Origin of the sequence: Bacillus sp. NMCN1 (assembly GCF_002998085.1) — a bacterium.
In the GTDB taxonomy this organism is placed as follows: Bacteria; Bacillota; Bacilli; order Bacillales; family Bacillaceae; genus Bacillus.
In genome coordinates this window covers 346,028-389,170 of sequence record NZ_PVQL01000003.1, presented here as the reverse complement: position 1 = coordinate 389,170, position 43,143 = coordinate 346,028, and the positions used below count along the sequence as shown (strand labels likewise).

General features: G+C 40.8%; 49 protein-coding genes, 9 tRNA genes and 1 pseudogene (1 of these 59 running past the window's edge). 18 read left to right on the top strand and 41 right to left on the bottom strand.

Annotated elements, in window-relative coordinates:
* Nucleotides 1-140 precede the first annotated feature (140 nt).
* Both C6W21_RS16545 and C6W21_RS16540 read right to left on the bottom strand, forming a co-directional pair.
* Nucleotides 141-214, bottom strand: a tRNA-Gly gene (locus C6W21_RS16545).
* Between the two features lie 11 nt (nt 215-225).
* Nucleotides 226-302, bottom strand: a tRNA-Arg gene (locus tag C6W21_RS16540).
* Nucleotides 303-671: 369 nt separating this feature from the next.
* Here C6W21_RS16540 and gltP point away from each other — a divergent pair.
* Complete coding sequence (gltP, locus tag C6W21_RS16535) at nt 672-1,922, top strand: glutamate-aspartate/proton symporter GltP (RefSeq protein ID WP_034666069.1); 1,251 nt, start codon at nt 672-674, stop codon at nt 1,920-1,922.
* Nucleotides 1,923-1,958: 36 nt separating this feature from the next.
* Here gltP and C6W21_RS16530 read toward each other — a convergent pair whose 3' ends face one another.
* Together C6W21_RS16530 and C6W21_RS16525 are read right to left on the bottom strand one after the other, a co-directional pair.
* The gene (locus C6W21_RS16530; RefSeq protein WP_106051478.1) at nt 1,959-2,978 is read right to left on the bottom strand and encodes a S66 family peptidase; all 1,020 of its coding nucleotides are present in this window, start codon (nt 2,976-2,978) and stop codon (nt 1,959-1,961) included.
* An 81-nt stretch (nt 2,979-3,059) separates the two neighbouring features.
* Nucleotides 3,060-3,935 carry a DMT family transporter gene (locus C6W21_RS16525; RefSeq protein ID WP_106051476.1) on the bottom strand — a complete coding sequence of 292 codons (876 nt, stop codon included), beginning with the start codon at nt 3,933-3,935 and terminating at the stop codon, nt 3,060-3,062.
* Nucleotides 3,936-4,231: 296 nt separating this feature from the next.
* On the opposite strand from C6W21_RS16525, the gene C6W21_RS16520 reads away from it, so the two are divergent.
* Entirely contained in the window at nt 4,232-4,957 is a 726-nt protein-coding gene (locus C6W21_RS16520) for an AzlC family ABC transporter permease (protein ID WP_106051474.1), read from the top strand.
* The gene (locus C6W21_RS16515) at nt 4,954-5,274 is read left to right on the top strand and encodes an AzlD domain-containing protein (protein ID WP_106051472.1); all 321 of its coding nucleotides are present in this window, start codon (nt 4,954-4,956) and stop codon (nt 5,272-5,274) included. The genes C6W21_RS16520 and C6W21_RS16515 overlap by 4 nt, the downstream gene beginning before the upstream one ends.
* 94 nt (nt 5,275-5,368) lie before the next feature.
* Here the strand turns inward: C6W21_RS16515 and C6W21_RS16510 are convergent, their stop codons facing one another.
* Nucleotides 5,369-5,554: a CsbD family protein gene (locus C6W21_RS16510; protein WP_034665964.1), complete on the bottom strand. Its 186-nt coding sequence runs from the start codon at nt 5,552-5,554 to the stop codon at nt 5,369-5,371.
* Nucleotides 5,555-5,707: 153 nt separating this feature from the next.
* A complete protein-coding gene (locus C6W21_RS16505; protein ID WP_106056755.1) occupies nt 5,708-6,697 on the bottom strand; it encodes an aldo/keto reductase family protein in 990 nt (329 codons plus the stop codon).
* Nucleotides 6,698-7,066: 369 nt separating this feature from the next.
* Between C6W21_RS16505 and C6W21_RS16500 the strand changes: the two genes are divergently transcribed.
* Both C6W21_RS16500 and C6W21_RS16495 read left to right on the top strand, forming a co-directional pair.
* Nucleotides 7,067-7,960 carry a LysR substrate-binding domain-containing protein gene (locus C6W21_RS16500; protein WP_106051467.1) on the top strand — a complete coding sequence of 298 codons (894 nt, stop codon included), beginning with the start codon at nt 7,067-7,069 and terminating at the stop codon, nt 7,958-7,960.
* 127 nt (nt 7,961-8,087) lie between these two features.
* On the top strand, nt 8,088-8,639 hold the full coding sequence (locus tag C6W21_RS16495) for a GNAT family N-acetyltransferase (protein WP_106051464.1): 552 nt from the start codon (nt 8,088-8,090) through the stop codon (nt 8,637-8,639).
* Nucleotides 8,640-8,643: 4 nt separating this feature from the next.
* On the opposite strand, the gene C6W21_RS16490 is transcribed toward C6W21_RS16495, so the two are convergent.
* Nucleotides 8,644-9,231 carry a LysE family transporter gene (locus C6W21_RS16490; RefSeq protein WP_106051461.1) on the bottom strand — a complete coding sequence of 196 codons (588 nt, stop codon included), beginning with the start codon at nt 9,229-9,231 and terminating at the stop codon, nt 8,644-8,646.
* A gap of 110 nt (nt 9,232-9,341) precedes the next feature.
* Between C6W21_RS16490 and C6W21_RS16485 the strand changes: the two genes are divergently transcribed.
* On the top strand, nt 9,342-9,905 hold the full coding sequence (locus tag C6W21_RS16485) for a helix-turn-helix domain-containing protein (RefSeq protein WP_106051458.1): 564 nt from the start codon (nt 9,342-9,344) through the stop codon (nt 9,903-9,905).
* 33 nt (nt 9,906-9,938) lie between these two features.
* On the opposite strand, the gene C6W21_RS16480 is transcribed toward C6W21_RS16485, so the two are convergent.
* From C6W21_RS16480 to C6W21_RS16460, 5 genes are all read right to left on the bottom strand, one after another.
* Entirely contained in the window at nt 9,939-10,232 is a 294-nt protein-coding gene (locus C6W21_RS16480; protein ID WP_106051456.1) for a hypothetical protein, read from the bottom strand.
* A 346-nt stretch (nt 10,233-10,578) separates the two neighbouring features.
* A complete protein-coding gene (locus C6W21_RS16475) occupies nt 10,579-11,631 on the bottom strand; it encodes an LLM class flavin-dependent oxidoreductase (protein ID WP_106051453.1) in 1,053 nt (350 codons plus the stop codon).
* A 17-nt stretch (nt 11,632-11,648) separates the two neighbouring features.
* Nucleotides 11,649-12,272, bottom strand: coding sequence for a nitroreductase family protein (locus C6W21_RS16470; protein WP_106051451.1), 624 nt, complete (start codon nt 12,270-12,272; stop codon nt 11,649-11,651).
* Nucleotides 12,256-12,729: a MarR family winged helix-turn-helix transcriptional regulator gene (locus tag C6W21_RS16465; RefSeq protein ID WP_106051448.1), complete on the bottom strand. Its 474-nt coding sequence runs from the start codon at nt 12,727-12,729 to the stop codon at nt 12,256-12,258. The genes C6W21_RS16470 and C6W21_RS16465 overlap by 17 nt, the downstream gene beginning before the upstream one ends.
* A 98-nt stretch (nt 12,730-12,827) precedes the next feature.
* Entirely contained in the window at nt 12,828-13,370 is a 543-nt protein-coding gene (locus C6W21_RS16460) for a dihydrofolate reductase family protein (RefSeq protein WP_106051446.1), read from the bottom strand.
* A gap of 238 nt (nt 13,371-13,608) precedes the next feature.
* On the opposite strand from C6W21_RS16460, the gene C6W21_RS16455 reads away from it, so the two are divergent.
* Nucleotides 13,609-14,004, top strand: a complete 396-nt coding sequence (locus C6W21_RS16455) for a VOC family protein (RefSeq protein WP_106051443.1) — start codon at nt 13,609-13,611, stop codon at nt 14,002-14,004.
* Entirely contained in the window at nt 14,001-14,540 is a 540-nt protein-coding gene (locus C6W21_RS16450) for a GNAT family N-acetyltransferase (protein ID WP_106051439.1), read from the top strand. The genes C6W21_RS16455 and C6W21_RS16450 overlap by 4 nt, the downstream gene beginning before the upstream one ends.
* Here the strand turns inward: C6W21_RS16450 and C6W21_RS16445 are convergent.
* Nucleotides 14,537-14,843: pseudogene (locus C6W21_RS16445) on the bottom strand (YesK-like family protein). The gene C6W21_RS16450 and the pseudogene C6W21_RS16445 overlap by 4 nt on opposite strands.
* Here C6W21_RS16445 and C6W21_RS16440 point away from each other — a divergent pair.
* Nucleotides 14,820-15,293 (top strand): GNAT family N-acetyltransferase, encoded by a 474-nt coding sequence (locus tag C6W21_RS16440; protein ID WP_106051436.1) that lies wholly within the window; start codon nt 14,820-14,822, stop codon nt 15,291-15,293. The pseudogene C6W21_RS16445 and the gene C6W21_RS16440 overlap by 24 nt on opposite strands.
* Here the strand turns inward: C6W21_RS16440 and C6W21_RS16435 are convergent.
* From C6W21_RS16435 to C6W21_RS16425, 3 genes are all read right to left on the bottom strand, one after another.
* Nucleotides 15,288-16,073, bottom strand: coding sequence for a GNAT family N-acetyltransferase (locus C6W21_RS16435; RefSeq protein ID WP_106051433.1), 786 nt, complete (start codon nt 16,071-16,073; stop codon nt 15,288-15,290). The genes C6W21_RS16440 and C6W21_RS16435 overlap by 6 nt on opposite strands.
* A gap of 251 nt (nt 16,074-16,324) precedes the next feature.
* A complete protein-coding gene (locus C6W21_RS16430) occupies nt 16,325-17,524 on the bottom strand; it encodes an MFS transporter (RefSeq protein ID WP_106051430.1) in 1,200 nt (399 codons plus the stop codon).
* Between the two features lie 31 nt (nt 17,525-17,555).
* Nucleotides 17,556-18,161, bottom strand: a complete 606-nt coding sequence (locus C6W21_RS16425; protein ID WP_106051427.1) for a TetR/AcrR family transcriptional regulator — start codon at nt 18,159-18,161, stop codon at nt 17,556-17,558.
* 212 nt (nt 18,162-18,373) lie between these two features.
* Between C6W21_RS16425 and C6W21_RS16420 the strand changes: the two genes are divergently transcribed.
* Both C6W21_RS16420 and C6W21_RS16415 read left to right on the top strand, forming a co-directional pair.
* Nucleotides 18,374-18,826: a MarR family winged helix-turn-helix transcriptional regulator gene (locus C6W21_RS16420; RefSeq protein WP_061406915.1), complete on the top strand. Its 453-nt coding sequence runs from the start codon at nt 18,374-18,376 to the stop codon at nt 18,824-18,826.
* A gap of 56 nt (nt 18,827-18,882) precedes the next feature.
* On the top strand, nt 18,883-19,782 hold the full coding sequence (locus C6W21_RS16415) for an alpha/beta fold hydrolase (RefSeq protein ID WP_106051425.1): 900 nt from the start codon (nt 18,883-18,885) through the stop codon (nt 19,780-19,782).
* Between the two features lie 32 nt (nt 19,783-19,814).
* On the opposite strand, the gene C6W21_RS16410 is transcribed toward C6W21_RS16415, so the two are convergent.
* Nucleotides 19,815-20,963, bottom strand: coding sequence for a type II asparaginase (locus C6W21_RS16410; RefSeq protein ID WP_106051423.1), 1,149 nt, complete (start codon nt 20,961-20,963; stop codon nt 19,815-19,817).
* A 267-nt stretch (nt 20,964-21,230) separates the two neighbouring features.
* On the opposite strand from C6W21_RS16410, the gene C6W21_RS16405 reads away from it, so the two are divergent.
* From C6W21_RS16405 to C6W21_RS16395, 3 genes are read left to right on the top strand one after another with little or no spacing between them, the layout of a single operon-like run.
* On the top strand, nt 21,231-22,016 hold the full coding sequence (locus C6W21_RS16405; protein WP_106051420.1) for a S8 family serine peptidase: 786 nt from the start codon (nt 21,231-21,233) through the stop codon (nt 22,014-22,016).
* Between the two features lie 9 nt (nt 22,017-22,025).
* Nucleotides 22,026-22,886 carry an SAR2788 family putative toxin gene (locus C6W21_RS16400; protein ID WP_106051417.1) on the top strand — a complete coding sequence of 287 codons (861 nt, stop codon included), beginning with the start codon at nt 22,026-22,028 and terminating at the stop codon, nt 22,884-22,886.
* Nucleotides 22,871-23,227, top strand: a complete 357-nt coding sequence (locus tag C6W21_RS16395; RefSeq protein WP_106051415.1) for a hypothetical protein — start codon at nt 22,871-22,873, stop codon at nt 23,225-23,227. Before C6W21_RS16400 ends, C6W21_RS16395 begins: the two co-directional genes overlap by 16 nt.
* 32 nt (nt 23,228-23,259) lie before the next feature.
* On the opposite strand, the gene C6W21_RS16390 is transcribed toward C6W21_RS16395, so the two are convergent.
* The 6 genes from C6W21_RS16390 to C6W21_RS16365 form a co-directional block, all read right to left on the bottom strand.
* Nucleotides 23,260-23,493 (bottom strand): MerR family DNA-binding transcriptional regulator, encoded by a 234-nt coding sequence (locus tag C6W21_RS16390; protein WP_189318214.1) that lies wholly within the window; start codon nt 23,491-23,493, stop codon nt 23,260-23,262.
* Between the two features lie 106 nt (nt 23,494-23,599).
* Nucleotides 23,600-24,361 carry an SDR family NAD(P)-dependent oxidoreductase gene (locus C6W21_RS16385; protein WP_106051407.1) on the bottom strand — a complete coding sequence of 254 codons (762 nt, stop codon included), beginning with the start codon at nt 24,359-24,361 and terminating at the stop codon, nt 23,600-23,602.
* Between the two features lie 105 nt (nt 24,362-24,466).
* Nucleotides 24,467-24,832 carry an MmcQ/YjbR family DNA-binding protein gene (locus tag C6W21_RS16380; protein ID WP_106051404.1) on the bottom strand — a complete coding sequence of 122 codons (366 nt, stop codon included), beginning with the start codon at nt 24,830-24,832 and terminating at the stop codon, nt 24,467-24,469.
* A 144-nt stretch (nt 24,833-24,976) separates the two neighbouring features.
* Entirely contained in the window at nt 24,977-25,870 is an 894-nt protein-coding gene (locus C6W21_RS16375) for an alpha/beta hydrolase (protein ID WP_106051401.1), read from the bottom strand.
* A 186-nt stretch (nt 25,871-26,056) separates the two neighbouring features.
* Complete coding sequence (locus C6W21_RS16370; protein WP_106051398.1) at nt 26,057-27,496, bottom strand: DHA2 family efflux MFS transporter permease subunit; 1,440 nt, start codon at nt 27,494-27,496, stop codon at nt 26,057-26,059.
* Between the two features lie 72 nt (nt 27,497-27,568).
* Entirely contained in the window at nt 27,569-28,147 is a 579-nt protein-coding gene (locus tag C6W21_RS16365; RefSeq protein WP_106056753.1) for a TetR/AcrR family transcriptional regulator, read from the bottom strand.
* Nucleotides 28,148-28,500: 353 nt separating this feature from the next.
* On the opposite strand from C6W21_RS16365, the gene bglS reads away from it, so the two are divergent.
* Nucleotides 28,501-29,232, top strand: a complete 732-nt coding sequence (gene bglS, locus C6W21_RS16360) for a beta-glucanase (protein ID WP_106051393.1) — start codon at nt 28,501-28,503, stop codon at nt 29,230-29,232.
* 42 nt (nt 29,233-29,274) lie between these two features.
* Here bglS and C6W21_RS16355 read toward each other — a convergent pair whose 3' ends face one another.
* Nucleotides 29,275-29,676 (bottom strand): MerR family transcriptional regulator, encoded by a 402-nt coding sequence (locus C6W21_RS16355; protein ID WP_106051390.1) that lies wholly within the window; start codon nt 29,674-29,676, stop codon nt 29,275-29,277.
* Between the two features lie 210 nt (nt 29,677-29,886).
* On the opposite strand from C6W21_RS16355, the gene C6W21_RS16350 reads away from it, so the two are divergent.
* Nucleotides 29,887-30,936, top strand: coding sequence for an NAD(P)-dependent alcohol dehydrogenase (locus tag C6W21_RS16350; protein WP_106051387.1), 1,050 nt, complete (start codon nt 29,887-29,889; stop codon nt 30,934-30,936).
* A gap of 459 nt (nt 30,937-31,395) precedes the next feature.
* Nucleotides 31,396-31,857: a CarD family transcriptional regulator gene (locus C6W21_RS16345; protein ID WP_106051384.1), complete on the top strand. Its 462-nt coding sequence runs from the start codon at nt 31,396-31,398 to the stop codon at nt 31,855-31,857.
* 280 nt (nt 31,858-32,137) lie between these two features.
* Here C6W21_RS16345 and C6W21_RS16340 read toward each other — a convergent pair whose 3' ends face one another.
* From C6W21_RS16340 to C6W21_RS16265, 16 genes are all read right to left on the bottom strand, one after another.
* Nucleotides 32,138-32,341, bottom strand: coding sequence for a cold-shock protein (locus C6W21_RS16340; RefSeq protein WP_003214229.1), 204 nt, complete (start codon nt 32,339-32,341; stop codon nt 32,138-32,140).
* A 369-nt stretch (nt 32,342-32,710) separates the two neighbouring features.
* Nucleotides 32,711-33,208 carry a GrpB family protein gene (locus tag C6W21_RS16335; RefSeq protein WP_106051381.1) on the bottom strand — a complete coding sequence of 166 codons (498 nt, stop codon included), beginning with the start codon at nt 33,206-33,208 and terminating at the stop codon, nt 32,711-32,713.
* A 230-nt stretch (nt 33,209-33,438) separates the two neighbouring features.
* A complete protein-coding gene (locus tag C6W21_RS16330) occupies nt 33,439-34,233 on the bottom strand; it encodes an alpha/beta fold hydrolase (RefSeq protein ID WP_106051379.1) in 795 nt (264 codons plus the stop codon).
* Between the two features lie 161 nt (nt 34,234-34,394).
* A tRNA-Leu gene (locus C6W21_RS16325) sits at nt 34,395-34,478 on the bottom strand.
* A 48-nt stretch (nt 34,479-34,526) separates the two neighbouring features.
* A tRNA-Leu gene (locus C6W21_RS16320) sits at nt 34,527-34,609 on the bottom strand.
* A 7-nt stretch (nt 34,610-34,616) separates the two neighbouring features.
* A tRNA-Lys gene (locus C6W21_RS16315) sits at nt 34,617-34,692 on the bottom strand.
* Between the two features lie 31 nt (nt 34,693-34,723).
* Nucleotides 34,724-34,798 (bottom strand) — tRNA-Gln (locus C6W21_RS16310).
* A gap of 20 nt (nt 34,799-34,818) precedes the next feature.
* Nucleotides 34,819-34,890 (bottom strand) — tRNA-Glu (locus tag C6W21_RS16305).
* Nucleotides 34,891-34,899: 9 nt separating this feature from the next.
* Nucleotides 34,900-34,990: transfer RNA gene (locus C6W21_RS16300), tRNA-Ser, on the bottom strand.
* A gap of 4 nt (nt 34,991-34,994) precedes the next feature.
* Nucleotides 34,995-35,069, bottom strand: a tRNA-Asn gene (locus C6W21_RS16295).
* Between the two features lie 209 nt (nt 35,070-35,278).
* A complete protein-coding gene (locus C6W21_RS16290; protein ID WP_106051375.1) occupies nt 35,279-37,126 on the bottom strand; it encodes a sigma-54-dependent Fis family transcriptional regulator in 1,848 nt (615 codons plus the stop codon).
* A 108-nt stretch (nt 37,127-37,234) separates the two neighbouring features.
* Nucleotides 37,235-38,614: a dihydrolipoyl dehydrogenase gene (lpdA, locus tag C6W21_RS16285; RefSeq protein WP_106051372.1), complete on the bottom strand. Its 1,380-nt coding sequence runs from the start codon at nt 38,612-38,614 to the stop codon at nt 37,235-37,237.
* 18 nt (nt 38,615-38,632) lie between these two features.
* Nucleotides 38,633-39,769: a dihydrolipoamide acetyltransferase family protein gene (locus tag C6W21_RS16280; protein WP_106051368.1), complete on the bottom strand. Its 1,137-nt coding sequence runs from the start codon at nt 39,767-39,769 to the stop codon at nt 38,633-38,635.
* 17 nt (nt 39,770-39,786) lie between these two features.
* On the bottom strand, nt 39,787-40,824 hold the full coding sequence (locus C6W21_RS16275) for an alpha-ketoacid dehydrogenase subunit beta (protein ID WP_106051364.1): 1,038 nt from the start codon (nt 40,822-40,824) through the stop codon (nt 39,787-39,789).
* Between the two features lie 20 nt (nt 40,825-40,844).
* Nucleotides 40,845-41,822, bottom strand: coding sequence for a thiamine pyrophosphate-dependent dehydrogenase E1 component subunit alpha (locus tag C6W21_RS16270; protein ID WP_106051362.1), 978 nt, complete (start codon nt 41,820-41,822; stop codon nt 40,845-40,847).
* A 224-nt stretch (nt 41,823-42,046) separates the two neighbouring features.
* Nucleotides 42,047-42,520, bottom strand: coding sequence for a SprT family protein (locus tag C6W21_RS16265; protein WP_106051360.1), 474 nt, complete (start codon nt 42,518-42,520; stop codon nt 42,047-42,049).
* Between the two features lie 99 nt (nt 42,521-42,619).
* Here C6W21_RS16265 and cmpA point away from each other — a divergent pair, with 99 nt between their 5' ends.
* On the top strand, nt 42,620-42,754 hold the full coding sequence (gene cmpA, locus C6W21_RS16260; protein ID WP_012009003.1) for a cortex morphogenetic protein CmpA: 135 nt from the start codon (nt 42,620-42,622) through the stop codon (nt 42,752-42,754).
* Nucleotides 42,755-42,772: 18 nt separating this feature from the next.
* On the opposite strand, the gene C6W21_RS16255 is transcribed toward cmpA, so the two are convergent.
* Nucleotides 42,773-43,143: the final stretch of a Tex family protein gene (locus C6W21_RS16255; RefSeq protein ID WP_106051358.1), read on the bottom strand. Its footprint extends 1,789 nt past the window's final position; the window shows 371 of its 2,160 coding nt (coding positions 1,790-2,160); the start codon falls outside the window, past its right edge; the stop codon is at nt 42,773-42,775.

The window sequence follows — 43,143 nt, the reverse complement described above, 5'->3', positions numbered from 1 at the left end:
CGAAAAAGTACAAAACCGAAGTTTTGTTTTTCGTCAGCGTTTGACTGACTACCTATGATATATCATAGGATTTTTTTATAAAAACTCGAATTAACAGGTACGTTTTGTCTTGTTTAGTTTTCAAAGATCATATTTCAAAATGGAGCGGGTGATGAGAATCGAACTCACGACATCAGCTTGGAAGGCTGAGGTTTTACCACTAAACTACACCCGCGTGGTTTGTATTGGCGCGCCCGAGAGGAGTCGAACCCCTAACCTTTTGATCCGTAGTCAAACGCTCTATCCAATTGAGCTACGGGCGCTTAATCAGGCGACTTAATTATCTTAACATATCGTTTTTATCAAGTCAACATCTTTTTAAAATTTGTTTGCCGCATGTGTTTGAATGTCGTTGTTTCAAATACGTCATCAGCGACGAATAAAAATATACCATGGATCACATAAATGGGTCAATACATTTTTCTAAAAAAGTTTCATATTTTTTAAGAAGTGTTTTTTTCTTAGATAAATAGAGATGCAATAGCCCTATTTTCTTCTCTTTCTTCATAATTCCAATGATTCTTAAATAAAATCTTTCTAAATCCAAAGGAGGACAAAACATGGTCACATAGAATTTTTATTTATTGGAAAATTCTTAAAATTTTCCAAGCATTTAAAGGAGGTAGGAGATGATGAAAAAGTTCGTCGCTTTTCAAATCATGATCGCTTTGGTGATAGGAGCTCTTATCGGCCATTTCTTTCCTGACTTCGGGATGGCACTGCGGCCAATTGGAGATGGATTCATCAGATTGATTAAAATGATCGTTGTTCCTATCGTTTTCTCTACCATTGTTATTGGTGCAGCTGGCAGTGGCGGTATGAAAAAAATGGGCAGCCTAGGATTAAAGACGATCATTTGGTTTGAGGTCATCACAACCATCGTTCTAGGAATTGGTCTATTGCTGGCTAATGTTCTAAAGCCTGGCGTTGGCCTTGATTTCTCTAAATTAGCTAAGAAAGATATTGGTGAATTAGATGGCTATACGCAGAAAGTCGTCGACTTTAAACAAATGGTACTCGATATCATTCCAACGAATATCGTCGATGTCATGGCTCAGAATGATTTACTTGCTGTCATTTTCTTCGCCATATTATTTGGTGTAGCCGCAAGCGGCATCGGTAAAGCATCCGCTCCTGTTCTCACCTTCTTTGAATCAGTTGCACAAATTATGTTTAAGCTGACGCAGATGGTCATGGTGACAGCACCTATTGGAGTTCTTGCATTAATGGCTGCTTCCGTTGGCCAATATGGCATTGTATTATTAATCCCAATGATGAAGCTTGTCGGGACTGTATTTTTAGGATTATTCATTATTCTCTTTGCTTTGTTCCCTCTGGTCGCACTGATCTTCCGTTTTAACTACTTCGAAGTTTTAAAAATGATTTGGGATTTGTTCTTGGTTGCCTTCTCTACTACAAGTACAGAAACTGTCCTTCCTCAGCTTATGTCACGAATGGAGAAATACGGGTGTCCAAAAAGAATCGTCTCCTTTGTCATTCCATCTGGTCTTTCTCTCAATTGTGATGGGTCCAGTTTATATTTATCGGTTTCCTGTGTGTTTCTTGCACAAGCGTTTGGTGTCGACATGAGTCTGTCTCAGCAGCTTTTGATGATGCTTGTTCTTGTGTTAACAAGTAAAGGGATTGCAGCAGTGCCATCCGGTTCACTCGTCGTTCTTTTGGCAACCGCCCATGCAGTAGGTCTTCCAGCAGAAGGCGTCGCTATTATCGCCGGTGTTGACCGAATTATGGATATGGCACGAACAGGTGTGAATGTTCCAGGGCATGCCGTTGCATGTATTGTCGTATCGAAATGGGAAAAAGTATTCCGTGAGTCCGCATGGGAAGTTCCAAAAGCAGGTGAGGAAACAAAGGGGATGTAATGTTATATGAAGGAAAGAGCTTCCCCTTTCCTTTTCTTATGATAAAAATGCTTGCTTTAGGACCGCTTTACCTTGAGGTTGCAGCTGCACTTCTGCATATGCGCCATTAATCAGCGTCATTTGTGGCGGGACATGCCCACAATCTATATCGTAGAAAATGGGGATTTGTAATTCCTTTTGTAATTCTTCATATACGTCCCGATAATGATACCCTTCTACAGGCACATCCACTGCACTTCGCCCGAACATGATACCTGAACAGTGGTCAAACCACCCGGCTAGTTTTAATTGAACAAGCGATCTCTTCATGCTTGCAGCATTTAATGCGCAGTTTTCGAAGTACCAGAGAATCGGTTCACCTTTTATGAATGTTTCCTGAAAAGCTTTGACGTCTCCAAAAGGAGTCCCCGCTAAATGGCGTATGATATCAATGCAGCCCCCCATCAGTCTCCCCTTCATCTCCATCTCCTGTGGATGAACCGTGCGCCATCTTGTAGGCTCTGTTAAATAAAAGACATGTTGACTCGGGGTGTCATGCTGCCATTCCTTTTGATACTTATATGAAGAAAACTGAGCAATGTCCATCTCCTCTTCTGTGGAAAGCACTTTTTCCCACATAGCAGTCGTTTGATCAGACTCTTCCCCTCGTAAATCTACTAAGTTTGGCCCATGCGCTGTGGCAATGCCTGTTTTTAATGTAAATGCCAGCAGAAGTGCACTCGTATCTGAGTAACCAAGAATCCACTTTTTTTGCATCGTTGAGAAATCAAGGTGCTCTAACACCTCCATAAGAAGCTGTCCTCCCCATGGCGGGATGATGTGGTCAATCTCATCGCACGTCATCATATACTGAAGCTCGTTTGCTCGTTCTATGGCAGGCGCTGATTTTGCCTTTTCCTGGTGCCATACCGTCTCTCCACATATGACATCATAGCCTCTTTTTTTCATTCGTTCGCATGAGAGCTGAAACATGTCATGCAAAGATGGCTGTACACCTGAGGACGGTGCTGTGACACCAATCGTTTGTCCTTTTTGTAATTGCGGAAATTGTATCATCCTGTTTCCCCCATCCTCTCTCAATTTCTCAAGGCCTACCCATTTTAAAGAAGATGCCCCTTTTACAAGGGACACCTCCTCTTATTCCTTTTGACGAAGCACAGTATAGACACCTGCAAAGATACATAGAATTCCAATGAATGAGCGTATCCCCATCTCTTCCCCTAATAGCAGCCAGCCAAGAGCTGCCCCTACGATCGGTTGAAAGAAAAAGAACAGACCGCCGCTTGAGGCATCCATCAATTGAAGCCCTCTATTCCACAAAAAGAATGCTAGAGCTGTTGAGATGATGCCTAGATAAAGAATACCGCCCCAAATCTCTGGCCTTGCCATCTGCTCCACATCTAGGTGAGGTAAACGAAATAATACTGGCGGTGTTAAAACAATGAATGCAATGATGATCGCATATGTGGTTGTCACCACCTGAGGGTACTTTCCTGGAACACGTTTAAGCAAAACAGACATAAGCGCCCATGTTAAAGCAGCGATGACCAATGAAAGACCGCCAACAAATTCATCTGTTTGCACTGCCACTGGTCCAATCATGAGCCATACACCTGCTGTAGCAAGCAGGATGGATGCGCACTTTCGAACAGTCATGTCTTCTTTTAATAGAAAGAACGCAAACAGCACCATAAACGCAGGTGTTGCAGATGTGATAACGGCCCCCATTTGTGCAGACGTATACATCGTCCCGATTTCTTGGGTCACGATTGAAAGGAAATTTCCAATCAGGCCAATCACCACCATAAGCGGGATATCTTTTTTATCTAATCGAAAGGAATAGCCCAAGCGCCAAACGGTGAACACCAACACGACTCCTGCTACAGCATATCTCATCCAAACGAGCTCAAGAGGCGGAACAACCGCTACTGTTACTTTGACAACAACGTACATGCCACCCCAAATACTTGCAGCGATTGCTAGGTAAAGCGCGCCTATATATTTTTCGTTCATCTTTTTCCCTCCGTAACTGGATATTTTGATGACCATATCCACAAACGGAGATCACTCTCCGTTATGGACGGAGGGCATTTGGAACATCATGTTCAAACAAAGGTTTCCATAGCATTGTCGTCACTCCAATTATTTTTATTTTCTGATACTTTATAACAAATTCTGGTTGACTTCAATCCTTTTTTGTCACCCTTTTTCCTCATATAATAGAAGATAAGCGGCTATTGACATGCTGAATTCGTTTTCATATAGTAAGTAAAACGATAGGTGGTCAAGCAGAAAAGGAGTAGAGGTCGTTGGATATTGAAGCTAGAAAACACATTCCCAGCACGGAACACGAACCGTTTTTCGAGGGAATAAAAGATTGTGTGCCAACCCTGCTTGGTTATATGAGTATTGGGTTTGCCTTCGGAATTGTTGGAATTAGCGCACAGTTGAGCTTATGGGACATTGCGCTTCTATCAATCTTTATTTATGCAGGTGCTTCACAGTTTATTATCTGTGCACTGCTTGTCACTGGAAGTCCCCTTTCCGCTATTATTCTCACTACATTTATTGTGAATCTGCGTCATTTATTGCTCAGCCTGACGCTGGCTCCTCATTTTACACGCTACTCTATGAAACAAAACATTGGATTCGGTCTATTGCTGACTGATGAATCCTTTGGTGTAGCCATGAATAAATTAGCTCAGCATGGAAAGCTGAATAACCGGTGGATGCACGGGCTGAACATAACGGCTTATTTGTGCTGGATTGCTGCCTGTATACTTGGCGGCATTTTTGGACACTGGATTTCAAATCCTGAAGCACTTGGTCTTGATTTTGCCCTTTCCGCTATGTTTGCTGCGCTTCTGGTTCTTTCTTTGCAAACTGTGCCTAAAAGTAAGTTAACCCATCGACTGTCACTTGTTTTGTATATGGTCGTTGCAATGTTTGTTCTGCTTCATTTTGTTCCCTCACACGTGGCTGTTCTGTTAGCCACCATGATTGTCGCAACCATTGGGGTGGTGACAGATAAATGATCAGCAGTTTTATGATATGGCTGATTCTCGGCTGTATGATTGTAACCGTCATTCCAAGGGTCGTTCCCTTTTTATTTGTACGGAGTATCGAGCTGCCTGAAGTGGTGCTTAAGTGGTTATCGTTTATTCCCATTTGTATCTTTACGGCTTTGATTGCAGAGCATCTCTTCATACATACTACAGCAGGCGTCACCGTTCACTGGATGTACCTTGCTGTCTTGGTTCCGACCGTAGTGATCGCTGTTTGGACAAAAAGCTTGTCACTTACTGTTCTTGTAGGCGTCATACTGATGGGAACTGCTAGATGGTTTTTCTAAAAGAAAAAGCTTAACCGCATGTGGTTAAGCTTTTTTCTTATCAAGAATTCATCATCAGGAAATGCCTTAGATGATTTATATAGCTTTCTGAAAGCTACTCGTTTAGTTTATTCTTCACATCTCCTTTTTTATCTTGAAGCTTCCCTTTTGCCTGATCCTTTTTCCCTTCTGCTTTCAAATTTTGATGATCTGTTGCTTCGCCAAGCTTTTCTTTTACTTGACCTTTGACTTGATTAGTTTTCCCTTTCGCTTTATCCATATGTCCTTTTTCTTCACTCATTTGTTCCACCTCCACGTTTGATACTATTCATTTAGCCTTTTTCACAGATACAAAACATCTGAGTGTGCGATCCAAGAAACTACAGCAACATGAAAATCCAGCCAGGGTCGGCTGGATTATAAAATAATGATCTATAAGACAGACTTAAAAGCTTTAACCTGTTTTACTCTGATCGTACTCAACCAGATCACCTAGAATTTCGTCAATCTGATTCATCATCTCAGTTTCAATTTTCACCTCAGATGCTAAAGCATTCTCCCTCACCTGTTCTGGACTAGAAGCACCGATAATTGCTGCAGAAACGTTCTGGTTTTGCAGCACCCATGCTATCGCAAGCTGAGCGAGAGTAAGATCAACCTCTTGTGCGACGGGCTTAAGCTTTTGGATCGCCTCTAAGATATTATTATTCATCCAGCGTTGAGCAAGGTTTTTAAAAAAAGGTTTTCCAGCAGGTGAGTTAGCACGCGAATTAGTCGGAAGTGATTTTCCTGGAAGATACTTTCCGGTAAGGATCCCCTGGGCCAAAGGCGACCATACTACCTGGCCAAGTCCTTCACGCTGGCAGGTCGGTATTACATCACTTTCAATTATTCTCCATAACATGGAGTATTGAGATTGGCTGGCGATAAGGGGGACATTTAGCTCTCGTGCAAGCGCTGCCCCTCGAGTAATTTGTTCTGCTGTCCACTCACTTACACCAATATAATTCACTTTACCCTGTCTTACTAGATCTGCGAAAGCTAACATCGTTTCTTCCAGAGGTGTAGTTGGATCAAACCTGTGCGCATAGTAAATATCAATATAATCCGTTTGTAAACGTCGCAAGGAGGCATGACAGTTTTCCAAAATATGCTTGCGTGATAATCCTCTATCGTTTTTCCCAGTACCGGTCGGATGACATACTTTTGTACATAGTTCAATGCTCTCCCGCCGGATCCCTTTTAAAGACCTGCCTAGTATCTCTTCAGCCTTGGTGTCTGAATAAACATCAGCAGTATCAAACGTCGTAATACCAACATCAAGAGCAGCTTTCACACAATCGTGGGCAGTTTCTTCATTTATCTTACCACCATGATTAATCCAGTTTCCGTATGCAAGTTTACTAATTGTTAATCCACTATAGCCAAGTTTACTATATTCCATAATAATGCCCTCCTTTTGAAATGATACTTTCATTATAAAAAGAGGTCATCAATATGTATAATATATATATATAGATGAATATATATATATTTTATATAACTGAAATATTTCCATTAATAAAGCCTCTTATCTTTTGGGTTGGAGGAAATTGTGTAAAAGTATACCAGGACGAACCAAACTATCCAATTCGTTTCGTACGCTCCCTGTTCTATTTTGCTTTTTGAAGAGGGACAGAAAATAAAGCATGCTTGAGTAAATAAAGAAAAGATACATGCGAGGAAATAAAAAAGCGCAAAACTGTTTAATAACAACCATTTGAAATCATTTTACACTATGAGTAAGGATGAAATTTATAGGGGGACAGAAAAAATGGATCTGAGACAAATACGTTATTTTATCATGGTTGCTGAAGAACTAAGTTTTAGCCGGGCAGCTGAACGTCTTAAAATGGCACAGCCTCCATTAAGTCAAGAAATTCGTAAATTAGAAGAAGAGTTAGGTGTTATGCTTTTTCACAGAACTAGAAGACAGGTTAAACTTTCAGATTCGGGGAGAGTATTTTTAGAAGAAGCCCGCCGTACGCTTCTTCAAGTAGATAGAACGATTAAAGCTACACAACTTGCAGATGACGGAAGAATAGGTCATTTAACGATCGGTTTCGTTGATTCTACTGATATTGTTATTGATATTATTAAAAAGTTCCGAGAAAGTTTCCCTAAAATCCATCTTGTCTTATGTGAAATGACAACAGAACAGCAGTTAGAAGCACTATATAAGAAAGAAATTCAAATAGGATTTATTCGTTCTAACCAAAATAATGAGATACTTACCTCAGAAATTTGTTGTGAGGAATCATTAAGTTTGGTTTTGCCAGAAAATCATCCTTTAGCTTCATTTCCCAAAGTTCCAATTCATTTATTAGCCAATGAACCATTTATCATGTTTCCACGTCATCTAGGTGCAACATTTTATGATTTAATTATCAGCTACTTTTGGGAGCATAGCATAAGTTTAAACGTAGTTCAGGAAGCTATTCAAATGCATACGATTGTTAATTTAGTTGCGACAGGAATGGGAATCTCTGTGGTTCCATCCTCAGTAGAAAGCGTAAAACGCTCAGGGGTTGTTTATAGAAAAATCCAAGAAACTACACCAAAAGTAAATTTATATGTTTCATGGAGACAAGATGAAAAATCAACCGTCGCTGATCACTTTTTAACAGTTGCGAGAGAAGCTTATTTAAGTTCTCTGTCTAAATCATGAAAATCCAGCCAGGGTCGGCTGGATTAAAAAATAATGATCTATAAGACAGACTTAAAGGTTTTAACCTGCTATGTACACGTTTCAGGTATGATAGACATAATGAAAAGAAGGGTTGGTGTTCTGTTTAATGATCATCTCTGAAAACATATTCACAGTTCGTGGTTTGACCTATCGTATTCGGTCTGCTGCAATTGGCGATGCCAAACAATTATCAGCTCTCAGACTGAAAATTGATGGTGAAACAGAATATTTAGACCGTGAACCAGGCGAAGCCTTTCTTCATGAAAAAGATTTTGAGGTTTTGATTCAAGAGGATGCCAAGCAAAGCAGGCATTTATTTTTGGTCGCTGATATTGAAGGAGAGATTGTTGGTTTCTCTAGATGTGAGGGACATTCACTCAAGCGCTCTGCTCACAAAGTGACATTTGGCATCGCCATACAAAAGAATGCTTGGGGCTATCACATTGGCAAAGAGCTTTTAGCCGCTTCTATTGACTGGGCTGATCAGCAAGGCATCCAGAAGATGTCACTTCACGTGATGGAAACCAACCAAAAAGCCATTCGGTTATATGAGCGGCATGGCTTTCTGATTGAAGGGGTATTAAAAAATGATAAACAGCTGACAGATGGACTTTATTACAATACTGTTGTGATGGGCAGGCAGAGGCCAAGCTTCTGACTACTTACATTACATAGCCCCATACCATTGAAATCGCACTGTATATCAGAAGCAGCCCCATGACATACTGGAACGGTCTTTCGTAAGCAGTCAAAAAGCGCTTATACAAAGAGCCAAATAGGCTCCAACTGAATGTACCGAGAAAGCCAATAAGTGCGAGAATCAGCGTCCATATCACATACTGCATATTCGATTGTCCATATGGCAAAACAAACGTGGAAATCACAGTCAACCCATATAAGATTGCTTTTGGGTTGATAAATTGCAGCATCATACCAGGGACAAAATGATTGTAGCGGTCCAGTGTTTCGTCATCCCCGCCTTTACTTTTCATGATTTTGACAGCTAAATAAATCATGTATGCGGCTCCGATGAACGCCATGACCCAGCCTATTTTCGGCATCACTTGATAAAGAATGATATTAAAGAAGCAACTCAAACACAAAATGACAAGAAATCCGATACCTACACCTAAACAAAATCGAAATGTTTGCTTGATCCCATATTTATTCGTAAAGACCATGGCCATGATGTTGTTTGGCCCAGGGGTAAAGCTGCTCACAAAAGCATAGATCAACATAGAAAGAATCAAGTTGCCGCCTCCCTCGTGCGTTATTAAGACTTTAATTACTTTATTGCGTATGTTACGTTTTATTGTAACGTTTGGTCTTTATAAAGTAAATAGAGAAAGGAGTTTTTTTCATGGAAGATGTACAATCGATTATTTCTAAAAATGTGAGGCTTCTAAGAGATCAAAAAAAATTAAGCCTCGAAAAGATGGCAGAATTAACTGGTGTCAGCAAAACCATGATTGGACAAATTGAAAGAGGAGAATCAACCCCTACCATCACGACTTTGTGGAAAATCGCCAACGGATTAAAGGTGTCTTTTAGTGAGCTCATTTACGCATCACAGCCTGAAATCAAGGTGGTACGCAAGGAGGATGCACAGATTTTAACGGAAGATGACGGGCGATATCGCGTGTATACGACTTTTCCCTTTGATGACCGGGGAAAATTTGAAGTGTATCGAGTAGAAATTGATCCTGGCGGGTCGCTACGTGCGAATGAACATATTGGCGGAACAGAGGAATTGATCACTGTTTTTGAGGGGACGCTTCATGTATCCATTGGTGATGAGCAATACAGCTTAAAAGCCGGCGACTCGATTCGTTTTAAAGCGGACCGTACGCATGCATATAAACAAACCGGAGAACTAATGGTTCGGATGCAAATGATTCTTTATTATCCTCATGAAAAAAGCTGACAGGCTTGTCCATCTGTCAGCTTTGCGTTTTATTTAATTAAATCCTGGATCGCGTACAACCGTTCCAGTAAATGTGACTCTGTATTTCCCTAATCCTAATTCTTCAATAGAGGTTTGTTTTAAAATACCGACCCAGCCATCCTTTGCATAGACAATACTTTCTGGGATGTTCGAGGTCGTATATGTTCTTGTTTCTGAGACAGTTCGACTCGCCTGAACGGTTATTTCACTTTTTGTTTGCTCCTTTGCTTCCACTGGAACAGCTGTGACACCGGCACCTGTTAAGACAATTGCTCCAACCAAAACTGAAGACATGACCTTTTTCATAAAAATCCCTCCCTTTTTTTGTTGAACATATTAACCATACCATAATTTAGTACTTAAATAAGATATTTTTTCATTTTTTTGAAAATTATGATATGATTGTCTTATGTTGGATAGAGAGTGTTTTATACTTCTGTGCTTTTATCCTCATCTCATTCCGTCAAACAATTGTGAACGGAGGTGATTTCATGAAAAAATGGCTCATCTGTTTTCAACTTGTTTTCCTCTTCACCTTGACGACCACACCACTTGCTTCTGCTGCTTCATGCCCTACAGTGAAACCTTGTGTCATTGATCCTTAAGCATAAGAAAGGTCGATCAAGCCTATGCACTTGATCGACCTTTTTCGTTATTCTTGCTCTGCTTCCCAGCGGGCAACCTCTTCTCTTACTTTAGGAGCGACTTCTTTCCCAAATAGCTCAATGGCTTTTAATACTTGATCATGCGGCATTGAACCAACCGGCACATGAAGCATAAAACGCGTGATTCCTACATTTTTTCTAAGGTGAATCACTTTCTCTGCCACTGCATCTGGATCTCCTACATACAGGGCGCCTTCTAACGTTCTCGCTGCATCAAATGTAGAACGAGTATATGGTCCCCAGCCTCGCTCTCTTGCTAATGTATTCATCACATGCTGTGTAGAAGGGAAGAATTGGTCTGCTGCAAGATCTGTTTCTTCCGCAACAAATCCATGCGAATGTGACGCTACGGTTAATTTCTCTGGGTCATGTCCAGCATGCACTGCCGCTTGCTTGTACAGCTGTACAAGCGGTGCGAACTGTCTAGGACTCCCGCCAATGATAGCAAGTACTAGCGGCAGCCCCAATAATCCAGCACGTACAACAGATTCACGGTTTCCTCCACTGCCGATCCAGATTGGAAGCGGATCTTGAACAGGTCTTGGATATACGCCAACATCTTGAATAGCTGGGCGATGCTTTCCGCTCCAAGTTACACGCTCGGACTGCTGTAATTTCAACAGCAAATCAAGCTTTTCTTCAAATAATTCTTCATAATCATTCAGGTCATAGCCAAAGAGCGGAAATGATTCAATAAATGAACCACGGCCTGCCATGATCTCTGCCCGCCCATTTGATAGTCCATCTAATGTCGCAAAATCCTGAAATACACGAACAGGATCTGCTGATGATAGGACTGTCACTGCACTTGTCAGGCGGATATTCTTTGTTTGTGTTGCCGCAGCCGCTAAGACGACAGCTGGATTCGATGCAGCGAAATCTTGTCGATGATGCTCACCTACTCCAAATACATCGAGGCCGACTTGATCTGCTAAAATAATTTCTTCGACTACTTCTCGAATACGCTGTGCGTGACTGACTGTTTTTCCTGTTTGAAAATCAGGTGTTGTTTCTACAAATGTACTAATTCCTAGTTCCATGAGTGGAACCCCCTATCTTATAAATATGTCACAAATTCAGAGACAGGCTTTCGGTAGCCTCTCGGTTGTCTGCTCTCTACTTTTTCTTTTCCTATTGTGATCATTAACACGGGAACCAAATCCGAATCGATGTTCAACACCTTTTTCATTGCTTCAGGGTCAAAGCCGATCATTGGGCACGTGTCCCAGCCCTTGTTTTTGGCGGCGAGCATAAACAGCATCGCAGATAATGAAGCATTGCGGATCGCCTCTTCTTTCTGAAAATCCGCTCCTCTCTGTTCATAAAAGCTCATCGTCTCTCTGACCATTTCTTCGTATTGCTGCGTGTTTAAAATGCCAAGCATTTTCAGACCTTCATAAATGTTCGCCGCTTGCTGATAAGCCTTTGGGTCTCCCAGTACAATGATCGCTGCTGAAGCGGAATGCACTTTATATTGTCCAAATGCAGCTTCCCTTACTTGTTCTTTGAGACCTTCTGTTTGGACGACGACATATTGTGTGTGCTGTAAGTTAAAAGCAGATGGTGCCATTTTGACCTCTTCAAAAATGCTGTTAAGCTCTTCTCTCGAAATCGAGATATTTGGCAAAAAATTTGATGCGGATCGTCTTTCACGTACCAATGTATCAAAGCTGAGTGTCATCTTGTTTCCCCTTTTCGTGAAGTTGTTCTGCACCTAGACCGATTTTTTTTAGTAATTCAATGAGCTTTTCTTTTTCTTCTTTTTCAATAAAGGCTAGATTCTGTGAAATGACATCTGTGTGTTTAGGAAAAATGTCGTCAAACAATTGCTTTCCTTTTTCCGTCAGTAATACATGAAATACACGTTTATCAGTGCGGGCACATTGCCTTTTCACCAGCTCTTGTTTTTCTAGTTTGTTTACGACATATGTGATACTTCCACTTGGGATTGACAGGATGTCACTAATTTTTTGGACGGGATGCGGCCCCTTACTATAGAGCAATTCAAGGATCTGAAAGTTCTCAAATCCGATATCATAACGTTCAATGTCTGTTTGGATATTTGTAAAAAGGGCTTGATAGGCTTTCATCCATACGCGGAATAGCCTTAAGTCTAATTCATGTTCATGCTGCACCATGGCAACTACTCCTTTTTCAAGAATAGGATAAATTTATCCTAACACTAGGATATTTTCTTGTCAACGAGTTTGTTTCATAAAAAAAAGACCACCTCAGGTCAGTGATCCTCTTCTTTTAAGACAAAATGCATTTCAGCTATCTGCTTGTATTGTTGTACTTCTTTTAATGAAAACCTGGATTCAATATCCGCTGGGAAAAACAGAGGAATGCCTCTCCCAATCATGACAGGTGCGATTTGAAGGTAAAGCTCATCAACCAATCCTGCTTTTATGAAAGACTGGAGCAGTTCCCCGCCGCCGACAATCCAGATATGCCGGCCTTCTTCATGTTTTAATTTTTTCATAAAAGATAAGATATCTTCACGAATGATATGAGTTCCTTTCAGACTGTCTTGTAAAGTACGTGACATGATATAACATGTCTTTCCTTCATAAGGAAACTCATCTGGTGACAGCTGTAGAACCTGCTCATATGTATTTCGCCCCATGATCAGTGTATCAACTGACGCATAAAAGTCATCATAGCTCGTTTCTTCTTCACCCTCTGTTCCTATTAACCAATCGAGCCTGTGATCCTCTCTCGCTAAATAGCCATCGATACTCATAGCCCCATAAAAAAGCAGCTTCCTTTTCTGACTCAATCCCATCACTCCCTTACCCTAAATGAGAACATATATTCTATTTCGATTGTATCAGAAAGAAAAGACAAAGGATACAAAGAATCTCAATTTGTTCATTTTCTTTAATTGGCAACTGATCAATCTGCCATTCTTTCATCATGAATGACTTGTTCAACACCGTGATTCAATAAGGTATCCTCTTCAAGTAATGATATAATAAAATCAGTTCAATCAATGATCATACTTGGAGGAGAAACTGATGATACGACGACTTGATCATATCGTGTTGACTGTACAACATATGGAGGACACCATTCGTTTTTATACAAACGTATTAGGAATGAAGGAAGAAACCTTTGAAGAAGGCCGCAAAGCGCTTCGTTTTGGTTTACAGAAGATCAACCTTCATGAAGCTGGTCATGAATATGAGTGGGCAGCGGCTCATCCACTTCCTGGCTCTAATGATTTGTGCTTTATCACCGATTTAGATATGGACAGTTTGCTACTGCACCTTCGCAAGCAAGTGGTTCCTATTGAAGAAGGGCCTGTCAGGCGCACAGGCACACTAGGTCCGGTTGAATCTGTTTATATCCGTGATCCTGATCTGAATTTAATTGAAATCTCTCGATATATAGAGGAGGGTGATCCGTCATGACTCGTTTATTTTTGAGACCGATTGAAGAGCAGGATTATCCTGGTATTCAAAGAGGATGCCAGCATGCAGAAACTCTTTATATGACTGGCACACGCAAAACGTTCACACTAGAAGAAATTCGTTCAGCCTATACCCGATTTTTACAAGATGACAGCAGACGAGATTTCGCCATTTGTCTGCTAGACACGAAAGAAATGATTGGGGATGCGGCGATTGTGGACATTGATCCAATCAATCATACGGCAAGCTTCCGCATTGCGCTACATGGACCAGAACATTTCCAAAAAGGCTATGGCACTGAAGCTGTCCGGATGGTTCAAGCATTCGCTTTTGATACGTTAGAACTCAATCGTCTTGAGCTTGAAGTCTTTTCCCACAATCCAAGAGCCTTCAGGAGCTATGAGAAGGCCGGATTTCAATATGAAGGAAAAAGGCGCCAAGCACTCTATTTCAACGGTACATACTCAGATGTGATCATCATGGGCATCCTTCGTGAAGAATACAACCAGATGAACAGTGGAGATGCCCCTACTTAAGAAAGGCCATCTTTTTTTTTAAATTGAATCACTGTGACGATGATCAAACAAATCATGCAAGAGAGAACGATAGTGACGCTTGATAAACTAAGTGCCACGCCTTCCCATCTGCCAATGAAGAAACTGGATATCAATAACTAAAATGAAGCATATAGGGAGGATCAGCCCCGCATGACGGTGTCTGCGTCTTTTCCCTGCCCACCATGAGAGACACAATACAACGATTGTAAAAATAGCGGTTTTTCTCTTTTTTATCTTATGACGATGGAGGTACTTCCAATGAACATTAGACCCATTGAACAAAAGGACAATCCGTATATCGCAGCGATTATCCGCCAGTCACTAGAATCGTCGAATCTGGCGATTGAAGGAACAGCCTACACTGATCCCTACCTTGACCAGCTGTTCGAATACTACCAATCATTGACTCATGCAGCCTATTGGATTGCTGAAGAGAATGGCGATATTGTAGGCGGCGTAGGCATTGCTCCATTTACAAACGGCATATGTGAATTGCAAAAGCTTTATTTAAGTCCAAAGGCACAAGGAAAAGGTGCGGGCAAAAAACTGATGGATACAGCGCTCCAATATGCCTCTGCATACTACGAAGCATGTTATTTAGAAACCCGCCGGGAATTAACTGCAGCCACCGGCCTTTATCAGCGATATGGCTTTTCTCTTCTTTCAGAACCGATTGAAGGCTCTGAGCATTCTGCAATGGATGCTTGGTATCTCAAAACCTTCTCATCATGATCTATAAAACAATCGATAGGTTTTTGTCCGCTGAAAGCCTAGCTTCTTTGCCAGTTTGATCGAAGCTAAGTGATGGACATCGCAATCCCAATGCGGTGTCCTCTTATTTTCAAGACAGCTCCTGATCATCTGCTGAGCTACCAGCTGCGCCAAACCTTTCCCCCGCCAGGCTTCATCTGTCCAAATATCAATCTCCACACGATCTTCACTTGAAAAAATGGAGACACATTCACTCACCACGTTCTCACCATCTAAGATGGCAACTCCGATTCCTTTTGATAGAAAGCGAGCCGTTTCTCCCCAATATGTTTCGTAATAACTATGAGGGAACGCCCTGCTTGCATTGATCACCTGTTCATTTGTCCGCTCTACTCTGTAGCCTGGATGAGACGCAGGAACATGAGAATCTACCTGCGAAAAAACGTACGCATGTCTTTCCATCTCTTTCAGATGTGACCCAAGGTATTTTTTCATCATCACATCTGTTGATTGATTCGCTGAAAATACGGTAAACCGGCCGTTTTGTCTTCTCTGCCTGTCGTAAACATCCACAATGAACGCTGAGCAGCGTGACAACTCCGCCTCTCTCTTGCCTGCAACATAATAAATGCCGCATGCAGCTTCGAGAAAATAAACATGAGGGTGCACTGCATCATCTACATAAAGATGCCCCTCTATGAAACCATCCATGACCGCATCTACAAACACTGGATATGCCGGGTCGATCTGGCGAATTCCTTCTTTCATCGATGCTGTCCTTCGCTTTTCCAAAAGATGCACGGTGCTCCCTCCTTTCACGAACATGTTCTTTCCTTCCATTATAAATAAAAAGCTGCGCGCATGCAGTGACTCTTTTTATCCTTTACTGTGGAACTACTTTACTGCAATTGATTACGCCTTATTTCATCGGTATCGCCTTTCTGTTTTACAAAAAGCATCAAAATCAAAAAATGGCACAGGCATTGAATCGCCTGAAGCCGCAGTTTTAAAAAAAGAGACCTCGTTTGAAAGGTCTCTTACTTCTTCATTCATTATTCTGCCGCAGGCTCTTCTGCCTTCCCCTTCCAAATAAGGGTTAAGCCTAATCCGAGAAATAGGACAACACCTGCGAAAAGAAATGGGAAATGTATATTTTGATCGAATAAAATACCGCCAAGTGCTGGGCCGAAAATCGTACCTAGGCTTGTGTAGGTAGAGTTCATCCCTGCGACAAATCCTTGCTGATTGCCAGCAATTTTTGATAAGAAGGTCGTTAATGCTGGACGCAATAAATCAAAGGCTAGGAAAATCACACATGTGACGATGAGCACCACCATAAAGCCTGACACAACAGTTGAAACAAAAGCGAGCACCGCTCCGACAATTAAGCATAGTTGAATGACTCGTTTCTCTCCAAGAGCATTCACCATTTTACCAAACACGAGCACTTGGATGATGACTGCTACAATTGAACTTACGGTAATGATGATCGCAATATCCTTCGGGCCAAATCCAAACTTGTGATTTGTAAACAAGCTAAAGACCGTTTCATATGCAGATAATCCAAACGCCAGCACAAACACAATGATGAAAGCGATGAGATAGCTCGGATGAATCGATTTTTTCAAATCTTTAAAGAAGGTGGATTCCTTCACTTGACCCATTTGCTTTGCTCGCTCTTCTTTTGTTAATGGCTCCTTCAGCATAAACATAGACGAAATGACGGCAATAAACGCAATCCCTGCTGCAAAGAAGAATGGCAGGCGTACGCCATATTCTGCGATAAATCCGCCAATGCCCGGGCCAATAATAAAACCGGTACTAATGGCCGCTGACACATAGCCCATTGCCTTTGATCTTTCTTGAACGGTCGTGATATCTGCGACATAGGCAGTGACAGCCGGCATGATAAACGCTGCACTAATGCCGCCTAGCAGCCTTGCAAAATACAGAACGTACACATGTGTTCCAAGACCGAAGACGAGTTCTGATAACGCGAATAGAAACAGCCCAGACACAATCATAATTTTTCTACCGTAGCGGTCTACCCATCTCCCTGCAATAGGTGATGCAATGAGCTGAGCCACAGCAAACGCCGCCACAAGGTATCCCATCGTACTGCCCGTTAAATGCATGACATTCATAAAGAGCGGCATGACAGGAATGATCAGACCGATGCCTAAAAACGCAATAAATATATTACTTAATAAAATAACGAGTACAGCTTTTTGCTCACGAATCGGTTTTTGCATGATGTTTGTTTCTCCTTTATTGATTCAATTGTTACTCATGATGGTTGATTCCGTGAATAAACAATGAGATCGCCTCTTTTTGTAACTCTTTCTTCTGTTGAATGGTGTCACTTTTATATAACACGTCTAATCCGTAAAAAACGGAAAGTAATATTTTCACTTTTGACTCCACATGCTGAATCGACCAGCTGCCATCTTCGTTTCCTTCAAGTAAGATGTCCCTCATCACATCATCAAAGTCGGCATCAATCTTGTTCAGCCGTTCCATGACCTCGTCTGATGTAAAGGCACTTGCACAAAATTCCTCACTCGCTCTCATTAATGGGTAGTTAATCCCCATTTGACTGAGCAGCTCTGCAAATCCGGCGAGTTGATCAATGGCCCGGTGCATCGTTTGTTTCTCCTGATGCCACGTCTCCATCATCAAGCGGTGATCCTCTTCCATGATATGAAGGAACAAAAACTCTTTTCCTTTAAAATGATGATAGAGATTGCCTTTACTAATCTCAGCAGCCTCTAGAATATCTCGCACAGATGTTTCTGAGTACCCTTTTTTTGCAAATAAATCACGTGAAGCGGTGACGATTTTTCGCTTCGTCTTCTCACTCTTTCCGGCCCTGATTTGTGTACTTGTCATCTTTCACAATCCCTTCTACCTTGCTTTTCTTCGCAAGGACAAAACAAAACCGACCAGTTGGTTTATTTTTTTATTATAAATGGATCTTTTTCAAAATACAATGAAAAAGTGGCTAAACCGGTGATGTCCTTTTCAAGTAATCTCTTCATTTAATTTTTCTTAATATTTAACTTCACTTAACTATAAAAGTTGCCTATAATAGAATAGAGGTGATGTCATTGGATGAGGAAATCATTCATTATAGTAAAAAAATTATTGAATACTCAAATGCACTAGGCTCTATCTATGTAGAAGAGTATCAACGATTCTTAAAACATGAGTATGCTGATTTATCAGCCAAACAAGAGCTGACACTTGAATTATTACGGACAAAAACGAGAACAATCAACGAACTAGCTGATTACTTTTCAATTTCGGCAAGTGCCGCTAGCCAGCTTGTATCAAAGCTTGAACAGCTTGGCTATGTCAAACGAGAAATTAATCCACATAACCGAAGAGAAATCATTGTTGATTTTGCTCAAAAGGGCCATGACTTTCACAAGAATACGGAAGAAATTCAATTGCACCTCATTCAAAAATACTATGCAAAGCTTCCAAAAGAAGATTTAAAAACATTATTATCTCTATACGAAAAAATCTATCAGATTGCAAAAGAAGCGCCTTAATCCGGTGTTTCTTTCTCCAACATTTAAGTTAGTTAAACTATTAAGGGGATGAAAGTATGGATAGCATTCATTTACAAGATGGACGTCATATTGGTTTGTGTGAATACGGTGATCTTGAAGGGTTTCCAGTATTCTTTTTTCACGGAACTCCTGGATCAAGAGTCATGTTTTTAGATGATGACCCAATCTCTAAAGAGCTCGGTGTTCGCCTCATCTGTTTAGACAGACCTGGATTTGGTTTATCTACCCCTCAACCTGACCGTACGATTTTAGATTGGGCAAAAGATGTGCTGGAAGTGGCAGATCATCTAGGCATTCACCATTTTTCAGTGATGGGTGTATCTGGAGGAGGCGCATTCGCTGCTGGCTGTGCTTATCAATTGCCGAATCGAGTCCTTTCCGCCGCTTTGATCTCAAGTACAACGCCATTTCAGGACGGAAAACCGCCTAAAAGTATGCTGAAAGAGAACAAATTGGCTTTTTTCCTCAGTAAAAAGTTCCCTTGGCTATTGAAAGCAAGCTATCGTTCCCAGAAAAAAATGATTGAGAAAAAACCAGAGAAATTTAAGAAGCTGGCCAAAAACGGGAACAAACATTTACATCCGTGGGACCGGCAATTCCTTCAAACCGATGAGCAGTTAGAGATGATGATGATGCATTTACACGAAGCCACTCGTCAATCGGTGGATGAATGTATTCATGAACCAGATTTACTCTCGCAGCCATGGGCATTCGATATGAAGGATATTCAAATCCCTGTTGATGTATGGCATGGAAAAGAAGATACGATGGCTCCGTTTGTAGAAATAGAAAAAATGGCTTCTTGCATTCCAAACGTCAAAACATATTATATAAATCAAGCGGGACATTTTCTCACTGATGTAGACGATATTTGGCGAGATATTTTACTCTCTTTAAAAACACGTGCTGAAAAACATCATCAGGAGCACGCATAAAAAAAGACCCGAAGCCTCGGGTCCCTTTCTTCTTAATACATTTCATAATACGTCTGCACTTTATCTGGATCTTTTGTTTTCGTCAGTGCAAGCATGAGCAGAATGCGTGCTTTTTGTGGATTTAATGAATCCGATGACACAAAATGATGTTCATCATCCATTTTTTCGTGGGTCACAATTCCATTTCCTGCACGGCTTGATCTCACGAGGACCACGTCTTTCTTCACTGCATTTGTTGCCCCTTTGATGGCTTCTGTTGACATCGTTCCATTTCCGGCTGCGGCAACGACAATGCCTTTCGCTCCTGCTTTTACTGCTGCATCATACATGTATTTTTGATCATTTTGATAGCCGTATAAAATATCAACTTGCGGTAATTCTTTTATTTTTGATACATCAAATTCACTTTCAGTCGTATGTTTTCTTGTTGATTCGTTATAGAAGGAAACCACTTCACCAGCAATTTCACCAATGTAGCCTTGCTCAAGTGACTTGAAGGAATCTGTAGTGGTGGTGTTCGTCTTTGTAATAAATCGAGCGGAAGCAATTCGATCATTTAATGTGACCATGACGCCTTTGCCCTTTGCTTCTTTTGTAGAGGCAACTTTGACAGCATGATACAAGTTCAGCGGGCCATCCGCACTGATAGCAGACGCTGGTCTCATTGAGCCAACGATGACAACTGGCTTATCACTTTTGACAACCAGATGTAGAAAGTAAGCTGTTTCTTCAAGTGTGTCTGTTCCATGCGTGATGACAATGCCATCCACCTGATCATCATTTAAGAGTTGATTCACTCGTTTGGCTAATTTTAAAAGAAGAGCATTATCCACATTTTCACTGCCAACATTTGCTACCTGTTCACCAGTAACGTTTGCAATATCTTTTAACTGAGGAACTGAAGCAATGACTTTATCGATGCCAAGTGAACCAGATTTATATCCCGTCGTATCTGTTTTACTGTCCGAACTGCCAGCAATCGTCCCGCCTGTCGCTAATACCTTAATATTAGATAAGGACTTATTCCCTGTTTCTACGGCTGTCGTTTTGTCCTTTGATTCATTAGATGCGCTTTCTTTTTCGCTTTGATTTTTCTCTTGGGTACTTGTATTGGCACAAGCTGCTGTCGACAGTAAAAAAACAGAAAGAAGGACAGCACCTAACCATTTTGTTACGTTCATTCGATCATCTCTTTTCTTAAATGTGATGGATTCAAAGCTAGATCTCTTTCTATAGGGTTTACTTTATACCATTCCTTCATTCATCATCATGAGGCGAAAGATACAGAACCAATTGATGGAAAAAACTCTATATTTCCGATGAAATACTTTATAATAGAAGTTAAGTTATAAAAAATATACTATATAACCTTAAATTTACCTTAATATCCTTATTTAGATATAGCGAAAAAAAATTTCACATGTACAATTTACTGAAGAGGAGGAAATATGAAAATAAAGTTTATTTTTCTTTTTTTGTTTATAATAACCATCATTGTTCTCTTTTACATATCTAAAAGTAATCACAACATTAAAATAGCGGTTCTTGATAGCGGTATTGACATAAATCATGTTGATGTTTCTGTTAAAAAGCGCTTTGATAATAAAAGGGAAGTGTTAGATTCTTTAGGTCATGGTTCTGCTATTACCGACATTATTAGTAAAAATAATGAGAACATAGATTTTTATGATGGAAATATTTTAGACGAGAATGGGAACACAAACATAGAAACTTTAATTAAGGCATTAGATTGGTGTATTGAAAATAAAGTGAATCTCATTAATATGAGTTTTGGTCTTTCTGAGAATAATATAAAACTAAAGAAAAAGATTGATGAAGTGGATAGTCATCATATTTTAATTGTAGCTGCTGCAGGTAATAAATTTGGTTTAAAAAGTGATTATCCTGCCCGTTATAATAATGTGATTTCTATTTCTGCTGTTGATTCTAAAAATAAGATATATAAACTTGCAGCTAAAGGAAAGATTGATTTTGTTTCTCTTGGTGTAGATGTAGAAACAGTGAAAATAAAAAAGTTGGCTGAAGTTAAAGTTTTAAGTGGCACTTCTTTTGCTACAGCTAACGCTACAGGGTATATTTCGAAGATAATACCAGATGATTTTTCGCTATCATATAAAGATATTCTTCACAGGTTAAAACAAAAAACTCAAGTGATTAAAAATGTCGAAAGAGATTCAACCTATGGTTATGGACTATTATTAAATAAAAATTAGGAGTTTATGATGTTTAAGAATATTATTAAATTAATAAGTTTAGTGATGATATTTTCGATTATTGGACCTAGCATCTCAAATGCGACTACGAATTCGATTGAACATGAAGATGAAATTAATACAAATGATATTACCACTTTACAAAACACAGATAAATTGCTTAGTACAGAGGTAATTAAAAATACAAATGATGAACAAGAACTTGAAGTAAGTGTTGAAAACGAAAATTTATTGATAAATAGTAAAGTGATTTTATCTCAAGATTTAAATCAATTACCAATGATTGAAGCTGAAATAGTTGATGAAGACATGAAAGAGACTGTAAAATATAATTTTGAAATCGCAGATATTGATGTTGCTAAAGCAAACGATCCTCATCTGTTATTAGTAGACATTGAAACCGGCGAAGAATATACAGTAAGTGACTCACAAATTCAAGCGTCATGGTATCCTTTAGTAGTTGTAGCTATTTACATTGCTCGTGTTGGAATTAATCAAGCTATAAAAAAATTTGGTAAGGCCAGTGTAAAAAACGCAGTTAAAAAACACGGTAAGAAAACCTCTGCTTCAAAAGCAGTTAAAAAAGTGAGTATGTCACGTTTAGATTATCATTATAAGAAACACAAAAAAGAATTTGGTAACATTACCAAATCTGAGTATCTAAATAAAGCACGTACACTATTAGGAAAAGCTAAAAGCAAAAATGTTTTAGAAAAGAAAAGCAAGAAAAAATTTAATGGTAAACACCGTTATTATAAATATAATAAAAAAACCAATGAATTTTTATCTGTGGAAAAACAAAAAGGGAAAGATGTCATTATCACTTTTTTCAAACCTAAAAGAGGAATTAACTATTGGAAGGATCAGTAGAAATGAATAAAAACATTTGTTTAATTTGTGGCTATAATGAATTAGAGGAAAGACCCTACTATTCGGATTTCGCAGGTAGTAACGAAATTTGTCCATGTTGTGGTTTTGAATTTGGTGTGGATGATTTTGATTGTGATGAATTTGACCATGAAGGGTTAACAGATAAAGAAATTGTTGAAAAATCTCATGGCATTTGGAGAAAACAGTGGATTGAAAACGGGATGGAATTGTTCAATCCTAAAATCTTTTCTCCAGAGGTTCGAAACGGTAAATTTTTAAAAAGAGATTATTTAGTACTTCAAATGAAAAAGAATTTAGGCTTAGATTTTAACGACATTTAAATTTTTTTAATTTGCATAACATCAAAAACCATTCAGGTTTTATCCTGAGTGGTTTTAAATTTCAAATATTCTCTTTCCCTTCTAACAAAAAGCATGAAAAAAACACCTAACGCGAAAAGGGTGTAAATCTCTTTTTCATCAAATAATTGGTATCCATTTTGAACGACCTTCGCAGGGCGGACGAGATCCTGTTCGATATAATGACGAAGCGTATACTTTGTGATGTTCAATAGCTTACATACTTCTCCACTTGTTACATACGTCACTAGAGTCCCTCCTTGTATACACATTCTAAACCATGTGGTTCCCCACACAGTCAATCATGCCATAAAAAAATCACCGAGGACATCTTCCCTCAGTGATGTGTCATTTCTATTTCATACTTGGACCAGCATGTGAAAAAATTGGATCTTTCAATTCAAAATCAAAGGTCTTGCCGTCAACAATACCGACTGTTTTTTCATGATCATAAAGCTCGAGCAGACAAGCTGCCATTTCTTTTGATGTATGATATTTCTTGATATTGCCTTCATATTCGAATTGATCTACATTTAATGAACGCTTTGCAAATTCTGATTCCGTCGCGGAAGGTGCTAATATTTTTGCCTGTAACTTAGCTCCTTTTTCTTTCAACTCTAGTGCCAGTCCTTCTGTAAAGGCGCTCACGTAAAACTTCGTAGCTGAATAGGTGACGGCATTTCCGACGACTGTATAGCCCGCTCTTGAGGAAATGTTGATCAGTTGAGCCCCCTCTGCCTGCTCATAATCACGAACAAATAAAGTGGATAAAATCGTTAAGGCTTCGATATTCAGATGAAGCATATCCCCAATTTTACTTACATCCTGTTCTCCTATTGATCCGAAATGGCCGAACCCTGCATTATTAATGAAGGTGTTAAGCTCATATTCAGCCAATGATTCATAAAATGAATACACTTGCTCCATGTCGGTTAAATCGACAGACTGTATGTTTACTTTGATATCGGGATATTGATCAAGAATCTCTTTCTTCAGTTCTTGGAGTTTCTCGAGCCGGCGTGCAGCTAAAATAAGGTTTTTGCCTCTTGCGGCAAAGGCTAGCGCCGCCTCATACCCAATACCTGAACTTGCTCCTGTAATGACTGTATAGCCCATTTTATATCCCCCTATGAACGTCTTCTAACTGGTTAAATTATAACGACAGCACTTCGCTCTAGTCAATTTTGAAGAGAATCACAGGATTTATTAACTTGTCTAGCTTCATTCATCATGTTGGAGGATGTCATGCTGAGATTTTTTTGTTAATTTGTGAAAAACCAATTGGTAGGAATGTTCGATTAACTCCTCTACAAATGAAGTTGGAATATCCGCATCAAGGTAAATGGAATTCCAATGAGTCTTATTCATATAATAGCCAGGAATGATCCCCTCATGCATCTCTCTTAGTTCTTCAGCACGTTGAGGATCACATTTTAAAGTGATAACAGGCTTTCGATTCGCATCTCCCCCCATCATAGCAAACATCTTTCCACCAATATGATAACGATCTGCCTGCCATTCTGGCTGGTAATCATGGGTTACTCCTTTTAAAGAAAGACAAAATGCCTGTAGTTTCTCTTTATCCATTAGATCCGCTCCTTTTTTAAACTTCTCCTATTCTTTCTATTATACCGATAACGAAGTTGAATATATGATCTTTTTTACATTCACTTAACAACAATAAAAGCACAGGTGCGCTGGGCTCTGTGCTTTTACATTACTGTTCTTACCTTATTCAAACGCCTTCTTCAATTGATCACTCATCAGATGCCAAGCCTCTTCAGCTATTTCTAAATCTCCGGCATGCGTGAAGGCGTGAGGGACTCCTTTAAACTGCCTGTACGTGACGTCTACCCCTGCTTCTTTTAACTTGTCCGCATATTGCTCGGCTTCTTGAGCTAGCGAATCTCTCTCAGCTGTGATGACGAGAGCTGGTGGCATTTGTGCCAAGGATGAACGATCTGCAAAAATCGGAGAAACGAGCGGATTGTGCGGATCTTGGCCTTGCAGATAGAAGGCATTAAAGAGTCTCGCCATTTCAACTGGGATCGCTTCTTCAAACGCTGGCTTTTGTGCTGGATCAGTTGCTAAATCAAGCGGCGGATAATCAAGCACTTGATAGACAATCGGGTGTGGGTTTCCTTTTTGAATATTTAAGAGACAAGTAGCCGTTGCCAAGTTTCCTCCTGCGCTATGTCCGCCAATGGCTACTCTATTAGGATCGATTTGAAACTCATCAGGATGTTCATACAGCCAATTCAGCACATCGTAGCATTCATGAAGAGCGGCTGGGAAAGGGTGCTCTGGAGCAAGCTGATACTCGACATTGACGACGATACATTGCGCCCGGTCTGCAATGACTGGACACCAGTGGTTATCCATTTCAGCACTGCCCAGGATAAATCCGCCGCCATGTAAATTTACAAAAACAGGAAGCTTTTGCTTTGATGTGTCAACTGGCTTAAATACCCAAACCTTTGTTTCGCCAGCACTTGTTGGAATGTCATATTCCATTTTGTTCACTTCAGGTGGATGGACTGGTTTTAGTTCCGATTGACTCGGTAATGAACCTTCAGATGGTTGACGTAATGACTCAGCGATTTTGATTTGTTCTTCTAAGTTCATGATCTCAGTCTCCTGTCTTATTTATTTCTTCTTAACTCATTCGTTTCTTTTTCCTCTTTTCCTTCTACTGTATCAGCAGCACATTCACATTGGTTCACTTTTTATCTATCTCCCCATTTTCGCCCTCTTTGAAACAAGCATTAGGCAAAAAAAAAGCACTGCGGTCCTCAGTGCTTTTCATCTATTTTATGAAACTTGCTGTTCTACCTTCACTCGTTTAATGAAGAAAGCGATGACTAAGCCAATGACGGACATGATGACAGCAAAGATAAATGCATGTTGCACACCATTTGTAAAGGCGAGCAGCTTGTTCATCGAATTTGCGGGATCAGCCACATTTTCCATAAAGCTGCGTGTTCCTGATGAAAGGATCGAAATACCGACCGCAGTACCAATAGCTCCTGACACCTGCTGCAATGTATTCATAATCGCTGTACCATGCGGATATAGCTCTGGCGGCAGCTGATTCAATCCATTTGTTTGAGCAGGCATCATGATCATCGCGATTCCGATCATTAATGTAATATGAAGGGTCACAATGTATCCAATCGATGTATTCACACTTAAATTGGTGAAACCTAACATCGTCGCTGCGACGATAGCAAGCCCTGGGATCACAAGCCATTTGGGTCCAAACTTATCAAATAGCCCACCCATGATCGGAGATAACAGACCGTTGATAATTCCACCTGGCAATAGCATTAAACCTGCTGTAAAGGTCGTTAGTGCCAAGGATGTTTGCAGATACAATGGCAAAATCATCATAGCAGACAGCATCACCATCATACATACTAAGATCAGCAGTAACCCAATGACAAACATCGGATATTTAAACGGGCTTAAGTTCAGCATCGGTTCCTTCATATTCAACTGTCTGAGAGAGAATACAAGAATCCCAATGACACCTACTACAATTGCAACGATAACATGCATACTGCTCCAGCCGCCGCCTTCACCGGCACTGCTAAAGCCATACACAATTCCTCCGAAACCAATGGTTGAAAGCACAATCGATAAGATGTCGATTTTTGGTCTTGTTGGCTCCGTAATATTTTGCATAAAGATAAAACCAAAGACGAGTGCCGCTATTAAGAGCGGAAGTGAAATCCAGAAAATCCAATGCCAAGTCAGCGATTTCAAAATAAGACCAGAGACTGTTGGGCCAACAGCTGGTGCAAACATGATCACAAGACCTATAATCCCCATTGATCTGCCTCGTTTATGAGGCGGGATGATCACCAAAATCGTATTGAACATCAATGGAAGAAGCAATGCTGTTCCGACTGCCTGTACGACACGTGCCACCATTAAGACACTAAAGACTGGCGCAACCGCCGCAATAAATGTTCCAATGATCGAAAAGATGAGCGACGTAATGAAAAGCTGTCTTGTTGTAAACCATTGAAGAATAAGTCCTGAAATTGGTACGAGAATACCAAGTGTTAATAAATATCCTGTCGTCAGCCACTGAGCTGTCGTCGCTTCAATTCCAAAGTCTAACGTTAAGCTTCTCAGCGCCATATTTAGTGCCGTTTCACTGAACAGGCCAATAAAACCAGCTGTGATAAAAGAGATAATAATGGGCAGCGTTCGAATATCAGAAGCTGCTGCTTGCTGTTTGTTCATAGTAGATTGGCTCCTTTTCTTTTTCAATTTAGATCAATCATAGGAAGTCAGGCCGTTCAGAAATGAGCCACTTCAATGTCTATTGAAAACAGATAAAATCTGTTTTTCTGCAGCGAATTGAGCGATTTTTTCGATTGAATAACCAGATTCATGAATATAAAACATTAGTTCAGGCGTCATCGGAGAGGACATACACAGTGTCGTCAGCTCAATATCCTGTATGTTCGCTTCCCCTTTTTCATCCGCTTCCTCCAGCAAATCACGAATCATTTGCCTAAGCGATTGACTGTAATAACAATCATACACTTTGCTTGTCTGCTCTAAATTCCCAGAGATTGTAAGCATCCGAATCCAGTCTAAATGATGACCGACGATGAGATGGATTTCTTCGAGCACATAGCGCAAACGTTCACGAACCGGCTGTTCACTGATTTTGCTCAAGTAAAGATGCAAAGCAGGGATCAGCTGTTCAAATCTTTCTCCAAGGATAGAAAGGCACAAATCACTTTTATTGGCATAACGGCGGTAAAGAGTACCCTGCCCAACACCAGCTGTTTTGGCAATTTTATGCATACTGACATTTTCCACGCCAAATTCTTGAAACAAAGAAAAAGCGACCTCTTCAATTTCCTTCCCAATATCCTTTTCCATGATGCCTCACCTTCTTTACCTTGATCCATATTGCACTTATCTCTATTGTTAAATCAAATCTCATTTGATTTTCATTAGGACAATTATCCCGATATTATCTTACGGACAACTGTCCGTTTTGTCAATCATTCTTTAGTAAGTAGCATTAAAAAGATCAAAAACTCAATTATAACAGTATGAGTTTTGATCTTTTCTGTTAATACCATTTTCTTAAGTAACTTCCTATGAAACAAGAGTAGAATCTAGCAAAAAATCCTGTTTAATATCATATATTAGACCGATTTTCCACTTTGAACGAATCATGTATGATCAATAAAGAAAGCGCTTTCAAAAAAGGAGAGGGGAATGCCTAAATGTCTTATCGTGTGAAACGAATGTTGATGCTGCTAGTCACTGGATTATTATTGAGTTTGTCCACCTTTACTGCGGGTGCCTCAGCACAAACAGGCGGGTCGTTTTATGAGCCTTTTAACAACTATAATACGGGGTTATGGCAAAAAGCCGATGGGTACTCGAATGGAAACATGTTTAACTGTACATGGCGTGCAAATAATGTCTCCATGACGTCATTAGGTGAAATGCGATTATCACTCACAAGTCCTTCCTATAATAAGTTTGACTGCGGAGAAAACCGCTCCACTCAAACATATGGCTACGGTCTATATGAAGTCAGCATGAAACCGGCCAAAAATGTAGGGATCGTGTCTTCGTTCTTTACTTATACGGGACCGACTGATGGTACGCCTTGGGATGAAATTGACATCGAATTCCTAGGAAAAGATACAACAAAGGTGCAGTTTAACTATTATACCAATGGTGTAGGAAATCATGAAAAGATCGTCAACCTTGGTTTTGATGCAGCAAACTCTTATCACACGTATGCATTTGACTGGCAGCCTAACTCGATTAAATGGTATGTGGACGGACAATTAAAACATACTGCCACTACTCAAATCCCTCAAACTCCAGGAAAGATTATGATCAACCTGTGGAATGGTGCAGGTGTCGATGAATGGCTCGGCTCCTATAATGGTGTTACACCACTCCACGCACATTATAATTGGGTGCGTTACACAAAAAGATAGCCACATCACAAAACCTGTGACGAGTCACAGGTTTTTCTTTATTTACATAGAGCTGGTTTTTAGTTGATGAACTAGCTTTTGTTCATAGCTGTGGATAATATCTTCATAACTTTCTATCTTATAATCTAACCGCTTAATCGTCTCTTCGATTTCCTTTTGTTTTTCTACAAGCCTTTCTCTCTCATTGACCAAAATACTTTTCCGCGAGGACAGGGTATGATCCTTGCCCTCGATAAATAAAGCCGTATATTCTCTAAGTGCATCAATTGAGAGACCGGCATTTCTCATACATTTGATAAATTCAATCCACTGAATATCCTCGTTAGCATAATCACGAACTCCGTTTTCATCACGCCGAATCGGTCTAATTAAACCAATATTCTCGTAGTATCTGAGCGTGGCAGTAGATAAATCGAGTTGCTTGGCGGCTTGTGCTATTTTCATTGTTTTCACCCTTCTCTTCTTCTCTCATCTTATGAAATTCCTTCTTCTCATCATCTCCAATTTGATAGAGAACGCAAGATGCTTTTGGCTCAATTCTTTATTTAAGGATGTTGAAAAGCCTGAAGAGGGTTCTCTATTGACTTAGAGTTCACTTTAAGACGTACAGTATAGAAGTAGAACAGAATCTTACTTTTGAAAGGATGATCAAGAATGTGTCAGACGCATCATTCAAACGTTTTAAGTGTTTCACATGCAAAAGCGAGCTTTGAACGGACAACCATTGAACGAAGAGCACTTCGTCCACATGATATTTTAATTGATATTCAATTTAGCGGGATCTGTCATTCAGATATCCACAGCGCATTTGATGAATGGGGCGGCGGTATTTTCCCAATGATTCCGGGTCATGAGATTACTGGAGTCGTTGCCGCTGTCGGCGATGAGGTGACGAAGTTTCAGATCGGAGACCGTGTAGGTGTTGGCTGCTTTGTTGATTCCTGTGGCACCTGTGAATATTGCCAAAATGGAGACGAGCAATATTGCACGAAAGGGGTCGTCCAAACTTATAATAACCTCGATTATGACGGGGAACCGACTTACGGCGGCTATAGTCAGAAGATTGTCGTGACAGAGCGCTTTGTCGTCAGCATTCCAGATCAACTATCCCTTGATGCCACAAGTCCTCTTCTCTGCGCTGGAATCACAACTTATTCACCGTTAAAGCACTGGAAAGCAGGGCCAGGTAAAAAAGTAGCCATCGTCGGGATGGGCGGACTCGGTCATGTGGCCATTCAATTCGCACGTGCACTTGGCGCTGAAGTCACGGTATTGAGCCGCTCTATGAATAAAAAAGAAGAAGCACTGTCATTTGGCGCAAAAGACTATTTTGCTACAAGTGATCCTAATACCTTTCAGACACTAGCCGGGCAATATGACCTCATTCTCAATACGGTCTCTGCCAATATCAATGTAGACGCCTATTTGTCCCTACTTCGTGTGGATGGAACCTTGGTGAACGTCGGTGCACCACCTGAGCCAGATCAATTCCACGTCTTTTCATTGATTACTGGCCGCCGCAGCATTGCCGGTTCACTCGTTGGCGGCATCCAAGAAACACAAGAAATGCTCGATTTCGCAGCTGCTCACAATATCGCACCACAAATTGAAATAATCAACGCAAACCAAGTCAATGAAGCCTACGAACGCGTACTCAAAAGTGATGTCCGTTATCGCTTTGTCATTGATATTTCAACCTTATGATCGAATTCATTTTAAAAGACTAGCCTCATTGGCTAGTCTTTTGATGTTTCAACCATTTATCACGATGTCCTCATGACACAGCTATTGACATTTGATTGAATGGAAGATGGATAAATGAAGTGTTAGAGGTGAAGATGTGGATATCCTATTTAAACATTTAGATTATCTCCGTTTTCGTGATGTTAGGGTATGCTTTCATACGAGATACAAAAAAGAAGTCGTTTCAAACGCACTTTAAATCAAAAAAGTAGTGATGGGTTGAGGCTGTATCTGTTTCCTGATCATGGTCACGTTAAAAAGCCACACATGAGATGTGGCGAAATAAATAAATAATTCTCTCAAAATCCAACCCAAAAATGTTGACACGAAATAAATAATCATGTTATTATTAAAAATTTGATTATTTTGGATCGATTTGTGGTACCCTTATAGTAGGTACTTAATATGGAGGTGGATGATATGTTTCAAATTGGTGATAACATTGTGTATCCAATGCATGGAGCAGGTATAATTGAAGCCATAGAAGAAAAGGAATTCTCTGAAGAAAAACAACAGTATTATGTCATTAAGATGTCCGTTAGCCATATGCAAGTGATGATTCCAACGAGGAAAATGTCGGGGTCAAGTATAAGACCGGTTACAGATATACTTGCATTAAAGAACATTATACACATTTTTCAGAATGGAACATCAGATAAATTATTGCCGTGGAAAGAAAGATATAAAATCAACACGAACAAAATAAAAACGGGCGACATACAAGAAGGCGTTGAAGTTGTACGTGACCTCATGCGAATGAAAAAAGAAAAAAGACTGAATGCAAGCGAAAAGAAAATGCTTGACGATGCTTATGGGTATTTGCTTAGTGAGCTTGAAGTCATCGAAGGAATTACTGAGAAACAAATAAACAGTTTCTGTTAAGATTCTCTACCATCTTCCCCATTTTCAAATACATTTTCTCTACGAACAAATCCCTTCTCTTTGAACTCAGTAAAGAAAAAAGAATTTATTTAGGCAAATTCCGCATATTGTAAATCCAATATGCTATACTGTTGATAAACCTTTGAAGCATGAATTTTTTTACCATTACCTTGTAACATCTCCCTACTTGTACGCTGAGTAGGGTTTTTTTATTGAAGAAATAAATGAAAGCACAAAAAAACAGGCTCTCTACAGAGAACCTGTTTTTAAAAAATGAAGATTAAGCAGTTTTTTGAACGTTAGCAGCTTGAGCTCCACGAGAACCTTGCTCTACGTCAAATGTTACTTTTTGACCTTCGTCTAAAGATTTGAATCCGTCACCTTGGATAGCTGAGAAATGTACGAATACATCGTCGCCTTCTTCACGTTCGATAAATCCAAAACCTTTTTCTGCGTTAAACCATTTTACTGTACCTTGTTCCATGTTTGTTGCCTCCTAGTGCGTTATCACACAATGTATTATACTATCCTTGCCCAAAGTATCCTCAAGACGAAAAGTCTTTCTTCATGCTATCCTTTACGCCGAACAAAAATAATTATTCTTATTGTAACATGATTCGGAAATAATTGCAATTTAGGATTTAAAAGAGCACCAAACGTAATATAGTGACACAAATAAGACAGGGGGTTTAATGATGAATCGAATAAACAAATTTCATATCCCTCACCCTTGTTAATTTAGCTATGTTAAAGAATAATGTTGATTTTGATTAAAAAGAAGAAACTCTCCTTTGTAGCGAGTCCACTTGTACATAAAATTAGTTAGTTTGATCACCAAAAGAGAGAATCTTTTCTAAATTCTCTCTAAAATCGACTGAACAAAGTCAGTTTTTCCCTCTGCATATTTGTGTTTGTCATTTTTATTTACACTTGATAGGTTCAGTTTGAGCTGCTCGTACTCACTTCTTACTAGTTCGTTACTTCTTAAATAATCCCTGAAATTTAATTGTTCGAGTAGGTATCTATTGCCTGTTTGATACATATGGATTTGGTGTGTACGTGGTTCTCCTTTGTTGAAATAGTGTCTTTCAGGTAATACATTGGTCCCTCTATATGAATAACCAAGCCCTCGCAAAGCTGTTACGCACTGTTCTCCGTCAAGAAAATGATCTATTTCAATCGCAATATCAATAATGGGTTTCGCACTCAAACCATTTACTGCTGTACTTCCAATATGATGCACATTTACTGTGTACTGACCAATAACCTCTACTATTCGTTTCTTTTCCCTTTCAAATTCTTTGTTCCATTCAACAGACCAAGGAACTAAAAAAACTCCCCCTCTTGGCAATCAAGCATAAGTTCAACCCCACTTTATGATTTCTTTGTTTATTTGGAAATTTTTAATATAAGTCACATTGGTAGAGAACATCTTACTAATAGTTGTTTAGCATTTCGAGGATTCAGCAAAAAAACTTTCAGACGGTATTGGTATGATTGGACTGCATTATATAAAAATATCAATCGCAAACAAAAACATCCACTTACTTAAGATAAGTGGACAGTCACTTATAAAAAAACCTAAACATTTTCCGACACAAGTCTGTTTAACCAGTTATGGACTAATGAGTTAAATGCATCGGGTTGTTCGATTTGCAGATTGTGGCCAGACATATCAAGCACTGCAAAAGTCGCCCTTGGATAGTCTTCGATCAGCCGCCACGCATCGTGATATCCGACTACATTGTCTTGACGCCCTGTGATAATGAGCGTGGGATACTTAAATTCAGATGAAATATCGAAGGTAAAGCCATATCCATTTTGAAGAATATTGTTGATGAATTCATGATTTGTTTGTTTAGAAGGAAGGTAAATTTCATTGCGAAATCTTTCCCATTCCGTTTTTCCTTGCACAACTGCCATGGAGCAAAATTCATCCGCCTCTTCTGAAGACAGATGTGATATCAAGTTACTGTCACTTTTTAGAACTGTCTTCTCTGGTACGACTCTTTTATCGAATACAGGTATAGTCATTGGAGCCACAAGTAGTAATCCACGAACGGTTTCTAGGCGTGAACCAACGATACCTCTAGCTATGTATCCTCCATACGAATAACCACAAACAATAAACTGTTCACCAGGGATAATCTCTTCCAAAAGACGCAATACCGCTTCTAACATATCATCAGAGTTCTGAATAGATGGATGCGGCTCGGAACGTCCCATCCCCGGTAAGTCTATGTATATTCTCTTCCAACCGCTTTGTTTTTCAAATACCGGTTCCAATGCATGTAACATCACTTGATGGTTAAGTGTCCAACCATGCAATATTACGATCGGAAATCCTTCTCCAATTACTTTGTGGTAAATTGACATGTATTTATATCCCCTTTCCTAGTCTTCAATATTTTATCACAATTTTAGCAATATTCTTCGTTTCACTGAACTTGATATTATTGCAAACTGTCTTTTATAACTGTTCAAATTACTTCGAAAGCACAAAAAAACCAAAGGTTTACAACCTTTGGTTTTTTAGATGCGGCCGAGAGGACTTGAACCTCCACGGGTTATTCACCCACTAGGCCCTCAACCTAGCGCGTCTGCCATTCCGCCACGACCGCGTGTATGATGTGCTCATATATTCATAAGTGCACTGTTTGAAAAAACAATGCGGGTGAAGGGACTTGAACCCCCACGTCATAAAGACACTAGATCCTAAGTCTAGCGCGTCTGCCAATTCCGCCACACCCGCGTGACAATGGTGAGCCATGAAGGACTCGAACCTTCGACCCTCTGATTAAAAGTCAGATGCTCTACCAACTGAGCTAATGGCTCATCTGCTATGCAGAAAAACATATATAAAAAATGGCTGGGCTAGCTGGATTCGAACCAACGCATGACGGAGTCAAAGTCCGTTGCCTTACCGCTTGGCTATAGCCCAACGAATCAAAAAACAAAACATGACCCGTACGGGATTCGAACCCGTGTTACCGCCGTGAAAGGGCGGTGTCTTAACCGCTTGACCAACGGGCCATAAAATAATGGCGGAGAAGGAGGGATTTGAACCCTCGCGCCGCTTGCGCGACCTACACCCTTAGCAGGGGCGCCTCTTCAGCCACTTGAGTACTTCTCCACTATGGCTCCGCAGGTAGGACTCGAACCTACGACCGATCGGTTAACAGCCGATAGCTCTACCACTGAGCTACTGCGGAATAATAAGACATGTTTCATTATATATATGCCAGAAAAATGTGTCAAGAATTTTTAAGCGTTTCATTCCTGCTTCATTTGCGACGGCTTTTATAATTTAACATATACTAATATAACAGTCAAGCCTTTTTCCATGCCATTTGTTTAACTTGGCAGAAAGCCCCCGACCTTCACGTAGACCAAGGGCCTTGATGCAGCCATCCTCATGAGATTAAGACAGATGAAACTTTCGCATCCACTTATAAAAAGTACTTCTTGGCACTCCTGCTAACCTCGCTGCTTCTGACACATGACCTTTCGTTTTATGCAGTGCGTCTATCACTGTTTGCTTTTGAATGCGTTCCCTGAATGTGAGTTCTTTTGAAGTCTCGGGTTGCTCTGCTGGATGCAGCTTCTGTTTTTTCTGATCAATCGTCTCTAATACTTGAGCATATTGCGATTCACCAATCCATCCGCCTTTCGGAAAGAGGACCCTTAGATGTTCAAACAGGTTAAAAAGCTCTCGTATGTTTCCTGGCCAGTGATACTCCTGCAATTTCTGAAAAAATGATTCAGGAAACGCCGCATTCCAGTGGTGCTTCTTTTGGTAATAACGATATAAATCATGAATGTCTTCTTTTCTTTCTCTAAGCGGCGGGATGTTGATCGGATAGACATGAAGACGGTAATACAAGTCTTCTCGTATTTTTCCTTCTTTCAGCAGTTCGTTCATATTACGGTGTGTCGCTGTAATGATTCGAATATCCAAGGGGATTTCGTGTGTCCCGCCGAGCGGTACGACTTTCCTTTCTTCTATCACCCTAAGAAGCGCTACTTGCATCGCATATGGGATTTCACCAATTTCGTCTAAAAAGAGTGTTCCTTTATGAGCTTGTTCAAATTTCCCTTTAGCTCCATGACGTTTTGCCCCTGTAAAAGCCCCTTCAGCATAGCCAAATAATTCGCTTTCTAACAGGCTTTCAGGAATGGCTCCGCAATTAACAGCAATAAACGGTCCTCTATGTCTATCACTGGCTGAGTGAATGGCTCTAGCGGCCAGTTCTTTCCCTGTACCTGTTTCGCCCCAAATATATACATTGGCATCTGTTTGTGCCGCTCTCTTCATCTCACTGAGCGTCTGTTGAAATACCTTACTTGTTCCAGATTCCCCGGGAAATTGAGCAAAAGAAACGGTTATGCTGCTTTTCACTGCTTCTTCAAGGGAAAGGGACATGCCTACCATCTTTCCATCTTGCTCTGATTGAATGATCTGCTTTCCCCGGATAACAAATGGATGATCCTTAAGCCGCTCGATATCCATTCCGTACCAGTCTGAAAAACGTTCTCTAATCGACCTGCTGGCAGAAACAATTTGCTTTTTTTCATTACAGACAACAAACGGTTCGTCCGCTTCCACCTGCTGGAGACAATGAGTGATGAGCTCCATCTCTCTCCTTTTTTGCTGGACCTGAATTTCTCTCTCTATGGCATAAGCAACCGTTGAAGCCATTCCAAGCATAAAAGGGTGCTTGTTATCCGCCATACAGGAGATATCAATCACCCCTATGATCGTACCGTCTGCATCGCGAATAGGAGCGGCTGAACAACTCCAATGATGAGAGGCGATAGAAAAATGCTCAGTTCCGTTGATCGCCACAGCTTCTCCAATGACCAGTGCCGTTCCAATAGCGTTCGTCCCCACATCTGCTTCGGTCCAGCGCGCACCCTCCATAAAATTAATTTTTCTTGCTTCCACCATCGTCCTTTGGCTTCCTGTCAGACTTAGCACATAACCGTCTGCGTCGATGAGTAAGGCCAACATGTCAGATTCTTTTAATTGCTCACTGATTTTATTTAAGTAAGGAAGAGCGGTATTGAGGAATAATGAGTATTTCTTTTTTTGGGCACTGAATAATTCCTTTTCTAACAACGACTGTCCTTTATCTAAATACGGATTAACATTTGCCTGTTTACACCTGTGCCATGATTCCATCACTCTCTTATTCAGACGAGACTTATCAAGCAAACCTTCACGAACAAAACGTTTCCACGTATTTAAATAACAAGGTGTCGGATTCATTCCATCCTCTCCTCTGGGGGCTTTTTATTCATTATAGATAAATATAAAAGCGCTTTCAATTAGCATTAGCTAAGCCGAGAAGTCATTCGGATAGAAAAAGAGTCTTTTTCAGCAGTGCACCGCTCGTCCAATGGTTTGCAGCAAGGCTTCGTGTATCGCCTCTGAAAGTGTCGGATGTGCCGCAATAAACTGCTCTAATGTATCAGCGGTCAACTCTGTATGCATCATCACCGCCGCTTGTCCAATCAGTTCTGTTGCATTCGGTCCGATGATTGATACACCTAAAATTTCTTGATATTTCGGTTCTACAGTAACCTTTACTTGACCGGCTGGTTGATTTAAGATTAACGCTTTTCCATTTGCAGAAAACGTACATGTCCCTATCCGAATATCCCCATATTGTTTTCTAGCACTCTCTTCATTTAAACCAACACTGGCGATTTCTGGAGAGGTGTAGATGCACCTTGGAATCACTTGTTCATTGACCTTTACATGTTCACCTGATGCATGGGATGCCGCAACCGTTCCTTCATGAAAAGCAGCATGAGCAAGCTGGACCCCACCTGTCACATCACCGCACGCATAGATATGCGGGAGATTGGTTTGCATATGTTCATTAACGCATATTCCGTTTCTGTCATATTCAATGCCTACCTGATCAAGATTCAACTCTCCAAGCTGCGGAGTTCTGCCAATTGCCACTAAGCAAAGATCCAACTGGATTTCACACCGCTCTCCTTGATTTTTCTCAACCACTACTTTTCTTGAAGAAGAATCAAGCTGTTTAACTGCAGCAGACGTCAAAATGTCTACACCCGTTTCTTCGAGTTGCTCGTGAAGACATTGTGCTATATCACGATCTTCTTCAGGTAAAATGTGCACTGCCCGCTCAACCATGACAACCTTTGTCCCCATTCTGCTAAAGATGCTCGCAAACTCACAGCCGATTACCCCTCCCCCAATGATACAAAGCGAATCTGGTATAGAAGAAAGTGACATTGCATCCTTGCTGTGAATGATCCATTCTCTATCAAATGGTGCAAAAGGTAAAGCAGCAGGCGCTGCCCCTGATGCAATAATGATTTGTTTTGCTTGAATGATTTCAGATTTCCCTTCACTTTCTATCAATAGCTCATGTGCCGATAGAAATGATGCCTTCCCATTCAACACGCTGACTTTGTTTTTATTCATCAAGTAGCGAACACCATCAGTTAGCTGCTTGACGACAGACTGTTTCCGTTTTTGAACGGCATCCCATTGAATGATAGGCTCATGTTCTGGAAGCTCAATTCCAAAATGTACAGCCGATTTCACATGCTCATACATATCGGCGCTTTGCAAAAGCGCTTTGGTCGGAATACAGCCTTCATTGAGGCAGGTACCCCCCAGCTGACCTTGATCAATTAACACAACTTCCCTGCCAAAACGGGCGGCTGTTATGGCCGCCACATAACCTGCTGGTCCGCCTCCTATAATGACCAGTGTCATGGTACGTTCACCTTCTTCCTATAAAAGGATGGATATTGGTTCTTCTAAATATGCTTTGACCGTTGATAAAAATGCGGATGCCGGTGCTCCGTCCAGCACGCGGTGATCAAACGTAAGACTGAGTGGCAGGATGGTCCCTTTGCACAATTCATCATCTCGATAAACAGGGGTTTCATACATTGTTCCGACGCCAAGAATACCCGCTTCCGGCGGATTCAAAATTGGCGTGAAATGCTCTACACCGTAGGCACCTAGGTTGGTGATCGTAAAGGTAGAGCCTTCGATTTCATCGTGAAGAAGTTTGCCTTCACGTGCTTTTTTGCCATACAATTTGATGGTCTTCGCTAGCTCAATGAGCGATAACCGCTCCGCATGTCGAATAACTGGCACAGCTAAGCCGTTTTCTAAAGCAGCAGCTATCCCAAGATGAACATACTCAAAAGTTTCCACTCTTTCATTTTGATATTGACTGTTCATCTCAGGATGTTCGATTAATGAAAGGATCGCTGCTTTGGCTACAAAATCGGTCATGGTCAATTTTGTATCGTGACGGGCTATGGCTGTTTCGTTCAACTGAGGTTGTAGTATTGTCAGTTTTGTCACGTCCGCTTTCATCGTAATGGTTAATTGTGCACTTGTTTGCAGACTTTCCATCATCCTTGAGGCAATTGTTTTCCGCATCATGTTCACAGGTTGATGGTCTGTCTTATTGTTTTGTATTTGTTTCTCTTTTTGATCAGGAAGTGCCTGAAGCACATCGTCTTTTGTAATTCTCCCATCTGGTCCGGTTCCCACCAGCGTGTCAATGTCCAGATTTGCATTGTTAGCAATTTTACGAGCAACAGGGGAGATTTTCTTTCTCTCTTTCTTTGGTTTTGACTGGATGTCTCTATCTTTCTTTTCCTCCACCTGTTCATTTCCTTCACCGATATAGCAGATGACCGTGCCAGGCGGTACACCTTCTCCCTCAGACACTTTTATATCCAATATGGTTCCTTCAGCAGGTGATTCGATCTCCATTTCAATTTTTTCAGAATTGATGCTTGCAATGCTTTCCCCTTTATTTACGGTCTCACCGACCTCCTTATTCCAGACAGATACCGTTCCTTCTTTCATCGACATGCCCAATTTAGGCATCACAACCTCGACAGCCATCTCCCTCTCTCCTTTCTTTAGTTCAATATCTTGTCATGACTCTTGCCAATCATCTCTAATACGGTGTTCACAACCTTATCAGGTGTCGGCAGATAGATATCTTCAAGAGGTGGTGAAAACGGTACCGGTGTATGAGGAGCCGTCACTTTTTTGATTGGAGCGTCAAGTAAATCGAATCCTTTATCTGCAACCAAAGACGAGATGTCTGCGGCAATTCCGCACCTTGGATTTGCTTCATCCACAATGACAAGCCGATTTGTTTTTTCTACCGAAGTCAGAATGGCCTCTTCATCGAGTGGCGACAAGCTTCTTGGATCAATCACCTCAGCTTCAATACCACGTGCAGCTAACTCCTCTGCCGCTTCGAGTGCTGTATACACTTGTTTGCCTACTGCAAAGATGGTCACGTCTGAGCCTTCTCTCTTCACATCTGCTTTACCAAGCGGCAGTGTATAATATCTCTCTGGCACATCTCCTGTGATATTGTAAAGCGTCTTGTCTTCAAAAAAGACGACAGGATCCTGATCCTCGATTGCTGCCAGCAGCAGCCCTTTGGCATCATAAGGTGATGAAGGCACAACTACTTTTAATCCAGGGATGCTTGTAAACAGCGCATACAAACTTTGCGAATGCTGGGCTGCTGCTCTAAAGCCGGCTCCATGTGTCGTTCTAATCGTGATCGGCACCTCTGCTTTTCCGCCAAACATGTATCGAAATTTTGCTCCTTGATTCAGCACTTGGTCCAGACAGGTACCGATAAAATCATTAAACATGAGCTCCGCAATTGGTCTTAGCCCTGTTGAAGCAGCTGCCATGGCCGCGCCTACATAGCCAGCTTCACTAATCGGTGTGTCAAGGACACGTTCACGTCCAAACTCCTGGACGATTCCTTTGGTTACACCAAGAACACCGCCCCATGCTTCATCATCCTGTAAGTGATCTACATGAGCGCCTCCCGCAACATCTTCCCCCATTAAAATGACATCCTCGTCTCTTCTCATTGCCAGTTTAATCGCTTCATTCAAAGCACTAGACATGCTGATTTCTCTTGTCATTTTCCTCTCCCCTTTCTGATTTATTGATACGAAACATACACATCGGTCAGTAATTCGGTATGATCTGGATATTCACTTTCTTCACTGAATCTAACGGCTTCATCTATCGCTTCCGTTACAGCCGCTTCGATATTTGATATCTCTTTATCCGTAAGCAGCTGCTTTTTTATCAATTCATTTTTAAAAAGAGCGATGGCATCTCTCTCCTCTTGATGTTCTGTTCTTTCTTGATTTGTTTTGTAACGCTGGGCATCTCCTTCAAAATGACCATAATTCCGATATGTCATGCATTCAATCAATGTCGGACCTTCTCCATTTTTTGCTCGTTCTATCGCTTGTTCTGCTGCTTGGTAAACGGCGGTCACATCTTTTCCATCTACTTGAATACCCGGAATGCCATAACTGGCGGCTCGATCCACGATTGATTTACAGCTTGAAGCATAGGAAAATGGCGTCGCTTCCCCGTAACCATTGTTTTCTGCGATGAAAATGACAGGCAGTTTCCAGATGGCTGCGAGATTGATTCCTTCGTGAAATGTTCCTTGATTGTTTGCACCATCCCCAAAAAAGCAAACGCTTACATTTTTTGTCTTCTTATATTTAGCTGTTAGGGCTGCCCCGCACGCAAGTGGAAATCCACCTCCAACAATTCCATTGGCACCAAGCATTCCTTTATCAAAATCTGCGATGTGCATGGACCCTCCCTTTCCTTTACACAGACCTGTGGCTTTCCCATAAATTTCTGCCATCATTCTTTTTAGATCACAGCCCTTAGCAATACAATGGCCGTGGCCGCGGTGGGTACTTGTAATACTGTCTTGTTCATTCAGATGAGCGCAGACTCCTACAGCAACAGCTTCTTCACCAGCATAAAGATGAACAAAACCTGGCAAAATCCCTTTTGTAAAAAGCGTGTGTACTTGATCTTCAAATTGGCGGATTTCCTGCATTTTTTGATACATCCAAACGGCTTTTTCCTTTGTCAGTGCCATTTCCATAAGGTAAAACCTCCTATCTTTTTTGCTTGCACTTATATACAAGCAAAAAACGTGCCAACATCACGGCACTTGAAAATTAGGTTTTGAACGATTCACACCGATCAAAAAAGAGACAAAATGAGACTTGTGTCTCTATTTGTCTCAATATGTCTACTTCATGTCCTGCATATCACGATGATCAATTACATTGAACACAAAAAAGCATCCCCATAGAGAAATGCTTATCACTCTGAACCGATTGTACGCTGCCATTTTAATTTCCCTTTGCAGACACTGCACACATAACGAGAGGTATCAAACCGTCTTTTCCTGATAAAATACTGACCGCATCCTGTGCAGACATATTCAAGACGTTTCTGTACACGCCGTTTATTTTGTACGGTCTTTAGCGGTGTACAAAAACGCGGGGCTCCTACTTGCTTTAACAGCTCTTTAAAGGCACGGTCACGATGCTGATAGCCTTTCCCCTCAAGATGCAGATGATAATGACACAATTCATGCTTGATGATCCCGATCAATTCAGCTCTTCCATGCTCCTCTAAATATCGGCGATTCAACTCAATATTGTGTGTACCAAGCAAATATCTCCCGCCTGTCGTTTTGAGACGGTCATTAAAAACAGCCTGATGGCGGAATACCTTACCAAAGAACTGCTCAGAAATATGCTCTGTCAACTGCTGTAACTCTCTCTCGTTCAATCAAGATCGTTCCTTTCTATAAAAACCTCGAACGGGACAATTTCCCCTTTGCATACATTAAAGGTACACCCACTGTTTCGATCAAAGGAGGAATGGGCGATGCCCAACTGGCTGAAAAATCAGATGCAGAAGGCATTTTTTGAAAAAAATCATTACCAAATCAAATTGCTGAATCAATGCTGGTACTTCTATAGGAAAAAACATTCAGTCGCATCAAGGCACACCCCATCCTGAGGTGCGCCTCGTTTTTGTTTACTCTGGTTTCAGCATGGAGAGGGCAACGCGGCCTTTTGCCTGGTCAACAGAGTCCACCCATACAGTCACAATATCGCCGACTGATACAACGTCAAGCGGATGCTTCACAAAACGGTTGCTTAGCTTTGAAATATGCACAAGCCCATCCTGCTTTACTCCAATATCAACGAATGCACCGAAGTCAACAACGTTTCTCACCGTTCCTTGCAGCTCCATTCCTTGCTTCAAGTCCTCTAATTTCAACACATCTGTTTTCAAAAGAGGTTTTGGTACTTCATCGCGCGGATCACGCTCAGGTCTTGTCAGCTGATCGATGATATCCTGAAGTGTAATGATACCAATGTCAAGCTGCTGTGCGGCTTCGTCCA

Excerpts from the sequence above, each read along its gene's own strand:
- gltP (WP_034666069.1), top strand. The coding sequence starts at position 672 with ATGAAAAAGTTCGTCGCTTTTCAAATCATGATCGCTTTGGTGATAGGA.
- C6W21_RS16530 (WP_106051478.1), bottom strand. The coding sequence starts at position 2,978 with ATGATACAATTTCCGCAATTACAAAAAGGACAAACGATTGGTGTCACA.
- C6W21_RS16525 (WP_106051476.1), bottom strand. The coding sequence starts at position 3,935 with ATGAACGAAAAATATATAGGCGCGCTTTACCTAGCAATCGCTGCAAGT.
- C6W21_RS16515 (WP_106051472.1), top strand. The coding sequence starts at position 4,954 with ATGATCAGCAGTTTTATGATATGGCTGATTCTCGGCTGTATGATTGTA.
- C6W21_RS16510 (WP_034665964.1), bottom strand. The coding sequence starts at position 5,554 with ATGAGTGAAGAAAAAGGACATATGGATAAAGCGAAAGGGAAAACTAAT.
- C6W21_RS16505 (WP_106056755.1), bottom strand. The coding sequence starts at position 6,697 with ATGGAATATAGTAAACTTGGCTATAGTGGATTAACAATTAGTAAACTT.
- C6W21_RS16500 (WP_106051467.1), top strand. The coding sequence starts at position 7,067 with ATGGATCTGAGACAAATACGTTATTTTATCATGGTTGCTGAAGAACTA.
- C6W21_RS16495 (WP_106051464.1), top strand. The coding sequence starts at position 8,088 with ATGATCATCTCTGAAAACATATTCACAGTTCGTGGTTTGACCTATCGT.
- C6W21_RS16485 (WP_106051458.1), top strand. The coding sequence starts at position 9,342 with ATGGAAGATGTACAATCGATTATTTCTAAAAATGTGAGGCTTCTAAGA.
- C6W21_RS16480 (WP_106051456.1), bottom strand. The coding sequence starts at position 10,232 with ATGAAAAAGGTCATGTCTTCAGTTTTGGTTGGAGCAATTGTCTTAACA.
- C6W21_RS16475 (WP_106051453.1), bottom strand. The coding sequence starts at position 11,631 with ATGGAACTAGGAATTAGTACATTTGTAGAAACAACACCTGATTTTCAA.
- C6W21_RS16470 (WP_106051451.1), bottom strand. The coding sequence starts at position 12,272 with ATGACACTCAGCTTTGATACATTGGTACGTGAAAGACGATCCGCATCA.
- C6W21_RS16465 (WP_106051448.1), bottom strand. The coding sequence starts at position 12,729 with ATGGTGCAGCATGAACATGAATTAGACTTAAGGCTATTCCGCGTATGG.
- C6W21_RS16455 (WP_106051443.1), top strand. The coding sequence starts at position 13,609 with ATGATACGACGACTTGATCATATCGTGTTGACTGTACAACATATGGAG.
- C6W21_RS16450 (WP_106051439.1), top strand. The coding sequence starts at position 14,001 with ATGACTCGTTTATTTTTGAGACCGATTGAAGAGCAGGATTATCCTGGT.
- C6W21_RS16440 (WP_106051436.1), top strand. The coding sequence starts at position 14,820 with ATGAACATTAGACCCATTGAACAAAAGGACAATCCGTATATCGCAGCG.
- C6W21_RS16430 (WP_106051430.1), bottom strand. The coding sequence starts at position 17,524 with ATGCAAAAACCGATTCGTGAGCAAAAAGCTGTACTCGTTATTTTATTA.
- C6W21_RS16425 (WP_106051427.1), bottom strand. The coding sequence starts at position 18,161 with ATGACAAGTACACAAATCAGGGCCGGAAAGAGTGAGAAGACGAAGCGA.
- C6W21_RS16420 (WP_061406915.1), top strand. The coding sequence starts at position 18,374 with ATGTCATTGGATGAGGAAATCATTCATTATAGTAAAAAAATTATTGAA.
- C6W21_RS16415 (WP_106051425.1), top strand. The coding sequence starts at position 18,883 with ATGGATAGCATTCATTTACAAGATGGACGTCATATTGGTTTGTGTGAA.
- C6W21_RS16410 (WP_106051423.1), bottom strand. The coding sequence starts at position 20,963 with ATGAACGTAACAAAATGGTTAGGTGCTGTCCTTCTTTCTGTTTTTTTA.
- C6W21_RS16405 (WP_106051420.1), top strand. The coding sequence starts at position 21,231 with ATGAAAATAAAGTTTATTTTTCTTTTTTTGTTTATAATAACCATCATT.
- C6W21_RS16400 (WP_106051417.1), top strand. The coding sequence starts at position 22,026 with ATGTTTAAGAATATTATTAAATTAATAAGTTTAGTGATGATATTTTCG.
- C6W21_RS16385 (WP_106051407.1), bottom strand. The coding sequence starts at position 24,361 with ATGGGCTATACAGTCATTACAGGAGCAAGTTCAGGTATTGGGTATGAG.
- C6W21_RS16380 (WP_106051404.1), bottom strand. The coding sequence starts at position 24,832 with ATGGATAAAGAGAAACTACAGGCATTTTGTCTTTCTTTAAAAGGAGTA.
- C6W21_RS16375 (WP_106051401.1), bottom strand. The coding sequence starts at position 25,870 with ATGAACTTAGAAGAACAAATCAAAATCGCTGAGTCATTACGTCAACCA.
- C6W21_RS16370 (WP_106051398.1), bottom strand. The coding sequence starts at position 27,496 with ATGAACAAACAGCAAGCAGCAGCTTCTGATATTCGAACGCTGCCCATT.
- C6W21_RS16365 (WP_106056753.1), bottom strand. The coding sequence starts at position 28,147 with ATGGAAAAGGATATTGGGAAGGAAATTGAAGAGGTCGCTTTTTCTTTG.
- bglS (WP_106051393.1), top strand. The coding sequence starts at position 28,501 with ATGTCTTATCGTGTGAAACGAATGTTGATGCTGCTAGTCACTGGATTA.
- C6W21_RS16355 (WP_106051390.1), bottom strand. The coding sequence starts at position 29,676 with ATGAAAATAGCACAAGCCGCCAAGCAACTCGATTTATCTACTGCCACG.
- C6W21_RS16350 (WP_106051387.1), top strand. The coding sequence starts at position 29,887 with ATGTGTCAGACGCATCATTCAAACGTTTTAAGTGTTTCACATGCAAAA.
- C6W21_RS16345 (WP_106051384.1), top strand. The coding sequence starts at position 31,396 with ATGTTTCAAATTGGTGATAACATTGTGTATCCAATGCATGGAGCAGGT.
- C6W21_RS16340 (WP_003214229.1), bottom strand. The coding sequence starts at position 32,341 with ATGGAACAAGGTACAGTAAAATGGTTTAACGCAGAAAAAGGTTTTGGA.
- C6W21_RS16330 (WP_106051379.1), bottom strand. The coding sequence starts at position 34,233 with ATGTCAATTTACCACAAAGTAATTGGAGAAGGATTTCCGATCGTAATA.
- C6W21_RS16290 (WP_106051375.1), bottom strand. The coding sequence starts at position 37,126 with ATGAATCCGACACCTTGTTATTTAAATACGTGGAAACGTTTTGTTCGT.
- lpdA (WP_106051372.1), bottom strand. The coding sequence starts at position 38,614 with ATGACACTGGTCATTATAGGAGGCGGACCAGCAGGTTATGTGGCGGCC.
- C6W21_RS16280 (WP_106051368.1), bottom strand. The coding sequence starts at position 39,769 with ATGGCTGTCGAGGTTGTGATGCCTAAATTGGGCATGTCGATGAAAGAA.
- C6W21_RS16275 (WP_106051364.1), bottom strand. The coding sequence starts at position 40,824 with ATGACAAGAGAAATCAGCATGTCTAGTGCTTTGAATGAAGCGATTAAA.
- C6W21_RS16270 (WP_106051362.1), bottom strand. The coding sequence starts at position 41,822 with ATGGAAATGGCACTGACAAAGGAAAAAGCCGTTTGGATGTATCAAAAA.
- cmpA (WP_012009003.1), top strand. The coding sequence starts at position 42,620 with ATGCCCAACTGGCTGAAAAATCAGATGCAGAAGGCATTTTTTGAAAAA.